This is a genomic window from Mesorhizobium sp. AR02 (assembly GCF_024746835.1).
Classification (GTDB): domain Bacteria; phylum Pseudomonadota; class Alphaproteobacteria; order Rhizobiales; family Rhizobiaceae; genus Mesorhizobium.
Map to the genome: position 1 here is coordinate 3,677,554 of NZ_CP080531.1, position 49,947 is coordinate 3,727,500.

Here is a 49,947-nt window from a genome sequence, read left to right on the forward strand (position 1 = left end):
TCAGCCTGCCGAATTTTTTGCTCGAACCCTACGCCGTGGGGCTCAATCGAATTTGATCAGTCGCGGGAAAGTGCACCGCGGAAGGCGACGGCGGCCAGGATCAGGCTGGCGATGGCGTTCCAGCCGGCCAGCGACAGGCCCAGGATGCGCAGTGCCGCCTTGTCGCAGGAGGGCGGCACGAATTTATCGAGCGCGTCGAGCACGCCCTTGCCGCCGGTGTCGACCGGGCCGGCGCCCGCCGTGCAGTCGGTCGGGCCGGCCCACCACTGCCACTCGACGCCTGAGTGGTAGACGCCGAGATAGAGGCCGTAGAGCATCAACAGGCCGCCAATGCCCAGCAGGCCGCGCGTCAGCCAGGCTGGTGCGTGCAGCATCGATGCAATCACCGCCAGCACCATCAGCGGCGCGCCGATATAGTAGGGGGTGCGCTGTTCCAGGCAGAGGTGGCAGGGGATATAGCCGCCAATGTACTGGAAGCAGAGCGCCGAGCCGACAGTCGCGGCCATGGCGACGGCGAGAAACAGGGCGGTGCGTGTCCGCTGGCGTCCGATATCGGCATTCATGGTCGCTGTCATGAGGTCTTTCGTCCGTTGCGTTCGGCCCGCTTAGAATGCGTATTTGACGACGATATAGAGCAAAATCAGGGCAGCCGCCGCGGCGCCGACGATCAGGCCAAGGCGCTTTTCGATGAACTCGCGGATCGACTCGCCGTAGCGGCGCAAAAGCCAGGCCAGCAGCAGGAAGCGGGCACCACGGGCAACGATCGCCAGCCCGACGAACAGCAACAAAGGCGTGCCGATGACGCCGGAGAGAATCGTCACCACCTTGATCGGCGGCAGATGGGCGGCGCCCGAGGTGATCAGCATCAGGATGACGAAGCCGGTCCCTGCTCCCGCGCGCAGCTTCTCGAACTCGTCGTACTTGCCGTAGAATTCGAGGATCGGCCGGGCGACGGCCTCATAAGCATAATGGCCGATGAACCAGCCGGCGATGCCGCCCAGCACCGAGGCGACGGTGGCAATCAGCGCATAGCGATAGGCGCGATCCGGCCGCGACAGCGCCATCGGCAAGAACAGCACATCGGCCGGCACCAGGAACACCGAACTCTCGACGAAAGCGATGAAGGCCAGCCACCATTCGGCGGATTTGCGCGCCGCCAGCGACAGGGTCCAGTCGTACAGTCCGCGAAGCATCGGCTCTCCTATGCGTGTCGCCCAAAAGTGCTGAGATGCCTGGGGCAAAGGCAGGGATGAAAACAAGACCCAAAGCGCGCGCGGCCATCCATTCAAACACGCCACGCTCCATGCGCCGCCTGTCTAGAAAGATTTTCCGCGCTGCACAATGGCAGCACTGCCACGAAATCAAAAGGCGAAGATTGGTCGCATCCCCGTGATCTCGAGAATTGGCCAGTTGACGAACAGGCCTCCGACCGTATAGTCCGCGCCCATCCAGGCCGCCCGGCCTGAGCCCCTATGGCGGAATTGGTAGACGCGCTCGACTCAAAATCGAGTTCCGCAAGGAGTGCTGGTTCGATCCCGGCTAGGGGCACCACCCTTCGCTCTCCGAGCTTCTGGTGGCAAGCCACTCGAAGCTCGTTAGACGAAGGACTGCTGTAGGTACGATTCAGCGCCTGTCAGGCGCACCATTCCATGTTCAGGGAACTGGTCTACGGTTGCCTGCTCATGGTCCAGGGCAAGCTCGATGAGGCCACGGATGGCTTTCACTGCGCCGGACGCAGCCTAGAGGATTTAGGGCGCAGGCCGGCTACAGTGCCAGCCTGCGCCCTCGCCAATCCGGTCAAAGCGAGTGCTTATAGCCGATCCCGATGTTCCATTTGTCACCGGCGAGATCGTTGTAGGGAGCCGAGGTCGTGTCGGTCTTCTTCCAGGAATAACCGACGCTGGCATAGACCGCGTTGGTGGAGTCGATGTTGTAGGTCACGCCCGTGGCCAATTTTGGCGTTTCCCAGGTGGTGCTGAAGGCATTGCGGTAGCGGAAGTTGAAGACGTTCCAGGTCCACTGCTTGGACAGCTTCCAATCGCCTGCGAGGTACAGGGCGTAGTAGGGAACATTCGCGTTGGCATCCGCATCCTTGATGATGCCTGTGTCGTGCCAGGTGTAGCCGAGCCCCAGGCTGGGGGTCAGGGTGAAGGCATCCGTGACCTTGATTTTGTAGCCGAGGCTCGCTTCGGCGTAGTACTGCGACTTTCCGCCGGTCTTGAAGGTCGGCTGGATAAAGATCCCGCCGACGAAATTATTGTCGAAATTGTGCGAAACGCTGAGTTTGAAGTAGGTGTCGGCAAGCGACCGGGCGGTGTTGCTGCCATTGTCGATGGCGTAGAATTCCGGGTCCCCTTCGATTGCAATCGTCCAGGTCGGCGCTGCCGGTGGCGGGGCTTCGACCAGGTCGGCTGCAAAGGCTGATGTGGCCATGGACAAGCAGACGCCCAATGGGGCGATGATGGTACGCAAAAGCATGGTCTTTCCTCGAGATGTGGCGGCGCATCGGGATGGAGCGGCGCGTTGGGATGTGGCGATAATTTTGCTAGGCGCGCGCCATTACAGTTATGTGACGATGTGCCATTCGTGTGGACGGCTTTGTCCAAACGGCTCTCGGCAGGATACTGGCGGTGCAGTTTGGTCACACTCGCGAGGTGGCGACGGCAACAAACCTATTCGATCAGAACGGTTTCCGCCTTGGACGAAGCAGGCACACCAGACGGCTGTGTCACGCGTCTTCGCAGCCGAGCTGGCTATCGCATGTTGCCGGTGTGGCCCTGCGAGTATCGGCCGGGCTGCGGCCAGACGGTCAGGCCGTGAGGCTCGACGCCGACCCGGATTTTCGTCACGGCGCCCGAGGTCGTGTCGATCATGTAGACCTCGCTGTCGAAGCGGCCGGACAGCCACAATTGCTTGCCGTCAGCGCTGACATTGCCCATGTCGGGGCTGCCGCCACCGGGTATCGGCCATTGCGCGACGACCGAACGGGTGGCGAAATCGATGACGGTTACGCTGCCCGGCCCTTTAGCGCGGCCTTGCTCCATCTTGTGCGAGCCGCGATTTGAAACGTAGAGCTTTGTCCCGTCACGGCTCACGACAAATCCGTGCGTGCCGATGCCGGTGGCGATGAAGCCGATCTCGGAAAAGCTGTCTCCGTCGATCAGGAACACGCCGTCGTTCATCATGTCGGCGACATAGAAGACCTTGCCGTCGGGGGAGAGCCTGACGTCCTGCGGCATGCCCATTTTGGACAGAGCGAGGTGGCCGAGCACCTTCTGATTTTTCAGGTCGACCTTCAGGAGGCCGCCTTCGCCATATTCGCAGGTGAAGATGGCGTAGGAATTGTCGACGGAAAAATCGGCGTGGTTGATACCAGGGCAGGTCGGCGTCGGGATCGTCGATTTCAACGCCATGGTCTGCGGATCGCGCAGGTCGAGCCGCTGGTAGGCTTCATCGACGATGACGGCCGCACTTCCGTCCGGCATGAAATACATGTTGTAGGGGTCATCGACCGGAATTTCGTGACCCGGCTTGGCGGTCTTGGGGTCGATAGGCGTTACGCTGCCCTTGCTGGTGCCGCTGGCGTTGTTGGCGACCCAGAGCGTCTTCAGATCCCAGGACGGAACGACGTGCTGCGGCTTGCGCCCGACGGGGAACCTGTCGACTTCCTTGAGGGTCACGGGGTCGATCACCGATACGCTGGTGGACGAGCGGTTCGGAACATAGACACGTGGCAGCGCGCCGGCCGTCGCCGGGCTCAAATGATCAGAAGTTGTCTGGCTGTAGATATTCATCGGAGCGCGGGGCGGCGGCTCGCTGCAATCCTCCGGGCACGAGCCGGCCGAAGCCGATGCCGACGACAGCGCGAACAAGAACACGAGCGGCGCGCACAAGCTCGTGAACCACCAATATGGCTTGATCATTTGGGCTGCTGCTTTTCGATGAAGCTGCGGATCGCCTCGGTCGTTCCGTTGACGATCAGGTCTACGCCGAGCTGGCCAAACGCGGCTGACGATCGTGTCGGATCGCCGCCATAGACACCGTCGCCGGCATCGAGCTTTGGCGCGGCCGCAAGGCGATCCTTGCGCACCAGGGACGGATCGATGGCGAGCATGAGCGATGTGTCGGCCAATCCGGCGTGGGTTCCGATCTCCGGCTGCGTCGCGCCGGCCGACAGGAGCTTGTCGACATAGGCGCCCTGGGTGATCTGATAATATTCGAGCGCCGCAAAGACCCGGACCGAGGTTTTGCGCCATTCGGCATTCAGGCGATCGGCGACATGGCGCTCGTCGGCCTGATAGCCGCCGTGGTCGCCGATCAGCACGATGGTCTTGAAGCCGTGCAGCTTGAAGCTGCGGGCCGCGGATTCGAGCAGCTGCTCGAATGTCTTGTCGCTGATGGTGATCGTGCCGGGAAACCGCATATGGGCGGTCGGCGGATCGATGGTTCCTTCCGGAACATAGGAGATCACGGGCGCGACCAGCGCGTTGCCCAGTTGGCCGGCTATTTTTTCAGCCAGGAACCTTACCCGCACATTGTGCTTGCCCAGCGCCATGGCGGGACCGCTTTGCTCGGTGCCGCCTATCGGGACAATGATCGTCGTCGTCCCGGCGCCGATCCGATCGCGCAGTTCGGTCCAGGTCTGGTCCTCGAGGAAAACCGACGCATTGGCGGCGTTCGCCACTGACGCAAGGCCTGACAGAAACCAAAGGCCGATGATGGTGCCCGCGAACCGTGCGATCGTTCCAGCCTTTGCGCCATACATCGCGTTGGACCGCGGACGCCCGTCCGTCGTTCCTGCGCAATTTGTCTGAGGGGCAAGGGGCTCGGCAAGGCGCCTGCAGCCGCGGAGGTTCGAGATCATGGTCTAGCGCCGTCTCAGCAGGCTCTTCATGCGGTTGCGCAGCAGGCGGGCCATGTTGCGGGTCTCGCGGTAGAGGTGCAGCTGCGAGGCGGCTTGCCGCGCGAGGCGGTCGGCGTCCGGCGTCAGCCCGATCACCAGCGTGCCGATCGGCTTGCGCTCGCTCCACAGCCTGCTCATCACCGGATGGTCCGGCACCGCGCAGGAATCAGTCATCATGATGTTGGGATCGTGGAGATGCTGCCTTGTGACCTCGATCATCAGCAGCGTGCCGGGCGAATAGGCTGATAGCGTCTCGTCATAGGCCGTCTTCCAGGTATAGGCGACGCCGGCCTCGACGAAGACGATCAGGCAGGCGATGGTGCGGCCATCGAGCGTCAGCGAATGGATGCGGCACATGTCCTGTTCGGCGAGCCTGTGCACGGCCTCGCGGGCAAAGGCGGCGCGGAAGCGGTCGATCGCCATGGCGGTGCGCTCGCGGCCCTTCCAGCCGGACGCTTCCAGTGTCAGGAAGCTTTCGATGGCGTGGCGGATCTCTTCGGGGCCGCGCGCCACCACATGCTCCAGCCTGCCGAGGTCGGCAAGGCGCCGCTTCAGGCGGCGGAATTCGCGATAATGGTGCGAACGCAGCGATGCCTTCAGATAGTCGTCGCCATCGAGCTCGCTCTCCAGCACGGGGCGCGGGGTGTGGCCGGTGGTGACCAGCGTCAGGCCGCGCGTCTCGGCCACTGTGTCAAGCAGGCTCGCCACCGGACCGTCGAGCCTGATGTCGGGCAGCACGAAGACTTTCGGCAGCTTGAGATGCGGGCGCGACAGCATCGAGAAGAAATCCTCGACGACGCCGACCGGATCGTCGCGGTCGATCAGCGGCGTGCCGAGCGGACCGAACGGGCTCGACCAGGTGCGCATCACCGGAACGCCGAGCGGCACCACCGGCCGCTCCACCGAGATCGGCACCAACAGGCGCAGTCGGTTGCGATATTCGTCACCGTCGCGGATCACCGCCAGCCGCACCTCGCGATCCTCCAGCCGGGGCATGGCCGGCGCCAGGAAGCGCGGGTTGAAGAAGACGTTCGGCTCGATCGTGCGGGCACAGAGATAGTCCAGCTCCTCGACCAGGTCAAAGCCGGCCGATGCCGGATAGATGGCAAGCTTGCGCTCGGGCCGGTTGTTGGCGAGGATTTCGATATGGGCGGGGTCGGGGTCGCGCGCCAGCCCGGCAAGGCCGGACACCATCGCGCCGGCGGTGCCGCCGCTGGTTTCCTCGAGCAACGGGATGGCGGCCATCAGGCGGCTCCTTTGGCTGGCACGAAGATCGCCATGACGATGCCGAGCTTGCGCCACACCGTGAAGGACAGCGCGCTGGCCTCGAAGATCATGGCGAAGGCGGTGGCCATGGCCGCGCCCCACAGGCCGAAATGCGGGATCAGCACGACGTTGAGGCCGATGTTGAAGGCCAGCGTCATGGCATAGACGGCGGCGCAGATGTTCTGGTTGCCGCTCATGGTGAGCAGGCTTTCGCAAGGGCCGACGGCGGCGCGCGCCACGACACCGAAGACGAGCAGGAACAGAAGCGGATAGCCGGAGGTGAATTCGGGGCCGAACAGCACCAGCATGGGTTCGCCGAGCGCCAGCACCAGCAGCGCCATCAAGAGCGACGGCCAGAAGGTCCACGACACCGTTTCGCGGGCGAAGGCGGCGAGCTTTTCCGGCTCACCATGGGTGAACTGCGCATAGCGCTGGGCAACGCCGGCCTTGACCGCGAAATAGACGAAATGCACCAGCGCCAGCGTCTTGACCGTGGCGAAATAGACGGCGACGTCGTTGGGATCCATATAGGCGCCGACCATCAGCACGTCGGCATTGGTGAGCAGGAAGAAGAAGCTTTCGACCAGGAAGATCGGCAGCGAGACGATGAACCATTGCGCGAAATGCACCTTCATCGGTCCGGGCGGGATCTGCCTTTCCATGCGGTGCGTGACGCCGATCAGCTGCGCGAGCGTGGTGACATAGGTGGCGGCGATCGAGGCGAAGATCGCCGTCCTGGCATCAGCGGCGTAGCCGGCGAAGAGCATCAGCGCCATGAAAAGCAGGATCAGCACCGGCCGTATCAGATAGGTCGGTGACAGGGCGAAAAGCGCCCAGCTGTTGGCCCTGGCCTGGCCTTGCAGCAGATCCGACACTGCGATCATCGGCAGGCAGATGACGCCGAGGATGAACGGTATCACGTAGTAGTTCTCGATCCAGGGTGCCGCCAGCCAGACGCCGAGCGCGCCGAGCCCGGCGATGGTGGTGGAGGCGATCAGCACGAACAGGCGGCTGGCCACGACGATGCCGCGCAGTTCGTCCATCATTCCGCGCTCGCGGTATTCGGGGATGAAACGGATGACCGAGGTGTGGAAGCCGAGGCAGGCGAGGTTGCCGACGATGACCATCGTCACCCAGACGAGCACGAAGATGCCGTATTCGAACGAGCCCATCCAGCGCGCCATCAGCACCTGGCTGATGAAGGCGATGACGGCGCTGACGATGCGGATGGAGAAGGCGATCACCGACATGCGGCCGGCTTCGCCGCGCTCATCGGCGGTGAACAGCACGGCGTCGATGCGGCCAAGCAACGGCCCCACGCGCAGCGCCAAACGCTGCGGCAAGAACCGCCCGGCAGTCGTGGCCGCGGAAAAGCGCACCCCGATCTCTCTCCGTTTTCCGCCTCTTTTTCAGGCTTTGGTGTAGCGGAGACACATTAAGAAACGGTTGGGTGAGGAGCGGTCCGCGCAGCGGACGAAAAGCCAACGATTTGGCTTTTCGAGCGACGAACGCCCGGAGCCATAGCGGAGGGCCGGCAGGCCGCTGGTGCGCGGCGAGCGCGTTTTGATGTTCCGGTGGCATGACGAATGGCGAGAGAACGCCGGGTGCGGGTCAACCAGCTGTCATTCCACGTGCTGTTTCAATGCAAGCGTTGGAAAGGCTCGGTCGGCGCAGCGTCGTGCGCGACTTTTGCGGTGCGATGGCGTGCGGGTGAAGATGGCGTGCGGGTGAAGATGGTCGAGGAAGTGACCGTTGATGAGGTGACATTCGCCGGATTTTAGCGCCGCCAATCGCGCAACTCAGCGCCGCCCCTCATCCGCCCTTCGGGCACCTTCTCCCCGTATAGTGACGGGGAGAAGGAAGAGAGCTTCCCTTACGCAAAAGCGCCGTGGCAGTGCTTGTACTTCTTGCCGGAGCCGCAGGGGCAGGCTTCGTTGCGGCCGACCTTGCCCCAGGTCGCCTGATTGTTCGGGTCGCGGTCTTCGGGGGCGACGATGGCGTTGCTTTCCTGGCGCACCAGGAGGGCTGTTTCGCCGCCTTCGAAATCATTCTCGCCGGTGGTGCCGTCAATATGCGTGCCGAACATGTCGGGCGCTTCCGGCGGCGGGGCTTCGGCGGCCTGGCGGACCAGTTCGACGCGCATCAGCTGTGCGGTGACGGCCTGGCGCAGATTGCCCAGCATCGCCTGGAACAGCTCGAACGCCTCGCCCTTGTATTCCTGCAGCGGATCGCGCTGGGCGTAGCCACGGAAGCCGACGACCGAACGCAGATGGTCGAGATTGACGATGTGCTCGCGCCACAGATGGTCGAGTGACTGCAGCACCACGGAGCGCTCGACATAGGTCATCACCTCGGGGCCGAACCGCTCGGAGCGCTCCTTGGCGGCGACGTCTGCGGCCTGGGTGATGCGCTCGCGGATGTCGTCCTCGGCAATGCCCTCTTCCTTGGCCCAGTCCTCGATCGGCAGGTCGAGATTGAGGAATTCGGCGACCTCGGCCTTCAGGCCGGCGACATCCCACTGTTCGGCATAGGCGTTCTCGGGAATGGCCTTGGCGACGATCTCGTCGATGACGCCCTCGCGCATTTCGGCAATGGTTTCCGACAGGCCTTCGCCGTCCATCAGCTCGATGCGCTGTTCGAACACCACCTTGCGCTGGTCGTTGGAGACGTCGTCATATTTCAGCAGGTTCTTGCGGATGTCGAAGTTGCGCGCCTCGACCTTCTTCTGCGCCTTTTCCAGCGCCTTGTTGATCCAGGGATGGATGATCGCCTCGTCTTCCTTGAGGCCGAGCTTCTGCAGCATGCCGTCCATGCGCTCGGAGCCGAAGATGCGCATCAGATCGTCCTGCAGCGACAGGAAGAATTTCGAACGGCCGGGGTCGCCCTGGCGGCCGGAGCGGCCTCTGAGCTGGTTGTCGATGCGGCGCGATTCGTGGCGCTCGGTGGCGAGAACGTAGAGGCCGCCAGCAGCCAGCGCCTTTTCCTTCAGGCGCTCGATGTCGGCGTGGATTGCCTTTTCGCGCGCCTCGCGCTCGGGGCCTTCGGGCATGTCACCCAGTTCGTCGGCGATGCGCATCTCGGCATTGCCGCCGAGCTTGATGTCGGTGCCGCGGCCGGCCATGTTGGTGGCGATGGTGATGGCGCCGGGCTTGCCGGCCTGGGCGACGATCGCCGCCTCACGCTCGTGGTGGCGGGCGTTCAGCACCTCGAAATCCTTGAAACCTTCCTTGCGCAGGCGGTCGGCCAGCTGCTCGGACTTCTCGATCGAGGTCGTGCCGACCAGCGTCGGCTGGCCCTTGGCGCTGGCTTCGCGGATCTCCTTGACGATCGCCTTGTATTTCTCCTCGACCGTCCGGTAGACCTCGTCGTCCTCGTCCTTGCGGATGACCGGCAGGTTGGTCGGGATCTCGGTGACTTCGAGGCCGTAAATGTTACCGAATTCCTCGGCCTCGGTCAGCGCCGTGCCGGTCATGCCGGACAGCTTCTTGTAGAGGCGGAAGTAGTTCTGGAAGGTGACGGAGGCCAGCGTCTGGTTCTCCGGCTGGATCGCCACATGCTCCTTGGCTTCCAGCGCCTGGTGCAGGCCTTCCGAATAGCGGCGGCCGGGCATCATGCGGCCGGTGAACTCGTCGATGATGACGATCTCGCCGTTGCGCACGATATAGTCCTTGTCCTTCTGGAACAGCCGGTGCGCTTTCAGCGCGTTGTTGACGTGATGGACGATGGCGACGTTCTCGACGTCGTAGAGCGACTCGCCCTTCAACAGGTCGGCGTCGCGCAGCAGGTTCTCCAGCTTCTCGGTGCCTTCCTCGGTGAAGATCGAGGTCTTCTGCTTCTCGTCGATCTCATAATCCTGCGGCTGCAGCTGGATGATAAAGGTGTCGATGGTGTTGTACATTTCCGAACGGTCCTCGAGCGGACCGGAAATGATCAGCGGCGTGCGCGCTTCGTCGACCAGGATGGAATCGACTTCGTCGACGATCGCGTAATTGTGGCCGCGCTGCACCATCTGGGCGCGCTCGTACTTCATGTTGTCGCGCAGATAGTCGAAGCCGAGCTCGTTGTTGGTGGCGTAGGTGACGTCGGCGGCGTAGGCGGCGCTGCGTTCCTCGTCGGACAGGCCATGGACGATGACGCCGACCGAGAGGCCGAGGAACTTGTAGACGCGCCCCATCCATTCGGAGTCGCGCGTGGCGAGATAGTCGTTGACGGTGACGACGTGGACGCCTTTGCCGGCCAGCGCGTTGAGGTAGACCGGGAGCGTGGCGACCAGGGTCTTGCCCTCGCCGGTGCGCATCTCGGCGATGCCGCCATTGTGCAGCACCATGCCGCCGATCAGCTGGACGTCGAAGGGGCGCATGCCGAGCACGCGGCGCGCCGCCTCACGGGCGGTGGCGAAGGCCGGGATCAGCAGGTCGTCAAGGCTGGCACCATTGGCGATATCCTGGCGGAATTTTTCCGTACGCCCCGCGAGTTCGGCGTCGGAAAGCGCCCGCATCTCGTTTTCCATGGCGTTGATCGCCTCGACACGGGGCCGGGTCGATTTGACCCGACGGTCGTTGGAGGAACCGAAAACCTTACGGGCGAGACCGCCGAGACTGACCATACAATGGTCCTTTCGATAGAATTCTCAATCTTTAAGATGAGCGCCGGCCGGCCCCATCAAATCCGCGTGAACGCACCGCCTGAATACGGGCAAACACAAAAAGCGCCCGGAAAACGGTTCTGGACGCAAAGTCGTTGGACAGATAAGAGGGGGCTCAACTGATGTCAACGCCGCGCTGGCCCTGCCGGTCGCGCCAAATTCCGCCACAATCTGGCTGATCTGGAAGCCACCCCTCCTTACAATCCTTCACCGGAGTCATCCTTATGCCCTTGTTGTTTCGCCGAGCGTCGCTTGCCAGCCTTGGTCTGGCCTTCGGCCTGTCGGCCCTTTGCCTGTCGCCTGTCATGGCACAGGAGACCGCTCCCGCTGCTCCGGCCGATGCCGCCGCGGCACCCGCGGCAGCGCCGGTCGATCCGAATGCCGTGGTCGCCACGGTCAACGGCCAGCCGCTGACTGAAGCCGATTTGGTGCTTGCCGAAGGCGAGCTGTCGCAGCAATTCGCGCAGCTGCCGCCCGAACAGCGCCGCGCCGCGGCCCTTTCGGCGGCCATCGAAATCCGCGTCATGGCCGCCAAGGCCGTTACCGACGGCCTCGACAAGGATCCCGACTTCCAGCGCCGCATGGCCTTCCTGCAGCAGCGCGCGCTGCATGGCGAGATGGTTGAGAAGGGTGTCGTCGACAAGGTCACCGACGCCGAGATCCGCGCCCGCTACGACCAGGAAATCGCCAACACCCCGCCGGTCAACGAGGTGCACGCCCGTCACATCCTCGTGAAGACGAAGGAAGAGGCCGAGGCGATCATCAAGCAGCTCGACGGCGGCGCCGATTTCCAGAAGCTCGCCAACGAGCACACCAGCGATCCCTCGGGCAAGTCCAATGGCGGCGACCTCGGCTGGTTCGGGCCTGGCCAGATGGTGCCGGAGTTCGACAAGGCGGCCTTCGCGCTCGAGGTCGGCAAATACACCGAGCAGCCGGTGCAGTCGCAGTTCGGCTGGCATGTCATCAAGCTCGAGGACAAGCGCGCCAAGCAGCCGCCGGCCTTCGACGACGTCAAGGACCAGGCCAAGCAGGCGGTCATCCGCGACAAGTATTTCGCGCTGGTCAAGTCGCTGCGCGCCGGCGCCAAGGTCGAGATCCCGGACGCCAAGCTGAAGCAGGCCGTCGACACGATGGAAGCCGGCAAGTAAGCCTGAACGGCGTTTTCAAAGGGCGCGGCAGCCAAGGGTTGCCGCGCCCTTTTTGTTGGCCGCCGTTATCTGCCTGATGCCACTATGCCTTGCAGGAGATAGCGGACCATCTTGCGTATCGTCGCTTCAGGCTCGTCGAGCCGGTTGATCAAGAGATGCCGCCAGGCATAGGAAGCGACGAGGTCGGCGACCACACCCGGGTCGATTTCCCCGGCGATATCGCCCCTTGCCTTGGCGCGCTCGATGATCTGGCCGGTGTGGTTGCGGCGCCCTCCGGCATAACCGGCAAGGGCGGCGGCCGCGGTTTCATCCGACTGCGCCTCGGCGATCAGCGACCTGAACACGCTGCCCGACGATGTCTCGCGCCAGTGCGTGAACAGATTGATCAGGAAGCCGACGAGATCCTCCTCCAGGCTTCCGGTATCGGGAATGTCGACGCGCTTCTGGCGCTGGTAGACTTCGAGCAGCAGTGCCGCCTTGCTCGGCCACCAGCGATAGATGGTCGGCTTGCCGGCGCGCGCACGCCGCGCAACCGCCTCGATCGAGAAACCGGCATAGCCAGCCTCGATCAGCACGGCTTCGGCAGCCTCCAAAATCGCTTCGGCGCTGTCGGGATTGCGCCTGGCACCAATCGATTTGCGTGCCGGATCGGCGATTTCGCCCATGAGCCGTTCCTCCTAAAGCGGTTCCTCGTCTCGGCTGAAACGACAACCCGCTGGCAATTGTTTGCCTCGCCCGCATTTTTGCCGGCCGGATGCAAACCATCCGGGAGCAAAGCGCTCGTTTTCCTTGCAGCACCTGTGCGGACGCCAAATGAAGCCATTTGGCCGCAAAATGCGCTGATGCCAAGAGATACCAATACATCATCGCTTGACGAAACGGAACGGTTCGTTCTATTCAACGAAACGTTTCGTTCCGATGGGCATCCTCATGACGACCATTATCGCATCTGGCTCCGCACCCGCCGAGACGACAATTTCGAGTTGGATGACCTTTTTGCTGGCTGCCGCCTGCGGGCTGATTGTTGCCAATATCTATTATGCACAACCACTGATCGGCCCGATCGGCGCCGAGCTTGGCCTGCCGCCACATGCGGCGGGGCTGATCGTTACGATGGCTCAGATTGGCTACGGGGTGGGCCTGCTGTTTATCGTGCCGCTTGGTGACCTCATGGAGAACCGCAGGCTCGTGCTCGGCATACTCGCCGTTGCAACGCTCGCCTTGCTGGGTGCGGCGATTTCTACGCAGCCAGCGGCTTTTCTGGCAGCGATGCTGTTTGGCCTTGGCTCGGTCGCGGTGCAGACCCTTATCCCCTATGCGGCGCACCTGGCGCCGGAAGCCAGGCGTGGTCGCGTGGTCGGCAATGTCTCGGTGGGGTTGTTGCTGGGGATAATGCTGTCACGCCCGTTTTCCAGCTTCATCACCGCGCTGTCGTCCTGGCATGTGGTCTACTTCACTTCTTGCATTGTCATGATCGTGCTGATCGTGGTGCTGCGGTTTGCGCTGCCCAGGCGCGTGCCGACGGCACGTCTGAGCTACGGCGCGCTTCTGGCGTCCATGGTGCATATTGCGCGCACGACGCCGGTCCTGCGGCGGCGGGCTCTCTACCAGGCGTTCCTGTTCGCGGCTTTCAGCCTGTTCTGGACAACGACGCCGCTGCTGCTGGCCGGGCCCGATTTTGGCTTGACGCAGCGCGGCATCGGCTTGTTCGCGTTGGCGGGCGTCGCCGGCGCCATCGCCGCGCCGCTCGCCGGAAGGATTGCCGACCGCGGCTGGAGCCGCCCGGCAACCGTCTTTGCCATGCTGTGCGTCGCTGTCGCGTTTCTCATAACCCACATCGCGCGCAGCGGCTCGACGCTTTCGTTGGCGCTGCTGGTCGCCGCCGCCATCGTGCTCGACTTCGGCGTGCAGACCAACCTTGTCCTCGGCTATCGCGACCTGTTCGCGCTCGGCGCCGCACATCGCAGCCGTCTAAACGGGCTTTACATGGCGACGTTCTTCGTCGCCGGCGCAATCGGCTCAGCGGTCGGCGGTTGGGCCTATGCGCAAGGCGGCTGGCCGCTGGTGTCCTGGATCGGCCTGGCGCTGCCGGTTGCAGCACTGCTCTGTTTCGCGACCGAATTCATGTTGCGCGAAAGCGCGTGAATCCGCGCCCGGATCAGCTCATCATTGCATCGCTTGCGAGGTTTCCGACTCGATGCGCCATCCACCTTCGGCCTTGACCAGCCCGAGCGTGACGCGCGCCTTGCCGGTCAGCCGTGCCGCCGACTTGTCCTTCGGCACATAGTCGTAGCGCATGGCAAAGGCGGCCTCAGTGCGGTTCTCTCCCTGCGGCGTGATCTCCAGGCTGCCGGGTTCCAGCCCAAGCGACCATGAGGCCCATTGCGCGAACCAGTCGGTCTTCACCTTGACGATGGCATCGGCGTCGTAGCGTGTGCCGAAAATGGTGGCCGACGAGCCGTAGATCCGCTTGACCGTCTCGCTCATCGTCCTGGCATCCGGTGCCAGATAATCCCGGCGCAGGAATTTTTCGATCGAAGTCTTGTCGTCGCCGACGGAGCGTTCCAGCGCCGCGACCTGCGAGGCCGGCGCGGGCTCAGCCGCCGGTTTGGGCTCCGGGGCAGGCCCTTCACCCGGGACGAATTCGAAGCGTTCGAGCAGCGAGCCCTGCTCCCAGGGGCGCTGGCCCTCGCGGGTTTGCGAAACCACGTCGCGGCGCACCGCGATCATCATGTCGTTGATGCTCTGGCCGGGCGCGGCGATGTGCCGCAAAAGGGCTGATGCAAAGGGCGAGTTGCGTCCGGTGCCGTCCATGGCGACCGCGCCCGGCGCCGTCGAGAAGGCGATGAACGAGCCGCGCGTCGAATCGAACTGCGCCAGACCGGCGAGCGCCGTCGCCGAGCGAGTGGTGGCGGTGCGGCTCAGACTGCGGGCAAACGGGTTGTTGCGGCAGGCATCGAGAAACACCAGGCTGACCTTGGTCTGCTGTTCCATGATGTCGAGGATTTCGTCGATCGGCACCGCTTCGAGCTGCAGCTTCACCGGCATGTCGAGCCGGGCGTCGACCGGCACGATGTAGTTGCGGCCGTCGACCTGCAGGCCGTGGCCGGCATAGTAGAACAGCCCGACACCCGCGCCTTCCAGCGCATCGGAGAATTCGCCGATGCTGCGTTCGAGCTCGCGCTTGCCGAGATCGTTGCCTTCGATGACTTCGAAACCGATGGAGCGCAGCTTGTCGGCGATGTCGAGCGCGTCGTTGACCGGATTGGCCAGCGTACCGGCCTCCGCATAGGTGCCGTTGCCGATGACGAGCGCCACGCGCCGCGCCGGCTCAGCATCGGCGCTCAGCAGCAATAGTCCCAGAAATGCCCAAGCGAGGATCGCAAGCCTGCCCATGGGCGCAATCATAGCGCCACAGGCCCCGGCGACGCCAACAGATTTGAAATGCAAGCTTAATCCGGAGTGGTTCGCCGCCCCGGCAAGCGCGGCGAAAACGCCCTTGCGCCCGCGCGCCGTATCGGGCAAACCGGCCTTCCCCTTGCGAATTTCCCGCCCGAGGTCTCCATGTCCACGACGATTTCGCCGCTCGCGCCGAAAAAATACCCCAAGATGCCTGTCATTGAAGGGGTGCGCATCGCCACCGCCGAAGCGGGGATAAAGTACAAGAACCGCACCGACCTGCTGGCCATGGTCTTCGACGCCGGCACCACGGTCGCCGGCGTGTTCACCAAGTCGAAATGCCCCTCGGCGCCAGTCGATTTCTGCCGCCAGAACCTTGCCTCCGGCAAGGCGCGGGTGCTGGTCGTCAATTCCGGCAACGCCAATGCCTTCACCGGCAAGAAGGGCCGCGAGTCCACCGCGCTGACCGGCGAGGCGGCGGCCAAGGCGGCCGGCTGCACGGCAAGCGAGGTTTTCCTGGCCTCGACCGGCGTCATCGGCGAGCCGCTCGACACAACCAAGTTCAGCCATCTGCTTGCCGGACTGGTCAGCGACGGCAAGCCGGACCTGTGGACCGAGGCGGCAAAGGCCATCATGACCACGGACACCTATCCGAAAGTGGCGACGCAGACGGTCAAGCTCGGCGATGCCGATGTCACCATCAACGGCATTTCCAAGGGCGCCGGCATGATCGCCCCCGACATGGCGACGATGCTGTCCTTCATTGCCACCGACGCGCCGATCGCGGCCCCGGTGCTGCAGGACCTGTTGTCGCGCGGCACGGCCAAGACGTTCAACGCGGTGACTGTCGACAGCGACACCTCGACCAGCGATACGCTGCTGATCTTCGCCACCGGCAAGGCCGCCAAGCGCGGCGCGCCCGAGATCACCGACCCCAGGGATGCCCGGCTCGGCCAGTTCCGCCGGGCGCTCGGCAAGGTGCTGAAGTCGCTGGCTCTGCAAGTGGTGCGCGACGGCGAGGGCGCCCGCAAGCAGGTCGAAGTCACCGTCACCGGCGCGAAATCGGCTCGCTCGGCCAAGCGCATCGCGCTGTCGATCGCCAATTCGCCGCTGGTCAAGACGGCGGTCGCCGGCGAGGACGCCAATTGGGGCCGCGTCGTCATGGCCGTCGGCAAGGCCGGCGAGCCCGCTGATCGCGACCGGCTGTCGATCTGGTTCGGCGACAACCGGCTGGCGCATGAGGGCGAGCGCGACCCGGCCTATTCGGAAGAAAAGACCTCGGCCTACATGAAGCGCGACGATATCCGCATCCGCGCCGATATCGGTATTGGCCGCGGCAAGGCGACGGTGTGGACCTGCGACCTCACCAAGGAATATGTCGCCATCAATGGCGATTATCGGAGCTGACGGTTTTGGCTTCCAGGCATCCGGCAAGCATGCTCGCGATCGTACGCTGCTACGAGGCGGCCGGCTTTCGCGCCTGGCCGGCAGCGGCCGTCCATTATGACGGCACCTGGGTGGTGCGGCTGACCGCCGGCCATCCGGCCAAGCGGCTGAATTCGGTCACCCCGCTCGATCCCGGCGACACCCAGCACATTGCCGACCGCATTGGCCGCGCCAGCCGTCGTTTCGATGCGTATGGCAGACCGCTGACGTTCCGCATGTCGCCGTTGTCAGGCCCCGATCTGGCCAGTCATCTCGACAAGGAGGGCTGGAGCCGGTTCGACGAATCGCTGGTCATGCGGCTGCCGTTGGCCGACGCCCAGCTCGATGCCGCCATGGATCAGATTCCGCTCAAGGACATCAGCCGCTTCATCGGCGCCTCGCTCAAGGTCAGTGGCTCGGACGTGTCGCTGCGGCCCGGCCTGTCGGAGATCATCGGCGCCATCCAGCCAGAGGCCGGGCTGTTCGCGCTCGAAGATGGAGCCGAGGCGCTGGCGACGCTGATCTGCGTGCATGACGGCGATCTCGCCGGCCTGTTCGAGGTCGCCACCGACAGATCGGCGCGCAACAAGGGCCATGGCCGCAACCTGATCCTGTCGGCGCTGAAATGGGCGAGGCTGCGTGGCGCGCGGGAAGCCTGGCTGCAGGTCGAGGCCGGCAATGTGCCGGCGCTGGCGCTCTATCGATCACTCGGCTTCGAGGAAGTCTACCGCTACCATTATCGCCGGCCGCCTGGTCATGAGTGAAGTTGGGCATGAATGATCTCGCCAATACCGGCAAGCGCCTGCTCCTGGTCGCCGCCTGCGCGCTGGTCGACGCCGACGGCCGCGTGCTGTTGGCGCAGCGGCCCGAGGGCAAGCAACTCGCCGGCCTGTGGGAATTTCCTGGCGGCAAGGTCGAGCCCGGCGAGACGCCGGAACAATGCATCATCCGCGAATTGCATGAGGAGATCGGCATCGAGACCGATATACCGTGTCTGGCGCCACTTACCTTCGCCAGCCATTCCTATGACGACTTCCATCTGTTGATGCCGCTGTTTGTCTGTCGCCGCTTCCGCGGCATCGCCCAACCCCGGGAAGGGCAGGCGCTGAAATGGGAGCGGCCAAGAGAGATGCGCGACTATCCGATGCCGCCGGCCGACGCGCCGCTAATCCCGTTCCTGATCGACCTGCTCTGAGGATTTGTTTTGACGCAATTCCCAAGGGAAAGCGCGCTATGCGCTTTTCCCGGGAAACCGCTTCACACTTTTCCTGGAATTGCTCTGACGATCGGGGCCACGGTCCATATCAGCCAGCGTTAATGGAAGATTTATCTGATCATGAAAAATTGATGCATGGCCGTGTCCTTGCGGCCGCGTCGCCAATTCGCTGGGGAGCGATAGTATGAGCCTGGACAGGGATTGGGATTCGATCCGGCCCGACCGCAGCTTCCGTGCCGCCGATGCCGGCATGGGCATCCTGCGCATCACGCTGCTGTTCGGGTCGGCCGCGGTGGCGCTGGCGCTGATCGCGACCCCTTTCCTCGACAACCAGACGCGCTCGCAATCGGCGCGCGATGATTTTCCCGGCGGTCTCGACATGACGGCCACGGGCTCGATCAGCCATCGCAGCACCTACACGGTGCGCCGCAGCGTGCTGCAGCCGCAGCCCGATTCGGTCTGCATCATCGGCTCCGACGGCAGGACCAGCGGCGACTGCTGACATGGTTAAGATATTTTCGAGAAGGGGGCGGTTTCACCGCCTGTTAAGGCTTTGCCATTAACCTTTCTTAACAGATGGGCGGTAAGGTCCTGGCAAGGGGGATCGAGGTTATGAAAACAATGCTGCTGCGTTTTCTGACGGACGAGACCGGCGCCACGGCTGTCGAATACGCCTTGATCGTCTGTGTGCTGTCGCTGACGATCATCGGCGGCATCGGCCAGGTCTTCAACTCGCTCACGTGGCTGTTCAGCGACAACACCAGCAGGCTTTCGAACGCCTTCGCTTCGCCTTGACTGCAACTCCGACGGCTGCTCAGTGTTCGCCGGACCCTTCCAGTATAGCCTTCAGCGAGACCTTGGCTGAGCCCGGCTTCAGCGGTTTCTGCTGCGACGCATCGGGGGCCCAGCCGGACATCCAGACCATCGAGAAACTTGCCCGGATCCGACCGTCGGGGTCGGAAAAACGCTCGGCATAGATTTCCGCGGCACGGGCAAACAGTCTGCGGGTGCCCGGTCGCCGGCTGCGATCGGCAAGCGCGCTGGTTTCACCCATGGCGCGCAGGTCGGCCATCAGGGCAAACAAATTGGCATAGCGCACCGTCACGGTCTCGACATCGGCGACCGGCAGAGCGAGACCGGCGCGTTGCAGCAGCGCACCGGCATCGCGCACGTCGGTGAACGGGATGACACGCGGGCTGGCGCCGCCGTAAAGCTCGGTCTCGGCCGCAAGCAGGCACTCGCGCAGCTCGCTGAGCGTGCCGGCGCCGGCAAAGGCGCCGAGAAAGAGCCCGTCCGGCCGCAGCGCGCGGCGGATCTGGATCAGCATGCCGGGGATGTCGTTCATCGCCTGCAATGACAGAAGCGACACCGCCAGATCGAGGCTTTGCGGCTCGAAGGGCACGGTTTCCAGCGGTGCGACCAAGCCGGCGGCACCCTTCAGGAAAGCCGCGTCCGTCTCGACGCGGACGATCTCCGTCACCTTGCCGCTCGCGGCGAGCACATCGGCCGCGGCCGGCGTCTGGCAAAACAGCACCGCCGCCTTGCCGAACCGGCGCTCGACGGCGCCCAGCCGGTCCGCAAGGTCCTCGGCGGCGCGGTTCATGAGGAAATCGGCACCGTCGACCGGATGGGTGAGCGCGCGCCGCTTGTGCGCCAGCCAGAGATCGGTATCCATAATAGGCTGCAAAGGGCGGATCCTTGTTTATCCACGCCCTGATATACTTGGTATACACGGTGCGCAGGACCAACCACGTGGCCGATCCCATGTCCAAGATCAAGTCCGTCGGGATCAAGAACCTCACCCGATCGGCTCTCGGCTGGCCGGCGCGCATCCTGTTTCCGCCGGTCTGTGCCGGTTGCCGCCGGCATGTCTCGCAGCCTGGCGTGCTGTGCGGCGCCTGCTGGCCGAAGCTGCGGCTGCTGGAGCGTCCCTGGTGCCCGGTGATGGGCACGCCGTTCACCCACCATATGGGCGAGGGCTTTCTGTCGGCGGAAGCGATCGCCGATCCGCCGCCCTTCGAGCGGGCGCGGGCAGCCGTCGCCTATTCCGGCGTCGCCCGCCAGATGGTGCAAGGGCTGAAATACCAGGATCGCACCGATCTCGCCCCTTGGATGGCGCGCTGGATGGTGCGCGCCGGCGCCGATCTCATCGCCGACGCCGATGTGGTGGTGCCGGTGCCGCTGCACTGGCGGCGCTTCTTCCGGCGGCGGTTCAATCAGTCGGCGGAATTGGCGCGCGCCGTTTGCGAACTCAGCGGACTGTCTTTCGCGCCTTCCGCCATGCGGCGTGTGAAACTCACCCGCCAGCAGGTCGGGCTGGAGCGGCATGAGCGCGAGGAGAATGTGCGGGCCGCCTTCCGCGTGCCGGCCGAGGCGGAAATCGAGATCGCCGGCCGCAGGGTGCTTCTGATCGACGATGTCTACACCACGGGCGCCACCGTGCGCGCGGCCACCAAGGCGCTGAAAAGGGGAGGTGCGGCCGCCGTCGACGTGCTGACCTTTGCGCGTGTCTTGCCGGGGGACTTCCGGGCGGACGAGTCCGCGACTATATAAGTCGGCAACGAAAGCGGAAATTCGTCATGGTCGATGTCACGATCTATACACGCATGATGTGCGGCTACTGCACGGCGGCCAAGCGGCTGCTGGAGCGCAAGGGCGTCGCCTATACCGAGCACGACGCTTCGTTTTCGCCGGAACTGCGCCAGGAAATGATTTCCAAGGCGCACGGGCGTACGACCTTTCCGCAGATTTTCATCGGCGACACGCATGTCGGCGGCTGCGACGACCTCCACGAGCTGGAGGCCGAAGGCCGGCTGGACAGACTGCTCGCCAACGGCGCGACGATTTGAGGGTATGATGATGGGTGTTTTCAAGGCTGCGGCGGTCCAGATGCGTTCAGGCGAAAGCCCCGAGCGCAATGCGGTCGATCTCGAACGGCTGGTGCGTGAAGCGGCCGGTCAGGGCGCGACCTACATCCAGACGCCGGAAATGACCGGGGCGCTGATCCGCGACAAGGAAGCGCGTGCAGCCTCGTTCACCTCCGAAGACAAGGACATCATCGTCGCGACCGCGCGCAGATTGGCGCGCGATCTCGGCGTCTTCCTGCATATCGGCTCGACCGCCATCCTGCGCGCTGACGGCAAGCTCGCCAACCGCGCGCTGCTGTTTGGTCCGGACGGCGCTGTACTCGCCACCTATGACAAGATCCACATGTTCGACATCGACCTCGACAATGGCGAGAGCTGGCGCGAATCCGCCGCCTATGAACCAGGCACCGAGGCCGTCGTGACCGGGGTTGCCGGCGCCAGGCTGGGCTTTGCCGTCTGCTACGATCTGCGGTTTCCGCAACTGTTCCGCGCCGAGGCGCTGGCCGGCGCCGATGTTTTGACCGTGCCCGCCGCCTTCACCCGCCAGACCGGCGAGGCGCACTGGCATGTGCTGCTGAGGGCGCGTGCCATCGAGAACGGCGCCTTTGTCGTCGCCGCCGCGCAAGGCGGCCTGCACGAGGACGGCCGCGAGACTTTTGGCCATTCGCTGATCGTCGATCCCTGGGGCCGCATCATCGCCGAAGCCGCGCATGACGAGCCCGCAGTGATCGTGGCCGAGATCGACCCGGCGCAGTCGCTTGCGGCGCGCAAGAAGATCCCCAATTTGAAGAATGCGCGGGATTTCACCATCAATGCCGGCGAGGTGTACACGCCGCGTCTCAGGGGTGCCGCCTCTTGATCCGTTTTGCCCTGATCTGCGAGCACGAGCACGAATTCGAAGGCTGGTTCCGCAGCAATGACGATTTCGACACGCAGAAGAAGCGCGGCTTCGTCGATTGCCCGACCTGCGGCTCGCACAAGGTGCAGAAGGCCCTGATGGCGCCGGCCGTTTCTACGGCCCGCAAGCAGGAAACCATAGCGCTCGCCATGGGCGAGGCGCAGAAGCAGGCCTTGGCGCAACTCAAGGCGATGGCCGAGAAGGTGCGCGAGAATGCCGACTATGTCGGCGACAAGTTCGCCGAGGAAGCGCGCAAGATCCATTTCGGCGAAACCGATGCGCGCGGCATCTATGGCGAGGCGACGCTGGAAGAGGCCAAGGGCCTGGCCGAGGACGGCGTAGACTTCATGCCGATCCCGGTGTTCCCGGACGACCGCAACTAAATTCCGAGAGTGCCTTGCGCAGACCGGAAGAGATCAAGCCACAAGGCAGCGTCAGGGCCGTCATTGGCCGGTTGGCCCGCTGGGGCGCCGTCAAGGCCAGCGATAACCAAACGATCGACGGGTTGCTCATCATCGGCGACAAGGGCATCGACAAGATCGTCGAAGCACTTCGCCTTATTCGTGATTTTGATCCTGTCCGCTACAAACGGCTGCTTGGTGACGTTAGGCAGATCTTCGTCACAACCCTTCCCGCCTCCGCCGCGCAATGGGCGAATTCTTCGCGAGCATGCGAACTGGATGAGCGCTACGTCATTCGTGAGGGGACGACGCCCGAACGCATTGCGTCATCAATCGTCCATGAAGCCACGCATGCGCGCCTGATGCGATGCGGTATCGGTTACGAAGAGACGTTGCGGGATCGGGTGGAGCGGGTTTGCCTGCGTCGGGAGATCGCCTTTGCGGCCAAGTTGCCCGCCGGAACGGATCGGCTTGAACAAGTTGAGGCGACACTTGCTGCCATGCCGGACTTCTCCGACAAGGCGATGAGTGAGCGCTATATCGGCGGTTTGCGAGATGCTCTGCTCTACCTCGACATGCCGGCCTGGCTTGTCGGCCTCACCGTATCATATCGACGCTGGCAACACCGGCGCCGGTTCTCGCGTCAGCCGATAAGCTGATCGGTTAGCTCACGCTGCCGATCAGCTTCTCAAGCAGACGCGAAAGCGTCTCCCGTTCGGCGTCGCTCAGGCCGGCGAGGATTTCATGCTCGTTGGCGACGTGGGCGGTCAGGGCCTCGTCGATCAAAGCCAGACCTTTCTCGGTAAGCTGCACGACAATGCCACGCCGGTCGTTGGGGTGCGGGCCGCGCAGGATCAATCGGGCCTTTTCCAGCCGGTCGAGCCGGTTGGTCATGGCGCCCGACGTCACCATCGTCGCTTCGTAGAGAGCAGTCGGCGTCAGCGCGTAAGGGGCTCCGGAGCGGCGCAGCGTCGCCAGCACGTCGAACTCGCCGGCCTGCAGCCCGAAACGGGCAAACAGCGGAGCGAGGCGGTCGCGGGCGATCAGCGACGACGCCTCGTTCAGTCGCCCGAGCACGCCCATCGGCGCGACATCAAGATCCGGCCGCTCCCGTTTCCACTGCTCGATCGCTCGCGCTGCCCTATCCACTGTCTCACCATTAAATATCTTGACGTTAAGAATCTTCGTGTTATCTTACCTGAAGATGCAGAACCGGCCAAGCCGCAAGTGCCAAATTTCGCAATTGAGTGACGGGACAATCCGATGAAATTTCTCTGGGAATCGGCGCTCGGCCTGCTGGTCGTCACCGGCGGCCTGCTCGGCCTGACGCTGCCCTTCGGCAAGCTCGCCACGGCGGCCGGCGTGCCGGCCATGGTCTGGGCCTTCGTCATCTCGCTTGGCGCCGGCGGCGTGCTTTTGTGCGTGCTCTTGGCACGCGGCGAGCGCATCCGGCTCACCCCCCACAAATTGCGCTATTTCTTCGTCACGGCCGCGGTGTCCTATGCCGCCCCCAATCTCTTGATGTTCTCGGCCATTCCGCACCTTGGCGCCGGCTATACCGGCATCATGTTCACGCTTTCGCCTGTCATCACGCTGGTGTTCTCGATCCTGCTGCGTGTGCGGCGCCCCAACATGCTGGGCATTGTCGGCATCGCCGTCGGCTTCGTCGGCGCCGTCATGGTGGCGGTGACGCGCGGCGAGGCCGGCCAACCGGCCGACCTGTTCTGGGTGGTGATGGGGCTGCTGATCCCCGTCAGCCTTGCCGCCGGCAACATCTACCGCACCGTCGACTGGCCGGAAGGCACCGGCCCGATCGAGCTTGCCGTCGGCAGCCATCTGGCATCGGCAGCGCTGCTGCTCGTTGGCATTCTCGCCCTGTTTGGCATCAAGGCCTTCGTTCCGCTCGCCGGCGTGCCGCTGGTCGTCGTCGCGCAGGTCGCATCGGCGTCGGCGATGTTCGCCTTCTTCTTCCGGCTGCAGGCGGTCGGCGGCCCGGTCTATCTCAGCCAGATCGGCTATGTGGCGGCCGCCGTCGGGCTGTTTGCCGGCACGATCTTCCTTGGCGAGCACTATCAGCTGCTGACCTGGGGCGGCGCCGTCATCATCACCGTCGGCGTCTTCATCACCACGAAGGCGCAGAGCCAGGCCGTCGCAAAGCCGCAGCCTGCGTAAACGTCTTCAAAGTTTTCCGCCGCCGTCGGCATCGCCGCCGGGCTCCGGCCTTGGATGCCGGCGGCGGTGCGTGGCGGCGGCACGCGCCGCCTGCTCGTAGATGCCGGTCATCAGCTCGAGCGTGCGCGCGACATCCTCGAGCTTGTCGGCCATTTCGGGAATGCGGGTCACGGCATCGATGAGCAGGACGGAGCGGATGTCGGCATAGCGCTCGGTCACGCGATGCCCGAGCGGCGTCACTTCGTAGGTGACACCAGCCCTGCCGCTGCCGGTGCGGGTGATCAAACCGCCCTTGAGCAGTTTGCGCAGACTGTACTGGATGTTGGGAATGTCGTCGCGGTTGGTCATCTGGGCTAGATCGCGCACGCTTTTCGGGCGGTCGTTCATCCGGATGATGTGGAGCAGCGCGTTCTCGGGGCCGCTGGCGGAAAACTCGATCACCGTGGCGAGGCATTCGGCCTGCCAATGGCCAAACGCCTCGTAGGAGCGCATCAGCGCGTATTCGACTTCGGTGACGTCGATTTCCAGCGGCGTGCGTGCCAGGTGCCAGCCGCGATCCAGCAACTCGGCCTGTGTTTCCAGAGATTTGCGCCGGTCGTTCATCTGCCTGTTCCCCCACCATCAGCATGCGCCGATCCCGGTGATTGCGTCTACATAGATTTATGATAGACTTTCTATCATAAATTATAAGCAAAAATGAGGAGAACGTCACCCATGAGCATGCTCGACAAGACCGCGCCTCATGCGCAGCCCTTCTTTCTCGGCACCTTCGCGTCCAATTGCTCCGGCGGCATGACCGTCACCAAGGTGCCCGGGCGCTGGGTCAGTTCCTGGGACAACAATCTGCGGCTGGCGCATCTGCTCGACGAGGCCGGCATCGACTTCATGCTGCCGATCGCGCGCTGGATCGGCTATGGCGGCGAGACCAATTTTCACGGCAATGTGCTGGAGACGATCACCTGGGCGGCCGGGCTTCTGGCGCTCACCCGCAACATCACGGTTTTCGCCACCACCCATACCGCGGCGAACCATCCCGTGGTCGTCGCCAAGCAACTGGCGACCATCGACCAGATCAGCCGCGGCCGCATCGGCCTCAACATCGTCGCCGGCTGGAACAAGCCGGAATATGAAGCGCTTGGGCTGACGCTGCCCGATGACCATGGCACGCGCTATGGCTATGCCCAGGAGTGGTTCGATATCGTCCAGGCGTTGTGGGAGCGCACAGAAGCCTTCGACTGGGACGGCACCTGGTTCAAGCTCAAAAATGTGCTTGGCGACCCGCGCCCCTCAGCGCGGCTGCCGATCCTCAACGCCGCCGGTTCGGAAGAGGGCCGCAAATTCGCGGTCCGCAACGCCGATTTCCTGTTCACGCCGGCAATCGACCTGGCGCGCTCCAAGGACGAGATCATTGCGCTGAAGGAGCAGGCGAGGGCCGCCGGCAGCGATGTCGACGTGCTGACCTTTGCACATGTCGTCTGCCGGCCGACCGAAAAGGAAGCCACGGACTATCTTGAGCATTTCGGCCGCGCCAATGCCGACTGGGTAGCGGTCGACAATCTGGTGCAGCTGCAGTTCGCCCATGCGCAGTCGTTCCCGCATGATCTCCTGGCGCTCATTCGCGACCGCATGGCGGCGGGCCATGGCGGCTTCCCGCTCACCGGCACGCCCGAGCAGGTCGCCGATGGGATCACCGCCCTGCACGCGGCGGGGTTTCGCGGCTCGACGCTGTCCTTCGTCGATTATGTCGAGGAATTCCCCTATTTCCGCGACACCGTGCTACCCATTCTGGAACAGAGAGGCATCCGCACCGCGCCGGCCGCGATGCAGTCGGCGGCATAGAGCAATTCCAGGAAAAGTGTGAAACGGTTGTCCCGGGAAAAGCGCATAGCGTTTTCCCTTGGGAATTGCGTCCAGGCTGCGAAGGAGAACGTCATGTCCACAGCTTCGGGAGAAGGCCCGGTCGATGTCGCCGACTTCCGCGCCGCCATGCGGCTCATCGTCGGCAATGTCAGCGTCATCACCGCCGGCGTCGGCGAAGACCGTTCCGGCCTCGTGGTCATTTCGGTGGTCTCGCTGTCGGCCGAGCCGCCCAAGGTGATCGCTTGCGTCAACCGATCGTCATCGACCTGGCCGGTAATCGAACGCTACCGGCATTTCGGCGTCAATTCGCTCGGGCCCCAGCACCAGCACGTGGCGGAGCGGTTCTCGGGCTTTGGCGGCATCAAGGGCAAGGACCGCTATGAGGGCGCCGAATGGGTGACGCTGAAGACCGGAGCCGCGCTGCTGTCGGACGCGGTGGCTGCCTTCGACTGCAGCCTCGACGAGATGATCGATCGCGGCACGCATTCCATCGTCATCGGTTCGGTCGAAGCGGTGCGCACCCATGATGCTGGCCAGGCGCTTGTCTACTGGCGGGGCGGCTACCGGCCGCTCGACGCGTAGGCCCGGTTCTCGGAACCCACCGTTTTCGACCCGGCCTGACCTGAATCTCGACACATCCTAGAGCGGTTCGCGTTTTATCTGAATCGGGATTCCCAAGATTGAGCAAATCAGATTCGATGTTCTGACCGTTGGAGGTCGGGACAGATGGCGAAGCCTTATTCGATGGATCTGCGAGAGCGGGCACTGGCTCGCCTTGAGGAAGGCGAGACGAGTCGCGAGGTGGCTGCGGCGCTGAAGGTGGCAGTGTCGAGCGTGATCAAGTGGGCGGCGCGCAAGCGTCGGTTGGGCAGTGCGGCCCCTGGCAAGATGGGCGGTCATCGGCCCTATCTGATCGATGGGGAGCACCGTGCTTTCGTCCTGAGCGAGGTCGAGCGAGATGCCAACATAACGCTTCATCAATTGACGGCGGCATTGGCGGAACGGGGTCTCATCATCCACCCTGCGAGCGTCGGTCGCTTCCTGCATCGTGAGGGCAAGAGTTTTAAAAAAACCATTCTGCCGGCCGAGCAGCTCAAGCCAAAGCTGATGCGCCGGCGGGCGCAATGGATGCGCTACCAGACCCGCATTGACCCTACTCGCCTGGTCTTCCTGGATGAAACATGGGTCAAGACCAACATGGCGCCATTGCGCGGCTGGGGTGTGCGCGGCAAGCGGCTGATGGCCCACGCGCCATATGGTCATTGGAAGACGATGACCTTCATCGCCGCGCTGCGGCATGATCGGGTGGAGGCGCCTTGGGTCATTGACGGACCCATCAATGCGCAGGCCTTCCGCGCCTATGTCGAAACCGAACTCATCAAAACACTGAAGCCGGGTGACATCGTCATTCTCGACAATCTCGGTTCTCACAAGGGCCAAGCCGTCCGCGATATCGTCAGGGCCGCTGGCGCAAGGCTCTTCTTCCTGCCGCCCTATAGCCCAGACCTCAATCCAATCGAGAAGCTGTTCGCCAAGCTCAAGCACTGCATGCGGCGTGCCGCCAAACGAAGCATCCAGGCCGTACACAACGCCATCGCCAACACCCTTGACGACGTTACCCCAAACGAATGTAACAACTACATCGAAAGCGCAGGCTATAAGTCAACCTAAATGCGAACCGCTCTAGAGCAGTTCACCGTTTCACGGAAACGGCGAATTGCTCTAACTCTTTGTTTTGGCGCAATTCCCAAGCGAAAGCGCTATGCGCTTTTCCCGGGAAAACCGGTTCGCACTTTTCCTGGAATTGCTCCAGGTGCGAATTTGCGAATGTGGTTAGACCGATCCCTTTTCCGCCAGCACCATGTAATTGACGTCCATGTCCTTCGACCGCGCCCAGCGGTCGGCGAGCGGATTGTAGGTGACGCCTGTGCGGTCGATGATCGTCAGGCCGGCGCCGGCGAGCGCCTTTTCCAGCTCTTCCGGGCGCACCAGCTTGCCGAACTGATGGGTGCCGCGCGGTAGCCAGCGCAGCACATATTCGGCACCGATGATCGCCAGGCCCAGCGCCTTCAGCGTGCGGTTGATGGTGGCCACGAACATGATGCCGCCGGGCCGGACCATCTGCCCGCATTTGGCGACGAACAGGTCGATGTCGGCGACATGCTCGACCACTTCCATGTTGAGAATGACGTCGAATGTCTCGCCGGCGTCGGCGAGGTCCTCGGCCGTCGTGGCGCGATAGTCGACACTCACATTGCCTTCGGCCGCATGCAGTTTTGCGACTTCGATGTTTGTTTCGGAGGCGTCCGCGCCGACGACCTCGGCGCCAAGCCGCGCCATCGGCTCGCACAAAAGACCGCCGCCGCAGCCGATATCTAGGATGCGCAGGCCCTCGAACGGCCGCGCGGCGCGCGGATCACGGCCGAAGCGCGCCGCTATCTGGTCGCGGATATAGGAAAGCCGGACCGGATTGAATTTGTGCAGCGGACGAAACTTGCCGTTCGGGTTCCACCATTCGGCGGCAAGGGCGGAAAAGCGTTCCACTTCTCCGGCATCGATCGTCGATCGTCGGGGCTCTGGCATCGGTTGGTCTCCTAGAGCTCTTTGATTTGTCGCAATTCCGGACGGAAAACCGTTTCACACTTTTCCTGGATTGCTTCAGAGCGCTAGGAAGTCGGGCGCGGGAGCGGGAAAGTCAAGGTAACAATTTTCCTCTGCCGACAGGGCGGTCCGTTCTGTCAGGGCATGAGCGCCGTGCTGAATTCCTCGGCGCCGAGGGTCTTCCTGGAGATGGCTGTCGATCAGGGACCTTTAACATCAAATTTACGAGGTTGGCGGTTTCCTGAAGCACGACCGGGATTCGGCATATACATTGCCCTCCCATTGATTGGGATGGCCTGGTGCGGATAAAGACCCAGATTGTTGCCACCTTGTTGAGCGCCGCGGCCTTGATCGGCCTGGTGGGTGGTATTGCCATAATCTCTCAGATGTCGCTGACCAGATCCGCTGCGGTGGCCGAGGCGACCGGCGTTGGGCGGCAATTGGCCGACGCGATTGCTTTCAAGACTTCCGATGCGCCGCATTCCTTGTTCGAAAGGGCAGACGCGCTGCGCGAATTCGTGAAATCGCAGCACAGCGACTCGAAACGCGATCTCGTTGTCGTCAATCACGACAAGGTCATCCTTGCCGATGTCCCGGGCGAAGAAAAAAATGTCGGCACACCGTACCGCCACGATCCCGATAATGAAGTCGGCCGGACGATCGAGAGCGGCGCGCCGCGCGACTTCATCGAAGACAGCGGCGATGTGGCTGAGCCGATCAACCTCGTTGCGGTGCCGATCAAGGATGCTCCTGGCAAGACGGTCGGCGCGGTGCTGTTCGAGTACACGCCGCTGCTGCACGCCGCCCAACAGCGCACCAACAGCATGCTCTGGCTTATCGGTCTGTGCACCGCGGCCGCCGTGCTCATTTCCGCGCTCTCGGCTTTCCTGTTGCTGCGCGGCTTTGGCGCCGGTCTTTCCGGCCTCAACCGAGGTATCGAATCGCTGGCGCGCGGCGACGCCGGGGCGCGTATCGGCCTTACCTCCAATGACGAGTTCGGCCAATTATCGCGAGCGTTCGACAGCATGGCATCCGAACTCGAATCCTCGCGTGGGCAGCTCGTCGAGCAGAAGGCCTATATCGAGGATATTGTCCGCACCGTCGCCGAAGGCATTGTCGTCATCGACGGCAATGGCCAGATCGTCTCGGTCAATCCGGCAGCCGCCGAGATCGTCGGGCGGCGCAACGACAAGATCGAGGGGCAGGATTGGCCGTCGGTCCTCGATATAAGGGGACTGTCGGGGGACAGGCTGGCGCAGGCAACTTCCCCGATCGGACTGGCGCTGACCACGGGTCGCCGGCATCAGGCCGAGGTGCGGCTGGCGAAGCCGGACGGATCGTCCCTGCCGGTGATCGCGAGCTGCAATCCGCTCAATCGCTCCGACGGCGGGATCGTGCTGACGTTGAACGACATCAGCGAGTTGCGCAGCGCCGAGCGGGCGGTCAGCGATCGCGCCGAGGAACTGGCGACGCTGAACCGCGAACTGAAGGAGACGTCCCAGGCAACGACCCGCCTGGTCAAGCTCGGCGAACTGCTTCAGGCCTGCGTCACCTTCCAGGAGGCTTTTTCGGTCGTCGGCTCGGCCATGCCCGACTTCTTCGGCGGATTGAGCGGAACCGTGCATCTGACCAGTGCCTCGCGCAACCTGGTCGAGGAAATGGCGCATTGGGGCACCGTGCGTTCGAGCGTCGGCCAGTTCGCGCCGGAAGATTGCTGGGCGCTGCGGCGCGGCCAGGAGCATGTGGCCGGCCCCGGCATGCTGACGCCACGCTGCAACCACATCACCGAGAATGGCGGCCGCGGTTATGTCTGCATGCCTCTGGCGGCGCAGGGGGAGACGCTTGGCATCGTGCATCTGTGCGAACCGGACGCCGCCGACAGACCGGGCTGGCTGACAGAGCGGCAGCAGATCCTGCGCGGCGTCGTCGATACGCTGGCCCTGGCGCTGGCCAATCTGGGCCTGCGCGAAACATTGCGGCAACAATCAATCCGTGATCCGAACACCGGGCTCTACAACCGCCGCTATCTCGAGGAAACGAGCAGTCGCGAACTGAGGCGCATGGAGCGTTCCGAGCAGCCGCTGGCGATGATCATGCTCGATGTCGATCATTTCAAGCAGTTCAACGACACGTTCGGCCATGAAGCGGGCGATCTCGTGCTTAAGCAGGTTGCCAGCACGCTGCTCGACCATGCCAGGGAAAGTGACGTTGTGTCACGCTACGGAGGCGAGGAATTCGCCCTGATGATGCCGGGAACGTCGCTCGCCGATGCCGCCGAGCGCGCCGAGGCGCTGCGCAAGGCGATCAAGCAACCGCATCTGGCGCATCGCGGCCGCACGCTTGGAACCATCACGGCCTCGTTCGGCGTGTCCGCCTTCCCGGAACTCGGTGCGTCATGGGTCGAAATCGTCAACGCCGCGGATCGTTCGCTCTATCAGGCAAAAGCGGACGGCCGCGACCGCGTCGTTGCCGGATTGGGCAGGGCCGATCCCAACTGGGACCTTTCCACTGCCAGCCAAAGCGTGGGTTAACGCGACAGAACGAGCTCGGCATGTCCCATGTCGACGCTGGCGGGATCGATGGCGCGCATGGCCTCGCAATCGCCGATCTCGGACATGATCCGCCCGGCTGCGGCGAGAGCCTGCTCGCGGCTCCGCCAGCGCACCACATCGACCCAGCCGCCATCATCCCGCCGCGCAAGGCAACGGCTGACGAAACCCGGCTGCCGCGCCAGCCAGTCGCTGACCAGGCGGTTGCTTGCGGCAAAGCCCACTTCGGTCCCGGGCTTGAGGCGAAAATTGACGATTTCCAAGGTCTCGGTCATGCCAGCTATCCTTTCGCGTCCAGCACGTCGCGCAGCTTGGCCTCGAGCTGCTCGATGGTGAACGGCTTGGCCAGGAAGTGCACGTCATGGTCGAGCACGCCGTTGTGGACGACGGCATTCCTGGTGAAACCGGTGGTGAAGACGACTTTCAGGCCGGGTTGGCGCGCGACCGCTTCCTCGGCGAGCTTGCGGCCGTTCATCACCGGCATGACGATGTCGGTGAAAAGCAGGGCGATGCCCGGCGTCGCCGCCAGTTTCTGAAGGGCCTCCTGGCCGCTTCCAACGTGAATGACCGTGTAGCCGAGTTCGCGCATGGCGTCTGTCGTTGAGGCCCGCACGCGGGCATCGTCCTCGACGACGAGGATCGTTTCGGTGACCTTGGCGGTGCTCTTGCCGCGATCGGCGGGTGCTGCCGGCTCCTCCGGCCCGAAAAACCGGGGCAGATAGATCCTGATCGTCGTGCCTTCGCCCGGCTCGGAGTAGATATTGACGTGGCCGCCCGACTGCTTGACGAAGCCGAACACCTGGCTCAGCCCCAGTCCGGTGCCCTTGTTGACCGGCTTGGTCGTGAAAAAAGGCTCGAAAGCCTTGGCCATTACATCTGCTGACATGCCCTCACCGGTATCGCTGACCGCGATCATCACATACTGGCCGGCGATCACCTCAGCATGGGTGGCGGCGTAGCTGTCGTCGAGATGGCTGTTGGCGGTCTCGATGGTCAACTTGCCGTCATTGTCCATGGCGTCGCGGGCATTGACGGCCAGGTTGAGGATCGCGTTCTCGATCTGGTTGGGATCGGCGTGGGTTTTCCACAGGCCGCCGGCCAGCACCGTTTCGATGCGGATGCCTTCGCCGAGCGCACGGTGCAGGAGGTCGGACATGCCGGTCACCAGCCGGTTGGTGTCGACCACCTGCGGTGCCAGTGGTTGCAGACGGGAGAAGGCAAGCAGCCGAGAGGTCAGATTGGCGGCACGGCTGGCCGCATCCGTCGCGGCCTCGATGAATTTCTCGATATCATTCTCGCCGCGCTTCAGCTTGCGCTGGGCAAGGTTCATGGCGCTGAGGATCACCGCCAGCATATTGTTGAAATCGTGGGCGATGCCGCCGGTCAGTTGGCCGACGGCCTCCATCTTCTGCATTTGGCGTAGCTGGGATTCGGCCTTTTCACGTGTCTGGATCTCGTTGCCGAGCTCGATGTTCTTGCGCATTAGCTCTTCCTGGGCGGTGACGACCTCGCGGAAGCGGCGGCGGGACTGGCGGATCGTGTAGGCACCGAGCAGGAAGATCGCGATGAGGGCCGCCAGCGAACCGATACGCAGCCAGGCCTCGACCTGGTCTGTGTGCTCGTCGCGCGCGGCTATGTCGGCGGCGCCGATGCGCCGGATCGTGTCCATGCTGGCGCGGATTTCGTCCATGGCGGCCTTGCCCTGACCGCTGCGGACCAATTGCAGCGCCTTGGCTGCGTCGCCCTTGTCGTAGAGCGCGATCGTCACGGCCAGTTCAGCCTGCTTTTGTGAAAGCGCGTCCTTGATGTGATTGATCTGCTGGACCAGCTGGTCGTCCGAAGCCGTCATGGCATCGATGCGGGCAAGTTGCCCCGGGATCGCATCGACAGCCTTCTGGTACGGTTCGAGATAGGATTTCTCGCCGGTCAGCAGGTAGCCGCGCTGGCCACTCTCGGCATCCTGCGCCAATGAAAGCAGCCCTGAAAGCTGTTCCTGGTATTCGATTGTCTCGCGCGCGGCGGCACGATTGGTCCGCTGGCCCTCGACCAGCAAAGCGCGGGTGCCGACGATCAGGGCCAGCACAGCGAAGCCGGCGGCAAGCGGGAGCGATTGCAATCGCATGGCGCGCCGAAGACGAGCAATCATCTGTTATGCCGAACCAAAAGGAATTCCCCGCGGGCGTCATTTGGTAAGCGGCGCGGGCCTGGAAGGCAATATGCCGTCTTCTTGAGCCGGCAATCCGCCGCCAGCCTTGCGAAACCTAAAGCATTTGGCTAAGGAGGCCGCGCATTCAGCGGCGGGCGAGAGCCGGGCGCTTTCCTCCGTTTTCGGCTCCAGGCCGGCTTCAGTCAAAGGCATTTCGCTTCCATGGCGCGTATCGTGATGAAATTCGGCGGAACCTCCGTCGCCGACATCGCCCGCATCCGCAATGTGGCGCGTCACGTAAAACGCGAGGTCGACGCCGGCCATGAGGTGGCGGTGGTGGTTTCGGCGATGGCCGGCAAGACCAACGAACTGGTCGGCTGGACGCGCGAGGCCTCGCCGATGCACGACGCACGCGAATATGACGCGGTCGTCGCTTCCGGCGAACAGGTCACAGCGGGCCTGCTCGCCATCACCTTGCAGAATATGGGCGTGCATGCGCGCTCCTGGCAGGGCTGGCAGATCCCGATCAAGACCGACAACGCGCATGGCGCCGCGCGCATCCTCGACATCGATGGCGCCTTCCTGATCAAGCGCTTCGGCGAGGGCCAGGTGGCAGTGATCGCCGGCTTCCAGGGTATCGGGCCGGATAATCGCATCGCCACGCTTGGCCGTGGCGGTTCAGACACCAGCGCGGTGGCCATCGCCGCGGCGGTCAAGGCCGATCGCTGCGACATCTACACCGACGTCGACGGCGTCTACACCACCGATCCGCGCATCGAACCCAAGGCGCGGCGGCTGGCCAAGATCTCGTTCGAGGAAATGCTTGAAATGGCCTCGCTCGGCGCCAAGGTTCTGCAGGTGCGTTCGGTCGAGCTTGCCATGGTGCACAGGGTGCGTACCTTCGTGCGGTCGTCCTTCGACGATCCCGACGCGCCCGGAATGGGGGATTTGCTCAATCCTCCGGGAACGCTCATTTGCGACGAGGAAGAGATCGTGGAACAGCAGGTCGTCACCGGAATTGCCTACGCCAAGGACGAGGCCCAGATCTCGCTGCGCCGCGTCGGCGATCGCCCAGGCGTCGCCGCCGGCATTTTCGGGCCGCTGGCCGAGGCCAACATCAATGTCGACATGATCGTCCAGAACATCTCCGAGGACGGCAAGTTCACCGACATGACCTTCACGGTGCCTTCGGGTGACGTCGACAAGGCGCTAGCCGTGCTCGACCGGCTGAAGGCCGAGGTCGGCTACGACGTCGTGCAGTCGGAAGCCGGCATGTCGAAGGTTTCGGTCATCGGCATCGGCATGAGGAGCCATGCCGGCGTCGCCGCCACGGCTTTCAAGGCGCTGGCCGACAAGGCGATCAACATTCGCGCCATCACCACCTCCGAGATCAAGATTTCGATACTGATCGACGGTCCGTACACCGAACTGGCAGTTCGCACTTTGCATTCCGTCTACGGTCTGGATAAGCAGTAGCAAGACTGAATCAGTTGTTGCGCGCATGCCGGCAGCGGCGGAAACTGCGCCGGCAAGTGTTTCATTGGAGAAGAAGCCGCGATGCGTGACCAGGCCAGTGGCCCGCGCGTTTTGCTGAAACGGCTCCGCGAGCTCATGCAGGAGCCGCTGGAGCCGCAGGAGCGGCTTGACCGGATCGTGCGCGACATCGCCTCCAACATGGTCGCCGAAGTCTGCTCGCTCTATGTGCTGCGCGCCGATTCGGTGCTCGAGCTCTACGCCACCGAGGGTCTGAACCCGAACGCCGTCCACCTGGCGCAGCTGAGGCTGGGGCAAGGTCTTGTCGGCACCATCGCCGCCAGCGCGCGGCCGCTCAACCTCTCCAACGCGCAGGAACACCCGGCCTTCGCCTATCTGCCGGAGACCGGGGAAGAGATCTACAATTCCTTCCTCGGCGTGCCGGTGCTGCGGGCAGGGCGCACGCTGGGCGTGCTGGTCGTGCAGAACAAGACCATGCGCCATTATCGCGATGACGAGGTCGAGGCGCTGGAAACCACCGCCATGGTCATCGCCGAGATGATCGCCACCGGCGATCTGGCGCGGCTGACCCGGCCTGGCCTCGAACTCGACCTGCGCCGGCCCGTCAGCTTCACCGGCCTGTCCTTCAACGATGGCGTCGGGCTTGGCCATGTCGTGCTGCACGAGCCGCGCATCGTCGTCACCAACCTGTTCAACGAGGACAGCGAGGAAGAGGTCCGACGGCTCGAGACCTCGCTCGGCTCGCTGCGGCTCTCCATCGACGACATGCTGGAGCGGCGTGACGTTGCCTTCGAGGGCGAACATCGCCAGGTGCTGGAAGCCTATCGCATGTTCGCCAACGACCGCGGCTGGGTGCGCCGGTTGGAGGAGGCGATCCGCAACGGCCTGACGGCCGAAGCCGCGGTGGAAAAGGTGCAGAGCGACATGCGCGCCCGCATGCTGCACATGACCGATCCCTATCTGCGCGAGCGGATGAGCGATTTCGACGACCTCGCCAACCGGCTGCTGCGCCAGCTGATGGGGCGCGGGCCGGAAGATGTGGCCGCTTCGTTGCCGAAGGACGCCATTATCGTCGCCCGCTCCATGGGCGCGGCCGAACTGCTCGACTATCCCCGCGACAAATTGCGCGGGCTGGTGCTCGAGGATGGTGCGGCCACCAGCCACGTCGTCATCGTCGCGCGCGCCATGGGCATTCCGGTCGCCGGCCAGATGAAGGGCGCCGTTTCCATGGCGGAAAACGGCGATGCCATCATCGTCGACGGCGAGGAAGGTGCGATCCATCTGCGGCCGCAGTCCGATCTTGAAGCCGCCTATGCCGAAAAGGTGCGGTTCCGCGCGCGCCGGCAAGAGGTTTATCGCGAGCTGCGCAAGAAGCCGTCGGAGACCAGGGACGGCGTGCAGGTCGATCTCTTGATGAATGCCGGGCTTGCCGTCGACCTGCCGCAACTGGCCGAGGCGGGTGCGGCCGGCATCGGCCTGTTCCGCACCGAATTGCAGTTCATGGTCGCCTCGACCTTTCCGCGCGCCGAGGCGCAGGAGAAGCTCTATCGCGATGTGCTCGAGGCGGCGCGCGGCAAGCCGGTCACCTTCCGTACCATCGACATCGGTGGCGACAAGGTGCTGCCCTACTTCAAGGGCGCCATCCAGGAAGAGAACCCGGCGCTTGGCTGGCGGGCGATCCGGCTCACGCTCGACCGGCCGGGGTTGCTGCGCACCCAGATCCGCGCCTTGCTGAAGGCCAGTGGTGGGCGTGAGCTCAAGCTGATGCTGCCGATGGTGACCGAGCTTGGCGAGATCGCCCAGGCGCGCGAGATCATCGACCGCGAGGTGCGGCATCTCTCGCGCTTTGCCCACCATTTGCCGACCAGCCTCAAGCTGGGTGCGATGCTGGAAGTGCCGTCGCTGCTGTTCCAGCTCGACGAATTGATGAAGGCGGTCGATTTCGTCTCGGTCGGTTCGAACGATCTGTTCCAGTTCGTCATGGCGGTCGACCGCGGCAACACGCAACTGGCCAACCGCTTCGACACGCTGTCGGCGCCGTTCCTGCGTGTGCTCAAGCAGATCGCCGATGCCGGCATCCGCAATCACACGCCGGTGACGCTGTGCGGCGAACTCGCCGGCAAGCCGATCTCGGCGATGGCGCTGATCGGTCTCGGCTTCCGTTCGATCTCGATGTCGCCGGCCTCGATCGGCCCGGTCAAGGCGATGCTGACGGAACTGCCGCTGGATGAGTTGACGGCGTTCTTCGACGACAATCTGATGGCGCCGCCGCAAGGGTTGCCGATGCGGGCGCTGTTGCAGGCCTTCGCCGACGACCGGGGTATTCCGCTGTGAGGTTGACGGCTTTGGCTGGTTGGCTGGATGGCAGGAGCGCTCATTCTCATCTCGGCTGGTCGCCGGATGAGGTCGCGTCTTTTGTGCCGTGGCCGAAGCGCAAGCCGGCTGAGGTCCAGAACTTCAAGGGACCGACACGATTCGTTGCGACGCTATACGAGAGGGTCGCAACGTGCCCGGACGTCTTCAGCCTCACCATCAGCCCATCGTTCGGAACTGGATACAGCTACCTGGCCGTGGGCGATGACAAGTTTGTCAGCAAGCTGACGCTGAGGCTTGAAGGGGCAGAAGCGGAGCGCCGGGACACGGCAATCGAAGAGTTCGTCGCTATCGCCGATCGCATGACATGCAAGGCGACCGGTGCAGGCATTCCGGACGGCATCCTGGCGACGATCAAGGATTCGCAGCGCGCGACATTCGACTATTCCGACAAGAGGCGTGAAGTTGGGCCTTCTGGCCATGGCTTTAATTTCTCGGATTTCGCCGCCGTCGCGCACGAGCCCCACTACCGGGCATTCGTGTACGAGGTGTTTGCACCGAGCCTCGCGGAAAAGTGGCTGCAGGTATGATCAATCTTCCCCGCGACCGCATGGATCAAGTCGTCAAGCGTTTCGAGATGCTCGAAGCGCAGATGTCGGCCGGACCCGCACCGGATGCCTATGTGAAAATGGCGTCGGAATATGCCGAACTGCAGGACATGGTGGCCAAGGTCAGGGAACTGCGCTCGGCCGAGCATGAGCAGGCCGACCTCGAAGCGATGCTCGCCGACAAGGGCACCGACGCCGAGATGCGGGCGCTCGCTGAGGCGGATTTGCCCGGGGTAGAGGAGCGCATCGAGGCGCTGCAGAAGGACATTCAGGTTCTTCTGTTGCCCAGGGATGCCGCCGACGACAAGAACGCTATCCTCGAAATCCGTGCCGGCACTGGCGGCGATGAAGCCGCTCTTTTCGCCGGCGACCTGTTTCGCATGTATGAGCGCTATGCCGCCGAGCGCGGCTGGCGGTTCGAGACGGTGTCGGCCAGCGACGGCGATGCCGGCGGTTTCAAGGAAATCATCGCCACCATTTCCGGCAGGGGCGTCTTTGCCCATCTGAAATTCGAATCCGGCGTGCATCGCGTGCAGCGCGTACCGGCGACCGAGGCGAGCGGGCGCATCCACACTTCGGCTGCGACCGTCGCCGTGCTGCCGGAAGCGGAAGAGGTCGACATCGAGATCCGCGCCGAAGACATCCGCATCGACACGATGCGCGCCTCGGGCTCCGGCGGCCAGCACGTCAACACCACCGACTCGGCGGTGCGCATCACCCATTTGCCGACCGGCATCATGGTGGTGCAGGCGGAGAAGTCGCAGCACCAGAACCGGGCGAAGGCCATGCAGATCCTGCGCGCCCGGCTCTATGATCTGGAGCGCAGCAAGGCGGATGAGGAGCGTTCGGAATCGCGCAAGTCGCAGGTCGGTTCCGGTGACCGCTCGGAGCGCATCCGCACCTACAATTTCCCGCAAGGCCGCGTCACCGACCATCGCATCAACCTGACGCTCTACAAGCTCGACCGGGTGATGATGGGCGAGCTCGACGAAGTCGTCGACGCGCTGATCGCCGATCACCAGTCGAAGCTGCTGGCCGATATCGGCCTTGATGGCTGACCCTCTGCCCGAGGCGCTGGGACCGCTGCTGCGGGAAGCGCGGGCCAGGCTTATGGCGGCCGCTGTCGGTGACCCGACGCTCGACGCGCGGCTGATCGTCGAACATTTTTCCGGTACGACGCGCACACAGGCCATCGCCGAACCCGAACGCACGATCGACAGGAACGTCATCGCTGCGATCGACGCCGCCCTGAGACGGCGAGCCGGTGGCGAACCGGTGCATCGCATCCTCGGCTATCGCGAATTCTATGGTTTGCGCCTGTCGCTGTCGCCGGAAACGCTGGAGCCGCGGCCGGATACCGAGACGCTGGTCGAAGCGGTGCTGCCCTTCGTCAAGGCAATTGCCGCGCGGGAAGGCATGTGCCGTATCCTTGATCTCGGCACCGGGACGGGCGCCATCGCCCTCGCACTGCTGAGTGCGGTGCCGGCCGCGACCGCCACCGGTGTCGACATCGCCGCCGGCGCCCTGGCGACGGCGGCCCGCAATGCCGGGCAACTTGGGCTTGGCGGCCGGTTCACGACAGTCCAGTCGGACTGGTTCGAAAAAGTTTCCGGCCGATACCATGTAATTGCCGCAAACCCTCCCTATATACGTTCGGAAGACATTGGAAATCTGCAGGACGAGGTCCGCGATTTCGACCCACGCCTGGCCCTGGACGGCGGCGTGGATGGGCTGACCCCCTACAGGATCATCGCCGCCGAGGCGGCACGGTTTCTAGAAGCCGAAAGCAGGATTGCGGTCGAGATCGGCCACACGCAGCGCAATGAGGTTACGGATATATTCAAGGCGGCTGGTTATGCATCGGCTGCTGCTTTCCGTGATCTCGGCGGAAACGACAGGGTTCTTGTCTTTCAATGGGGATAAGCCTTGACGCAGTGCGAAAAAACCGCTTGGCAATACCGGGGAATGCGGCTAGGGTCGCCTCAACCGGATGAGACGAAGCAGGCAGTGCTCTTAGCGATTCGGTCCTCCTTGGAAATAGCTGCCTTCTTGCGCAAACGACGCCCAAGCTTCGTGCGGGAATCGTCCGGCAAGTGATGTAACCGGAACAGGATGGCACGTGGCGCCAACGCAATTGATGCGGGCGAACGCCGGTGAAGAAGCGAAACGGCTTGCTGCATGAGCGCCTCCGTTCGTAACGAGTTTTCGAAAATTTCAAAATGAAGAGAGTCGAATGAGGCCACAACAGCAGAACAGGCGCATGCGCGGTCGCAACAACAATGGCGGCGGCGGTGGCAACAACAATAACAACAACAACCGCAAGGGCCCAAATCCCCTGACGCGCAACTACGAGAGCAACGGCCCGGACGTGAAGATCCGTGGATCGGCTCAGCAGATCGCCGAAAAATACGCCACCCTGGCCCGTGACGCGCAAAGCTCCGGCGATCGGGTCATGGCGGAGAACTACCTCCAGCACGCCGAACATTACAATCGCATCATTGCCGCCGCGCAGGCGCAGATGCCGATCCAGAATACGCAACAGAATCGCGACGATTTCGACGATGACGGCGATGAGGATCGTGATGACTTCGACAATTCCGGCAACAACAGCAACAATGTTTCCGATGCTCAGATCCCGGTGGCCAACCATGGCGCCGGCCCGCAACCGGTCATCGAAGGCATGCCGGCCGAGGTCGCGCTGAACCGGGAAAGCGGTCGCGACAATCGTGACAATGGTGGGCGTGACAATGGTGGGCGCGACAATAGTGGGCGTGACAACAATGGCGGCCGCAACAACGGCCGCGACAACAATGGCGGGCGCCATCGCGATCGTCGCCCCAATGGCGGCTACGGCCAGAACGGCCAGCGCGACTTTGGTTCGTCCTCCGATCAAGGCGGCCAGCAACAGCGCAACGAGGCCCCGCTGCAAGCAGACGCACAAGCAGAGCCCGCTTCGCCGGTCGAGATCGTTGCGGCAGCCGAGCCGGCTCCGCTGTTCGAGAGTTTCTCGCCGGCGGCTCTTGCCGCCCAGGCCGAGCTCAACGAGGCGGCGGCCGAGGGCGGTGTTGCCCGTCGCCCGCGCCGTCCGCGCCGCCCGCGCACAAACGCCGACCAGGTCGACGGCGGTAGCGACAATGCGGGTGCCGGCGAGGTGGCAGCGGCGCCCGCCGACAGCGGCAATGCCGAGCCGGTGATCGTCGACATCGACAACTGATCGGACAGCATTTCAAGACGTTGAACGGCGGAGAGAAATCTCCGCCGTTTTCGTTTGGGCGGACGTGGAATATTATGCATTTCCCGGTATCGAGACGTCTTGAGGGGCCGGGGTGCATGCACCATATCTCGGCTGAGCAGGATCCGGCTCGAATGGGCGGGTCCGTCACCGCAATCTGATCCGGTGCCGCAAAGCGGGCCGGTGATGGAAGGAGACAGATATGAACCTTGAGAAATACTCAGAGCGCGTGCGCGGCTTTATCCAGTCCGCGCAAACCATGGCGCTCTCCCGCAATCACCAGCAATTCACCCCCGAACACATTTTGAAGGTTCTCGTCGACGATGACGAGGGCCTGGCCGCGTCGCTGATCGAGCGCGCCGGCGGCAATGTCCGCGACGTCAAGCTTGGCGTGGAGACGGCGCTCGAGGCGATGCCGAAAGTCGAAGGCGGCAACGGCCAGCTCTATCTGGCGCAGCCGCTGGCCAAGGTGTTCTCGACGGCGGAAGAACTGGCCAAGAAGGCCGGCGACAGCTTCGTCACCGTCGAGCGGCTGCTGCAGGCGCTGACCATGGAGAAGTCGGCAAAGACCGCCGACATCCTGGCCAAGGCTGGTGTCACCGCGCAGGCGCTGAACCAGGTCATCAACGATGTCCGCAAGGGCCGCACGGCCGATTCGGCGAGTGCCGAGCAGGGCTATGACGCGCTGAAGAAGTACGCGCGCGATCTCACGGCTGATGCCCGCGCGGGCAAGCTGGACCCCGTGATTGGCCGTGACGACGAGATCCGCCGCACCATCCAGGTGCTGTCGCGCCGCACCAAGAACAATCCCGTGCTGATCGGCGAGCCAGGCGTCGGCAAGACGGCGATCGCCGAAGGCCTGGCGCTGCGCATCGTCAATGGCGATGTGCCGGAATCGCTGAAGGACAAGCAGCTGATGGCGCTCGACATGGGCGCGCTGATTGCCGGCGCCAAATATCGCGGCGAGTTCGAGGAGCGGCTGAAGGCCGTGCTTTCAGAAGTCACGTCGGCCAACGGCAACATCATCCTGTTCATCGACGAGATGCACACGCTGGTCGGCGCCGGCAAGGCGGACGGCGCCATGGATGCGTCGAACCTGTTGAAGCCGGCGCTCGCGCGCGGCGAACTGCACTGCGTCGGCGCGACCACGCTCGATGAGTACAGAAAACATGTCGAGAAGGATCCGGCACTTGCCCGCCGCTTCCAGCCGGTCTTCGTCGACGAGCCGACGGTGGAGGACACCGTCTCGATCCTGCGCGGCCTGAAGGAGAAGTACGAGCAGCACCACAAGGTGCGTATCTCGGATTCGGCGCTGGTGGCCGCGGCGACGCTGTCCAACCGTTACATTGCCGACCGCTTCCTGCCGGACAAGGCGATCGACCTGGTCGACGAGGCCGCCTCACGGCTCAGGATGCAGGTCGATTCCAAGCCCGAGGCGCTGGACGAGATCGACCGCCGCATCATGCAGCTCAAGATCGAGCGCGAGGCACTGAAGGTCGAGACGGATGATGCTTCGAAGGACCGGCTCGCCCGCCTGGAGAAGGAACTTGTCGGCCTTGAGGAGGAATCGACCGAGATCACTGCCAAGTGGCAGGCCGAGAAGCAGAAGCTCGGGCTCGCAGCCGACTTGAAGAAGCAGCTCGACGAAGCGCGCAACGATCTGGCCATTGCCCAGCGCAAGGGTGAGTTCCAGCGCGCCGGCGAGCTTGCCTATGGCAAGATCCCGGAACTGGAAAAGAGGCTGAAGGAAGCCGAAGCCCAGGACGGCAAGGCCGGCATGGTCGAGGAAGTGGTCACCCCCGACCACGTCGCCCATATCGTCTCGCGCTGGACCGGCATTCCGGTCGACAAGATGCTGCAGGGCGAGCGCGACAAGCTGCTGCGCATGGAAGACGAGATCGGCAAGCGCGTCGTCGGCCAGGGCGAGGCGGTGCAGGCTGTTTCGAAGGCAGTGCGGCGCGCCCGCGCCGGCCTACAGGATCCGAACCGGCCGATCGGCTCGTTCATCTTCCTCGGACCGACGGGCGTCGGCAAGACCGAGCTGACCAAGGCGCTGGCAAGCTTCCTGTTCGACGACGACAGTGCCATGGTGCGCATCGACATGTCGGAGTTCATGGAGAAGCACTCGGTCGCCCGGCTGATCGGCGCGCCTCCCGGCTACGTCGGCTATGAGGAGGGCGGTGCGCTGACCGAAGCGGTGCGGCGCCGGCCCTATCAGGTCGTGCTGTTCGACGAGATCGAAAAAGCGCATCCTGACGTCTTCAACGTGCTCCTGCAGGTGCTCGATGATGGCCGGCTCACCGACGGGCAGGGCCGCACGGTCGATTTCCGCAACACGCTGATCATCATGACGTCGAACCTCGGCGCCGAATATCTGGTCAATCTCGGCGAGGACCAGGATGTCGACGCCGTGCGCGACGAGGTGATGAATGTGGTCAAGGCGTCGTTCCGGCCGGAATTCCTCAACCGCGTCGACGAGGTGATCCTGTTCCATCGGCTGCGTCGCAAGGACATGGACCGCATCGTCGAGATCCAGCTCAAGCGGCTGGAAAGCCTGCTTGTCGATCGCAAGATCACGCTGTCGCTGGATCACGAAGCGATCGAGTGGTTGGCGGCCAAGGGCTACGACCCGGCCTATGGCGCGCGGCCGCTGAAGCGGGTGATGCAGAAGGAGCTGCAGGACCCGTTGGCGGAGAAGATCCTGCTCGGCGAGATTCTCGACGGCTCGACCGTCAAGGTTACCGCCGGCTCCGACCGGCTGAATTTCCGCTCGAAGCCGACGGTCGTCGCGACCGAAGCGGCGGCCTGATCCAACGCCGCGCGTCCAGGCAGGGCGCGCGGCGTTTTCATAGGGATGATGGGGGGCGGATGACGCTGGACGACTACAACGGCTTCTGCGCCTCGCTGCCCGCGACAAACCACGTCGTCCAATGGGGCGGCGCCCATGTCTGGAAGGTCGGGACCAAGGTGTTTGCGATCGGCGGCTGGGATCAGGGCCAGCAGCTCTTCGTCACCTTCAAATGTTCCGACATCGCCTACGACGTACTGAAGGAACAGCCGGGCTTGCTGCCCGCGCCCTATCTTGCCTCGCGCGGCATGACATGGATCCAGCGTCGGACAAGCCAGAGCATGGATGATGGTGCGCTGAAGGACTATCTGCGCGAGAGCCATCGCCTTGTCGCCTTGAAGCTGACCAGGCAGGCGCGCAAGGAATTGGGGCTCGCCGCGGGCTAGCTGATATTCGTCGATACGCCGGAAAACCGCCATCTTCATGCCCGGTTCATGTTGGAACCATATGGTGGGGTAACTGGTTTGCTGGCGAAGGGGTTCGCCAAAGAACAATGCCGGGCGGCGGCAATTACGGACCGGAGAGTTTGGCCACGATGTTCCGCACGATCTTTGCCCTTTCGGCGCTTGCCGCCGGGCTTGTGTCTTCTGCTGCGCTTGCCGCGCCGACACAGGACAACGCACCAAGGGTTGTCCATGCTGCCAATGATGGCGGCATTCTTGTTGCCCAGGACGGAAATCTGGACATCTACTACGACGCCCGCGGCAACCGCGTCATCGTCGATGCCGATACCGGCAAGGTCATCGCCATCCAACCGCCGCAGACACGGCTTGACCGCCGCGCGTTGCGCCGCGAAACAAGGCTGCGCGAGTTGGGTCGGGCTCCCGCCGACGATGATCGTTACTATCTCGACGATCCGGAAGACATGGCGCGGTTCCGCCGCAAGCAGTTGGAAGAGGAAGGCCGGGTCATCCGGCCGCCGGCCGACGAATACGACCCCAATGGCGACAATTCGGTGGAAGCCTATCCGCCGGCGCCGCAGGACGACGGCAGTTACGACAACAACTATCCCGATGCGCCGCAGCCGGCCAAGCCGGGCACCATCAAGCGCCAGCCGCTCAACGAGGCCTCGATCGATCCGGCGCAGCCGGACGTGCAGCAGGCCAATCCGGAAACGCAGGCGGCCCTGCCGCCGGACACCAGTGGCAAGGCCGCCGTCGATCCGTCGCTGTCGCTGGGAGCCCGCCAGGACGTGGCCGCGCTGCAGGTACTCCTCGACCGCGGCGGTGCTTCGCCTGGCGTCATCGACGGTCGCTTCGGCTCAAACGTCGACAAGGCGCTCGCCGCCTATAATGAAATCACCGGCAGCAATTTGAAGTCGACCGATGCGGTCGGCATCCAGGCAGCACTGGCACAATCCGGCGGCGATGCCTTCGCCAACTACACGATCACGGCAGAGGACGCGGCCGGCCCCTATGTCGCCTCGATCCCGGAAGACTACAGCCAGAAGGCGCAGCTCAACTGCATGTGCTACACCTCTGTCACCGAGGCGCTGGCGGAGCGCTTCCATATGGACGAGAACTATCTGAAGTCGATCAACAAGGGCCTCGACTTCAACCGCCCCGGCACGATCATCAAGGTCGCCAATTTCGGCAAGCTGGTGTCGACGCCGGTCGCGCGTATCGTCGCCGACAAGACCAAGAAAGAAGTGTACGCCTACGATGCGGGCGGCAGGCTGGTCGCAGCCTATCCCGCGACCATCGGCTCGGCCGACACGCCGTCGCCCACCGGCATCCACGCCGTGTCGCGCATCGCGCTCGACCCGAACTACACCTACAACCCGAACATCAATTTCAAGCAGGGCCAGAACGACAAGATCCTGACCATTCCGCCAGGCCCCAACGGACCTGTAGGGTCGGTCTGGATCGCGCTCGACAAGCCGACCTACGGCATCCACGGCACGCCCGAGCCGTCGAAGATCGGCAAAACCGAAAGCCATGGCTGCGTGCGCCTGACCAACTGGGACGCACGCGAGCTCGCCAAGCTGGTATCGCCAGGCGTTACCGTGGAATTCGTCGGCGGACCTTCAGCCGATGACGTTGCGCAGCAATGAGCCGCGCAGCGCAGCGGCATAGATCAACTGCACGACCAGAATGAAGCCGACGCTGAGCAACGGGTTGATCAGGCACAGTGCGGCGCCGACCGCCCACAGGATCTGCGCCTTGACGATGCGCAGATAGACCGTGCGCTTGGTTTCGGCGTCGACATCTTCCGCGACAAAGCCGTTCTTCTCCGCATAGCGCCAGTTGGCGAACAGGGTGACGCCGAGCATCAGCAGGTTAAGCCAGTAGACCAGCACCGCGGTCCTGAATTCGAGGAAATCGGCCAGAAGATCGGTCGAGAACGGCAAGAGCGCGATGAAGGCGAGAAAGCAGAGGTTCAGCGTTGCAAGCCGTCTGTCGGATTTGGCGATGAGCCCATGTTGCGCCTGCTGGCCGAACCAGAAGATGGTCAGGGTCAGGAAACTCAAGGCGTAGGTCAGGAAGCGCGGCGCGAGGGCCGCGATGGCGGCAAGCAGATCGTGCTCGGAATGGACAGCCTCATGCGCCGGCACCCTGATCTCGAGCACGATGAGCGTGAGCGCGATGGCAAAAACGCCGTCGGTGATGCCGACAATGCGACCGCGTCCCTCCGCCGATGCTTCCAGTGGACGCTTCATCGATTTCTCCCGCCTGCCGCCTTCCAGAAAACTTAGCATGACTGCCGCCGTTTGCATCCGGGGTGGACGCATCCTGGCCAATTGGCTGGTTTCAAGGACTGCAAGCTGCTGGCCGGTTGTTGCCGGCGCGCTTGGGGTCTAAGCAGGGTGCCATGCATTCACCAAGCGAAGCCGCCGCCGTCCCGCTGACCAGCCCGGTTGCGAACGGGACGTTCTGTCCGCAATCGCAGCGGCGATTCGTGCTGATCGCGGCGATCCTGGCCTCGGCGCTCGGCTTCATCGACGGATCGATCCTGGCTATCGCCATGCCGGCGATCCGCGTCAACCTCGGTGCCAGCCTTGCCGAGGCACAGTGGATTTCCAATGGCTATGCGTTGACGTTGTCGGCGCTGATCCTTGCCGGCGGGGCCGCTGGCGACCGGTTCGGGCTGCGCCGCGCCTTCGTCGCCGGCATTGTGCTGTTCGTCGCCGCGTCGCTCGCCTGTGCGCTGGCGCCGAATGCTGTCGTGCTGATCGCGTTTCGCGCCCTCCAGGGCATTGGTGCGGCGATCATGGTGCCGGGCAGCCTCGCCATCATCGCCAAGGCCTACCCGAAGAAAGAGCGCGGCCGCGCCATCGGCATCTGGGCCGCCGCATCAGCGCTGACGACAGCACTAGGCCCAGTGCTCGGCGGCCTGGTGCTGTCAGCTTTCGGCGGTGGTATCTGGCGGGCGATTTTTGCCGTCAACCTGCCGCTCGGCTTGATCTCGATCTATCTCTTGCTCGTCAAGATTCCGGCCGATGCGCCGACGGAAAAACGCAGCCTTGATCTTGGCGGTGGCGCGCTGGCGACCCTGGCCTTCGGCGCGCTCGCCTATGGGCTGACCTCGATGAGTTCCAGCGGCGAGGGCCACATGGCAGGGCCGAGCATTGCCGCCGGCGCGGTGCTGCTTGTGATCTTCATCCTGTTCGAGCAGCGGCAACGCGAGCCGATGATCGACCTCAGCCTGTTTCGCATTGGCGCTTTTGCCGGCGCCAATGTCGCGACCTTCTTCCTCTATTTCGCGCTGTCGGCCAATCTTTTCTATCTGCCGATGCTGCTGATCGCCGGCTGGGGACTGAGCACGGCCGAAGTCGGCTTCATCTTCCTGCCGCTGTCGGCATCGATCGCGCTTCTGTCGGGACCGGTCGGTCAATTGTCGGATCGGATCGGGCCGCGTTTCCCGATCGCCTGCGGCAGCCTGATCGTGGCTTCCGCCTTCGCCGGGCTTGCCTTGCTCACCCATGCCGGCATCCACCATTTCTGGGCGGGAACATTTCCGCTGATGGCGCTGATGGGGCTCGGCATGGCGCTGGTCGTGTCACCACTGTCGACCGCGATCATGACGGCGGTGGAAGACAAGGATACGGGGGCCGCTTCCGGCATCAACAATGCAGTCTCGCGCATTGGCGGCCTGATCGCGGTGGCGGCGATGGGATCGCTGGCCGCCTGGGTCTACGCCAATGCATTGGACGGGAGTGCGATATCAGGCGTGCCAGGCTTTGGCGAACCAGCGCCGGCCGATCTTGCGCCGGCGCTCGATGCGGCAAGGCTCGCCGCCAGCGATGCCGCGTTTTCGACGGTCTCTTCGGTAACGGCGCTGCTTTGCCTGCTTTCCGCCGTCATCGCGTGGACGACAATTTCCGGCTCGCCACTGCCTTGGTCGCGGCGCGCCGAACCCAGGCAGGACTGAAAAGCCGACAGGTCAGCCGTCGATCTTGGCGCTCGCGACCTTCAGCGAATTGCCATCTTCCTGCTTCAGCAGATCGTCGATGCGTTCGCGCTCGCGCTTGAAGGCGACGAGATCGTCGCCCTTCAGCACCTTGCCGACCGGCAGGCGAACACGCATCGAATCGACTTTGGTGCCGTTGACGATCAGCTCGTAGTGGAGGTGAGGACCTGTGGAGAGACCGGTCTGGCCGAGATAGCCAATGACCTGGCCTTGGCGAACATGAACGCCCGGTGCGATGCCTTTGGCAAAGGCGCTCTGGTGATTGTATGAGGTCTCGTAGCCATTGGCATGGCGCAGGATGATCTGCTTGCCATAGCCGCCGGCCCACCCGGCTGTCTCGACGACGCCATTGCCGGCCGCGATGATCGGCGATCCGATCGGGGCCGCCCAATCGGTGCCCGTGTGCATGCGGACGTAGCCGAGGATAGGATGCTTGCGCGCACCAAACCCGGAGGTGAATCTCCCGTTGGGCAGTGGGTTGCGCAGCAGAAACTGCTCGGCGCTTGAGCCATCCTGGTCGAAATAGTCGGTGCTGCCGTCTTGCATCTGAAAGCGGTAGAAGTTGCGCGTTGTACCGCCGAAGGTCGCCGAGACGTAGAGGAGCTCCGAATCGTCTGATGTCTGGTCGTCGCCGTCGGGCTGCGAGAACAGCACTTCGAGGCGATCCGACGGATTGAGTCGCGACTGGAAGTCGACGCCAGATGCCAGCAGCTTGATCAGCCGCTGGGTCATTTTCTTCGACATGCCGTAGGAATAGGCGGTGCGGTAGATGCCGTCATAGACAGTGGGCAGATTGCCACGCACCACCACCGGTGCCGACGAATCGTCAAATGCAGTCAACAATTCGGGATTGGGATCCGGCTCCTGCGCCGGCACATACTGGCCGCGGTCGTCGAGCGCGATGGTGACGATATGCGTGGTCTTGTCGTAGACGCTGGTGCGCACGACCTTGGCGGCATCGCCGTGAACCTCGAGGCCGACGCGCAGCACCGTTCCGGCCTTCAACGTCGGCGCATTCAGGAGTTTGGCGATCGCTTCGGCCATGCCGGTGGCGTCATCGCCCGTATAGCCCGAATCGGCGAAGGCCTCGGTGAGGTCGGTGTCCTTGGTGAAGGGAATGATTTCCTCGGCGAAAGCCGGTGCCTGGTCGTCGGTGGCAGCACGCGGCGCCACCGAGACGTTTTCCGGCACGATCTTCACGTCATAGGAGCCGGCCATCGACTCGGCGAACGCTTCGCCGAATCGCTGCGGGTCGACATAGTGGAGTGAGGCGACCTGCACGGCGCCGTCGCTGAGGTCGGTGCCGGCTTCGCGCACCACCTTTTCCACCTCGTCGGCGGACAGGTCGCTCTTTTCGTCGAAGGAGGCCGTCTCGATGGGGAAATCGACGGTCTTCAGGCTCATCTCGCTTTCGACCTTGGCGCCGTAGATCTGACCGGATGCGGCCGATGCTGCCGCTGGCTGCGCCGGCGTGTCGTCGCCGTCGTCGCCGAACACCTGCATCGGGTCGAAAGGCGGGTAGGCCCGGCTGGTGGTGTGGCCGGCC

Annotated in this window: 46 protein-coding genes and 1 tRNA gene (1 of these 47 only partly in view); 29 read left to right on the forward strand and 18 right to left on the reverse strand. The window is 63.7% G+C overall.

Annotated elements, in window-relative coordinates; all coding sequences use genetic code 11:
* Window positions 1-56: 56 nt before the first annotated feature.
* Both DBIPINDM_RS21990 and DBIPINDM_RS21995 read right to left on the reverse strand, forming a co-directional pair.
* Entirely contained in the window at window positions 57-575 is a 519-nt protein-coding gene (locus DBIPINDM_RS21990) for a disulfide bond formation protein B (RefSeq protein WP_258589163.1), read from the reverse strand.
* A gap of 30 nt (window positions 576-605) precedes the next feature.
* On the reverse strand, window positions 606-1,193 hold the full coding sequence (locus DBIPINDM_RS21995) for a YqaA family protein (protein ID WP_258589164.1): 588 nt from the start codon (window positions 1,191-1,193) through the stop codon (window positions 606-608).
* A gap of 273 nt (window positions 1,194-1,466) precedes the next feature.
* On the opposite strand from DBIPINDM_RS21995, the gene DBIPINDM_RS22000 reads away from it, so the two are divergent.
* Window positions 1,467-1,551 (forward strand) — tRNA-Leu (locus tag DBIPINDM_RS22000).
* 246 nt (window positions 1,552-1,797) lie between these two features.
* Here the strand turns inward: DBIPINDM_RS22000 and DBIPINDM_RS22005 are convergent.
* The 5 genes from DBIPINDM_RS22005 to DBIPINDM_RS22025 all read right to left on the reverse strand — a co-directional run bounded on the left by DBIPINDM_RS22005 (window position 1,798) and on the right by DBIPINDM_RS22025 (window position 7,548).
* Window positions 1,798-2,478 carry an oligogalacturonate-specific porin KdgM family protein gene (locus DBIPINDM_RS22005; RefSeq protein WP_258589165.1) on the reverse strand — a complete coding sequence of 227 codons (681 nt, stop codon included), beginning with the start codon at window positions 2,476-2,478 and terminating at the stop codon, window positions 1,798-1,800.
* A 275-nt stretch (window positions 2,479-2,753) separates the two neighbouring features.
* Window positions 2,754-3,923, reverse strand: a complete 1,170-nt coding sequence (locus DBIPINDM_RS22010; RefSeq protein WP_258589166.1) for a YncE family protein — start codon at window positions 3,921-3,923, stop codon at window positions 2,754-2,756.
* Window positions 3,920-4,684 carry a creatininase family protein gene (locus DBIPINDM_RS22015; protein WP_258589167.1) on the reverse strand — a complete coding sequence of 255 codons (765 nt, stop codon included), beginning with the start codon at window positions 4,682-4,684 and terminating at the stop codon, window positions 3,920-3,922. The genes DBIPINDM_RS22010 and DBIPINDM_RS22015 overlap by 4 nt, the downstream gene beginning before the upstream one ends.
* Before the next feature lie 183 nt (window positions 4,685-4,867).
* Window positions 4,868-6,148 carry a GNAT family N-acetyltransferase gene (locus DBIPINDM_RS22020; RefSeq protein WP_258589168.1) on the reverse strand — a complete coding sequence of 427 codons (1,281 nt, stop codon included), beginning with the start codon at window positions 6,146-6,148 and terminating at the stop codon, window positions 4,868-4,870.
* On the reverse strand, window positions 6,148-7,548 hold the full coding sequence (locus tag DBIPINDM_RS22025; protein ID WP_258589169.1) for a lipopolysaccharide biosynthesis protein: 1,401 nt from the start codon (window positions 7,546-7,548) through the stop codon (window positions 6,148-6,150). The genes DBIPINDM_RS22020 and DBIPINDM_RS22025 overlap by 1 nt, the downstream gene beginning before the upstream one ends.
* A gap of 207 nt (window positions 7,549-7,755) precedes the next feature.
* Here DBIPINDM_RS22025 and DBIPINDM_RS22030 point away from each other — a divergent pair, with 207 nt between their 5' ends.
* Window positions 7,756-7,950 (forward strand): hypothetical protein, encoded by a 195-nt coding sequence (locus tag DBIPINDM_RS22030; RefSeq protein ID WP_258589170.1) that lies wholly within the window; start codon window positions 7,756-7,758, stop codon window positions 7,948-7,950.
* A 92-nt stretch (window positions 7,951-8,042) separates the two neighbouring features.
* Here DBIPINDM_RS22030 and secA read toward each other — a convergent pair whose 3' ends face one another.
* Window positions 8,043-10,775, reverse strand: a complete 2,733-nt coding sequence (secA, locus tag DBIPINDM_RS22035) for a preprotein translocase subunit SecA (protein WP_258589171.1) — start codon at window positions 10,773-10,775, stop codon at window positions 8,043-8,045.
* Window positions 10,776-11,038: 263 nt separating this feature from the next.
* Here secA and DBIPINDM_RS22040 point away from each other — a divergent pair, with 263 nt between their 5' ends.
* On the forward strand, window positions 11,039-11,962 hold the full coding sequence (locus DBIPINDM_RS22040; RefSeq protein WP_027041691.1) for a peptidylprolyl isomerase: 924 nt from the start codon (window positions 11,039-11,041) through the stop codon (window positions 11,960-11,962).
* A gap of 65 nt (window positions 11,963-12,027) precedes the next feature.
* Here the strand turns inward: DBIPINDM_RS22040 and DBIPINDM_RS22045 are convergent, their stop codons facing one another.
* Window positions 12,028-12,627 carry a TetR/AcrR family transcriptional regulator gene (locus tag DBIPINDM_RS22045; RefSeq protein WP_258589172.1) on the reverse strand — a complete coding sequence of 200 codons (600 nt, stop codon included), beginning with the start codon at window positions 12,625-12,627 and terminating at the stop codon, window positions 12,028-12,030.
* A gap of 265 nt (window positions 12,628-12,892) precedes the next feature.
* Here DBIPINDM_RS22045 and DBIPINDM_RS22050 point away from each other — a divergent pair, with 265 nt between their 5' ends.
* Complete coding sequence (locus tag DBIPINDM_RS22050; protein WP_258589173.1) at window positions 12,893-14,107, forward strand: MFS transporter; 1,215 nt, start codon at window positions 12,893-12,895, stop codon at window positions 14,105-14,107.
* Between the two features lie 21 nt (window positions 14,108-14,128).
* On the opposite strand, the gene DBIPINDM_RS22055 is transcribed toward DBIPINDM_RS22050, so the two are convergent.
* Window positions 14,129-15,358, reverse strand: a complete 1,230-nt coding sequence (locus DBIPINDM_RS22055; RefSeq protein WP_258589174.1) for a caspase family protein — start codon at window positions 15,356-15,358, stop codon at window positions 14,129-14,131.
* Between the two features lie 168 nt (window positions 15,359-15,526).
* Between DBIPINDM_RS22055 and argJ the strand changes: the two genes are divergently transcribed.
* From argJ to DBIPINDM_RS22080, 5 genes are all read left to right on the forward strand, one after another.
* Window positions 15,527-16,768, forward strand: a complete 1,242-nt coding sequence (gene argJ, locus DBIPINDM_RS22060) for a bifunctional glutamate N-acetyltransferase/amino-acid acetyltransferase ArgJ (protein WP_258589175.1) — start codon at window positions 15,527-15,529, stop codon at window positions 16,766-16,768.
* Window positions 16,769-16,797: 29 nt separating this feature from the next.
* Window positions 16,798-17,550, forward strand: coding sequence for a GNAT family N-acetyltransferase (locus tag DBIPINDM_RS22065; protein ID WP_258589176.1), 753 nt, complete (start codon window positions 16,798-16,800; stop codon window positions 17,548-17,550).
* A gap of 8 nt (window positions 17,551-17,558) precedes the next feature.
* Window positions 17,559-17,981, forward strand: a complete 423-nt coding sequence (locus DBIPINDM_RS22070; protein ID WP_258589177.1) for a (deoxy)nucleoside triphosphate pyrophosphohydrolase — start codon at window positions 17,559-17,561, stop codon at window positions 17,979-17,981.
* A gap of 205 nt (window positions 17,982-18,186) precedes the next feature.
* The gene (locus DBIPINDM_RS22075; RefSeq protein ID WP_258589178.1) at window positions 18,187-18,504 is read left to right on the forward strand and encodes a hypothetical protein; all 318 of its coding nucleotides are present in this window, start codon (window positions 18,187-18,189) and stop codon (window positions 18,502-18,504) included.
* A gap of 110 nt (window positions 18,505-18,614) precedes the next feature.
* Complete coding sequence (locus DBIPINDM_RS22080; RefSeq protein ID WP_258589179.1) at window positions 18,615-18,797, forward strand: Flp family type IVb pilin; 183 nt, start codon at window positions 18,615-18,617, stop codon at window positions 18,795-18,797.
* Between the two features lie 19 nt (window positions 18,798-18,816).
* Here DBIPINDM_RS22080 and DBIPINDM_RS22085 read toward each other — a convergent pair whose 3' ends face one another.
* Entirely contained in the window at window positions 18,817-19,689 is an 873-nt protein-coding gene (locus DBIPINDM_RS22085) for a methyltransferase domain-containing protein (protein WP_258589180.1), read from the reverse strand.
* Window positions 19,690-19,754: 65 nt separating this feature from the next.
* Between DBIPINDM_RS22085 and DBIPINDM_RS22090 the strand changes: the two genes are divergently transcribed.
* Genes DBIPINDM_RS22090 through DBIPINDM_RS22110 form a run of 5 tightly spaced genes read left to right on the forward strand, consistent with a single transcriptional unit; the run spans window position 19,755 to window position 22,827 of the window.
* Window positions 19,755-20,555: a ComF family protein gene (locus DBIPINDM_RS22090; RefSeq protein ID WP_258589181.1), complete on the forward strand. Its 801-nt coding sequence runs from the start codon at window positions 19,755-19,757 to the stop codon at window positions 20,553-20,555.
* Between the two features lie 26 nt (window positions 20,556-20,581).
* A complete protein-coding gene (gene grxC / locus DBIPINDM_RS22095) occupies window positions 20,582-20,851 on the forward strand; it encodes a glutaredoxin 3 (protein WP_258589182.1) in 270 nt (89 codons plus the stop codon).
* Between the two features lie 10 nt (window positions 20,852-20,861).
* Window positions 20,862-21,728, forward strand: a complete 867-nt coding sequence (locus DBIPINDM_RS22100) for a carbon-nitrogen hydrolase family protein (RefSeq protein WP_258589183.1) — start codon at window positions 20,862-20,864, stop codon at window positions 21,726-21,728.
* The gene (locus tag DBIPINDM_RS22105; protein ID WP_258589184.1) at window positions 21,725-22,150 is read left to right on the forward strand and encodes a DUF1178 family protein; all 426 of its coding nucleotides are present in this window, start codon (window positions 21,725-21,727) and stop codon (window positions 22,148-22,150) included. The genes DBIPINDM_RS22100 and DBIPINDM_RS22105 overlap by 4 nt, the downstream gene beginning before the upstream one ends.
* A gap of 14 nt (window positions 22,151-22,164) precedes the next feature.
* Window positions 22,165-22,827 (forward strand): hypothetical protein, encoded by a 663-nt coding sequence (locus tag DBIPINDM_RS22110; protein ID WP_258589185.1) that lies wholly within the window; start codon window positions 22,165-22,167, stop codon window positions 22,825-22,827.
* A 4-nt stretch (window positions 22,828-22,831) separates the two neighbouring features.
* Here DBIPINDM_RS22110 and DBIPINDM_RS22115 read toward each other — a convergent pair whose 3' ends face one another.
* Window positions 22,832-23,317, reverse strand: a complete 486-nt coding sequence (locus DBIPINDM_RS22115) for a MarR family winged helix-turn-helix transcriptional regulator (RefSeq protein ID WP_258589186.1) — start codon at window positions 23,315-23,317, stop codon at window positions 22,832-22,834.
* Window positions 23,318-23,431: 114 nt separating this feature from the next.
* On the opposite strand from DBIPINDM_RS22115, the gene DBIPINDM_RS22120 reads away from it, so the two are divergent.
* Entirely contained in the window at window positions 23,432-24,340 is a 909-nt protein-coding gene (locus DBIPINDM_RS22120) for a DMT family transporter (RefSeq protein WP_258589187.1), read from the forward strand.
* Between the two features lie 6 nt (window positions 24,341-24,346).
* Here the strand turns inward: DBIPINDM_RS22120 and DBIPINDM_RS22125 are convergent, their stop codons facing one another.
* Entirely contained in the window at window positions 24,347-24,943 is a 597-nt protein-coding gene (locus DBIPINDM_RS22125; protein ID WP_258589188.1) for a winged helix DNA-binding protein, read from the reverse strand.
* A gap of 111 nt (window positions 24,944-25,054) precedes the next feature.
* On the opposite strand from DBIPINDM_RS22125, the gene DBIPINDM_RS22130 reads away from it, so the two are divergent.
* The 3 genes from DBIPINDM_RS22130 to DBIPINDM_RS22140 all read left to right on the forward strand — a co-directional run bounded on the left by DBIPINDM_RS22130 (window position 25,055) and on the right by DBIPINDM_RS22140 (window position 27,871).
* Window positions 25,055-26,179: an LLM class flavin-dependent oxidoreductase gene (locus DBIPINDM_RS22130; protein ID WP_258589189.1), complete on the forward strand. Its 1,125-nt coding sequence runs from the start codon at window positions 25,055-25,057 to the stop codon at window positions 26,177-26,179.
* A gap of 93 nt (window positions 26,180-26,272) precedes the next feature.
* Window positions 26,273-26,782 carry a flavin reductase family protein gene (locus tag DBIPINDM_RS22135; protein ID WP_258589190.1) on the forward strand — a complete coding sequence of 170 codons (510 nt, stop codon included), beginning with the start codon at window positions 26,273-26,275 and terminating at the stop codon, window positions 26,780-26,782.
* 144 nt (window positions 26,783-26,926) lie between these two features.
* The gene (locus DBIPINDM_RS22140) at window positions 26,927-27,871 is read left to right on the forward strand and encodes an IS630 family transposase (protein ID WP_258582550.1); all 945 of its coding nucleotides are present in this window, start codon (window positions 26,927-26,929) and stop codon (window positions 27,869-27,871) included.
* A 162-nt stretch (window positions 27,872-28,033) separates the two neighbouring features.
* On the opposite strand, the gene ubiG is transcribed toward DBIPINDM_RS22140, so the two are convergent.
* Window positions 28,034-28,783 (reverse strand): bifunctional 2-polyprenyl-6-hydroxyphenol methylase/3-demethylubiquinol 3-O-methyltransferase UbiG, encoded by a 750-nt coding sequence (gene ubiG / locus DBIPINDM_RS22145; protein ID WP_258589191.1) that lies wholly within the window; start codon window positions 28,781-28,783, stop codon window positions 28,034-28,036.
* 317 nt (window positions 28,784-29,100) lie between these two features.
* Here ubiG and DBIPINDM_RS22150 point away from each other — a divergent pair, with 317 nt between their 5' ends.
* On the forward strand, window positions 29,101-31,332 hold the full coding sequence (locus DBIPINDM_RS22150) for a diguanylate cyclase (protein WP_258589192.1): 2,232 nt from the start codon (window positions 29,101-29,103) through the stop codon (window positions 31,330-31,332).
* Here the strand turns inward: DBIPINDM_RS22150 and DBIPINDM_RS22155 are convergent.
* Together DBIPINDM_RS22155 and DBIPINDM_RS22160 are read right to left on the reverse strand one after the other, a co-directional pair.
* Window positions 31,329-31,625: an antibiotic biosynthesis monooxygenase family protein gene (locus tag DBIPINDM_RS22155; RefSeq protein WP_258589193.1), complete on the reverse strand. Its 297-nt coding sequence runs from the start codon at window positions 31,623-31,625 to the stop codon at window positions 31,329-31,331. The two genes, DBIPINDM_RS22150 and DBIPINDM_RS22155, sit on opposite strands and share 4 nt — an antisense overlap.
* A gap of 5 nt (window positions 31,626-31,630) precedes the next feature.
* Window positions 31,631-33,472, reverse strand: coding sequence for a CHASE3 domain-containing protein (locus DBIPINDM_RS22160; RefSeq protein WP_416361786.1), 1,842 nt, complete (start codon window positions 33,470-33,472; stop codon window positions 31,631-31,633).
* 246 nt (window positions 33,473-33,718) lie between these two features.
* On the opposite strand from DBIPINDM_RS22160, the gene DBIPINDM_RS22165 reads away from it, so the two are divergent.
* The 9 genes from DBIPINDM_RS22165 (at window position 33,719) to DBIPINDM_RS22205 (ending at window position 46,044) form a co-directional block, all read left to right on the forward strand.
* Window positions 33,719-34,972 carry an aspartate kinase gene (locus DBIPINDM_RS22165; protein ID WP_010911671.1) on the forward strand — a complete coding sequence of 418 codons (1,254 nt, stop codon included), beginning with the start codon at window positions 33,719-33,721 and terminating at the stop codon, window positions 34,970-34,972.
* Between the two features lie 81 nt (window positions 34,973-35,053).
* The gene (ptsP, locus tag DBIPINDM_RS22170) at window positions 35,054-37,324 is read left to right on the forward strand and encodes a phosphoenolpyruvate--protein phosphotransferase (RefSeq protein ID WP_258589195.1); all 2,271 of its coding nucleotides are present in this window, start codon (window positions 35,054-35,056) and stop codon (window positions 37,322-37,324) included.
* A gap of 11 nt (window positions 37,325-37,335) precedes the next feature.
* Window positions 37,336-37,893, forward strand: coding sequence for a hypothetical protein (locus DBIPINDM_RS22175; protein ID WP_258589196.1), 558 nt, complete (start codon window positions 37,336-37,338; stop codon window positions 37,891-37,893).
* Entirely contained in the window at window positions 37,890-38,969 is a 1,080-nt protein-coding gene (gene prfA, locus DBIPINDM_RS22180) for a peptide chain release factor 1 (protein WP_258589197.1), read from the forward strand. Before DBIPINDM_RS22175 ends, prfA begins: the two co-directional genes overlap by 4 nt.
* Window positions 38,962-39,834, forward strand: a complete 873-nt coding sequence (gene prmC / locus DBIPINDM_RS22185) for a peptide chain release factor N(5)-glutamine methyltransferase (protein WP_258589198.1) — start codon at window positions 38,962-38,964, stop codon at window positions 39,832-39,834. The genes prfA and prmC overlap by 8 nt, the downstream gene beginning before the upstream one ends.
* Window positions 39,835-40,144: 310 nt before the next feature.
* Window positions 40,145-41,125, forward strand: a complete 981-nt coding sequence (locus tag DBIPINDM_RS22190) for a DUF4167 domain-containing protein (RefSeq protein WP_258589199.1) — start codon at window positions 40,145-40,147, stop codon at window positions 41,123-41,125.
* A gap of 220 nt (window positions 41,126-41,345) precedes the next feature.
* Window positions 41,346-43,952 (forward strand): ATP-dependent chaperone ClpB, encoded by a 2,607-nt coding sequence (clpB, locus tag DBIPINDM_RS22195; protein WP_258589200.1) that lies wholly within the window; start codon window positions 41,346-41,348, stop codon window positions 43,950-43,952.
* Between the two features lie 59 nt (window positions 43,953-44,011).
* Window positions 44,012-44,377, forward strand: a complete 366-nt coding sequence (locus DBIPINDM_RS22200; protein ID WP_258589201.1) for an MmcQ/YjbR family DNA-binding protein — start codon at window positions 44,012-44,014, stop codon at window positions 44,375-44,377.
* 149 nt (window positions 44,378-44,526) lie between these two features.
* Window positions 44,527-46,044, forward strand: coding sequence for a L,D-transpeptidase family protein (locus tag DBIPINDM_RS22205; protein WP_258589202.1), 1,518 nt, complete (start codon window positions 44,527-44,529; stop codon window positions 46,042-46,044).
* On the opposite strand, the gene DBIPINDM_RS22210 is transcribed toward DBIPINDM_RS22205, so the two are convergent.
* Window positions 46,018-46,650: a TMEM175 family protein gene (locus tag DBIPINDM_RS22210; RefSeq protein WP_258589203.1), complete on the reverse strand. Its 633-nt coding sequence runs from the start codon at window positions 46,648-46,650 to the stop codon at window positions 46,018-46,020. The genes DBIPINDM_RS22205 and DBIPINDM_RS22210 overlap by 27 nt on opposite strands.
* Before the next feature lie 152 nt (window positions 46,651-46,802).
* Here DBIPINDM_RS22210 and DBIPINDM_RS22215 point away from each other — a divergent pair, with 152 nt between their 5' ends.
* Complete coding sequence (locus DBIPINDM_RS22215) at window positions 46,803-48,362, forward strand: MFS transporter (RefSeq protein ID WP_258589204.1); 1,560 nt, start codon at window positions 46,803-46,805, stop codon at window positions 48,360-48,362.
* Between the two features lie 12 nt (window positions 48,363-48,374).
* Here the strand turns inward: DBIPINDM_RS22215 and DBIPINDM_RS22220 are convergent, their stop codons facing one another.
* On the reverse strand, window positions 48,375-49,947 hold the 3' portion of the coding sequence (locus DBIPINDM_RS22220; protein WP_258589205.1) for a M23 family metallopeptidase. 398 nt of this gene lie beyond the right edge of the window; 1,573 of the gene's 1,971 nt are visible here — the last part of the coding sequence; its start codon lies off the right edge, out of view; the stop codon is at window positions 48,375-48,377.

Bases quoted from the DNA above. Each gene is read 5' to 3' on its own strand.
- DBIPINDM_RS22140 (WP_258582550.1), top strand. From the start codon at position 26,927: ATGGCGAAGCCTTATTCGATGGATCTGCGAGAGCGGGCACTGGCTCGC.
- grxC (WP_258589182.1), top strand. From the start codon at position 20,582: ATGGTCGATGTCACGATCTATACACGCATGATGTGCGGCTACTGCACG.
- DBIPINDM_RS22155 (WP_258589193.1), bottom strand. From the start codon at position 31,625: ATGACCGAGACCTTGGAAATCGTCAATTTTCGCCTCAAGCCCGGGACC.
- DBIPINDM_RS22080 (WP_258589179.1), top strand. From the start codon at position 18,615: ATGAAAACAATGCTGCTGCGTTTTCTGACGGACGAGACCGGCGCCACG.
- clpB (WP_258589200.1), top strand. From the start codon at position 41,346: ATGAACCTTGAGAAATACTCAGAGCGCGTGCGCGGCTTTATCCAGTCC.
- prmC (WP_258589198.1), top strand. From the start codon at position 38,962: ATGGCTGACCCTCTGCCCGAGGCGCTGGGACCGCTGCTGCGGGAAGCG.
- DBIPINDM_RS22030 (WP_258589170.1), top strand. From the start codon at position 7,756: ATGGCGAGAGAACGCCGGGTGCGGGTCAACCAGCTGTCATTCCACGTG.
- DBIPINDM_RS22160 (WP_416361786.1), bottom strand. From the start codon at position 33,472: ATGCGATTGCAATCGCTCCCGCTTGCCGCCGGCTTCGCTGTGCTGGCC.
- prfA (WP_258589197.1), top strand. From the start codon at position 37,890: ATGATCAATCTTCCCCGCGACCGCATGGATCAAGTCGTCAAGCGTTTC.
- DBIPINDM_RS22130 (WP_258589189.1), top strand. From the start codon at position 25,055: ATGAGCATGCTCGACAAGACCGCGCCTCATGCGCAGCCCTTCTTTCTC.
- DBIPINDM_RS21995 (WP_258589164.1), bottom strand. From the start codon at position 1,193: ATGCTTCGCGGACTGTACGACTGGACCCTGTCGCTGGCGGCGCGCAAA.
- DBIPINDM_RS22050 (WP_258589173.1), top strand. From the start codon at position 12,893: ATGACGACCATTATCGCATCTGGCTCCGCACCCGCCGAGACGACAATT.
- DBIPINDM_RS22215 (WP_258589204.1), top strand. From the start codon at position 46,803: ATGCATTCACCAAGCGAAGCCGCCGCCGTCCCGCTGACCAGCCCGGTT.
- ubiG (WP_258589191.1), bottom strand. From the start codon at position 28,783: ATGCCAGAGCCCCGACGATCGACGATCGATGCCGGAGAAGTGGAACGC.
- DBIPINDM_RS22190 (WP_258589199.1), top strand. From the start codon at position 40,145: ATGAGGCCACAACAGCAGAACAGGCGCATGCGCGGTCGCAACAACAAT.
- argJ (WP_258589175.1), top strand. From the start codon at position 15,527: ATGTCCACGACGATTTCGCCGCTCGCGCCGAAAAAATACCCCAAGATG.
- DBIPINDM_RS22045 (WP_258589172.1), bottom strand. From the start codon at position 12,627: ATGGGCGAAATCGCCGATCCGGCACGCAAATCGATTGGTGCCAGGCGC.
- DBIPINDM_RS22070 (WP_258589177.1), top strand. From the start codon at position 17,559: ATGAATGATCTCGCCAATACCGGCAAGCGCCTGCTCCTGGTCGCCGCC.
- DBIPINDM_RS22075 (WP_258589178.1), top strand. From the start codon at position 18,187: ATGAGCCTGGACAGGGATTGGGATTCGATCCGGCCCGACCGCAGCTTC.
- DBIPINDM_RS22055 (WP_258589174.1), bottom strand. From the start codon at position 15,358: ATGGGCAGGCTTGCGATCCTCGCTTGGGCATTTCTGGGACTATTGCTG.
- DBIPINDM_RS22100 (WP_258589183.1), top strand. From the start codon at position 20,862: ATGGGTGTTTTCAAGGCTGCGGCGGTCCAGATGCGTTCAGGCGAAAGC.
- DBIPINDM_RS22065 (WP_258589176.1), top strand. From the start codon at position 16,798: ATGCTCGCGATCGTACGCTGCTACGAGGCGGCCGGCTTTCGCGCCTGG.
- DBIPINDM_RS22120 (WP_258589187.1), top strand. From the start codon at position 23,432: ATGAAATTTCTCTGGGAATCGGCGCTCGGCCTGCTGGTCGTCACCGGC.
- ptsP (WP_258589195.1), top strand. From the start codon at position 35,054: ATGCGTGACCAGGCCAGTGGCCCGCGCGTTTTGCTGAAACGGCTCCGC.
- DBIPINDM_RS22200 (WP_258589201.1), top strand. From the start codon at position 44,012: ATGACGCTGGACGACTACAACGGCTTCTGCGCCTCGCTGCCCGCGACA.
- DBIPINDM_RS22205 (WP_258589202.1), top strand. From the start codon at position 44,527: ATGTTCCGCACGATCTTTGCCCTTTCGGCGCTTGCCGCCGGGCTTGTG.
- DBIPINDM_RS22020 (WP_258589168.1), bottom strand. From the start codon at position 6,148: ATGGCCGCCATCCCGTTGCTCGAGGAAACCAGCGGCGGCACCGCCGGC.
- DBIPINDM_RS21990 (WP_258589163.1), bottom strand. From the start codon at position 575: ATGACAGCGACCATGAATGCCGATATCGGACGCCAGCGGACACGCACC.
- DBIPINDM_RS22165 (WP_010911671.1), top strand. From the start codon at position 33,719: ATGGCGCGTATCGTGATGAAATTCGGCGGAACCTCCGTCGCCGACATC.
- DBIPINDM_RS22040 (WP_027041691.1), top strand. From the start codon at position 11,039: ATGCCCTTGTTGTTTCGCCGAGCGTCGCTTGCCAGCCTTGGTCTGGCC.
- DBIPINDM_RS22125 (WP_258589188.1), bottom strand. From the start codon at position 24,943: ATGAACGACCGGCGCAAATCTCTGGAAACACAGGCCGAGTTGCTGGAT.
- DBIPINDM_RS22010 (WP_258589166.1), bottom strand. From the start codon at position 3,923: ATGATCAAGCCATATTGGTGGTTCACGAGCTTGTGCGCGCCGCTCGTG.
- DBIPINDM_RS22135 (WP_258589190.1), top strand. From the start codon at position 26,273: ATGTCCACAGCTTCGGGAGAAGGCCCGGTCGATGTCGCCGACTTCCGC.
- DBIPINDM_RS22005 (WP_258589165.1), bottom strand. From the start codon at position 2,478: ATGCTTTTGCGTACCATCATCGCCCCATTGGGCGTCTGCTTGTCCATG.
- DBIPINDM_RS22210 (WP_258589203.1), bottom strand. From the start codon at position 46,650: ATGAAGCGTCCACTGGAAGCATCGGCGGAGGGACGCGGTCGCATTGTC.
- secA (WP_258589171.1), bottom strand. From the start codon at position 10,775: ATGGTCAGTCTCGGCGGTCTCGCCCGTAAGGTTTTCGGTTCCTCCAAC.